This is a genomic window from Orbaceae bacterium lpD02 (assembly GCA_036251875.1).
GTDB classification, from domain to species: Bacteria; Pseudomonadota; Gammaproteobacteria; order Enterobacterales; family Orbaceae; genus Orbus; species Orbus sturtevantii.
Map to the genome: position 1 here is coordinate 57,672 of CP133960.1, position 57,671 is coordinate 115,342.

A 57,671-nucleotide genomic window follows, 5' to 3' on the forward strand; every position below is an offset into this window, starting at 1 on the left:
ATTTCCTCGTGATAGCCATGATGTTCAGCAACTCGCTTGCTTAGCGCATAAAAAAAGCTATCAAACGATCTGCTTTACTCCACGAGGTGGTGGCACGGGGACTAATGGTCAATCGCTTAATAAAGATATTATTGTTGATCTATCGCGTCATATGAACCGTATTTTAGATCTTAACCTTGAAGAAGGTTGGGTAAAAGTTGAAGCAGGAGTGGTCAAAGACCAGCTTAATCAATATTTAGCCCCTTATGGTTATTTTTTTTCGCCAGAGCTATCAACAAGTAACCGTGCGACGATTGGCGGAATGATTAGCACTGATGCTTCGGGACAAGGCTCCATGGTATATGGTAAGACATCCGATCACACCTTAGCAACCCAAGTCGTACTATTGACCGGTGAAATTCTCGAAACGGGTAAAAAATCGATTACCGAAGTTCAACACATTATTCAGCAAAACAATACGATTGCAGCTATTTACCGAACGGTATTTGATTATTGTAAAAATCATCGAGATTTAATTTTACAGCGTTTCCCTAAATTGAATCGATTCTTGACGGGTTACGATCTCAAACATGTTTTTAATGACGATTTGACTGAGTTTGACTTAACCCGCATTATTACTGGTTCAGAGGGTACCTTGGCTTTTGTTACCCAAGCAACGTTGCATATTATTCCACTACCTAAAGTACGCTATTTAATTAATATCAAATATGATTCTTTCCAGTCAGCGCTTAAGCATGCGTCTTTTTTAGTTAAGGCTAAAGCATTATCTGTTGAGACAATTGATTCAAAAGTATTAGCGCTCGCTAAGGAAGATATTATTTGGCAATCGGTACAACACTTAATTACAGATGTTGTTGGTCAAGATTTGCAAGGCATAAACATTGTTGAATTTGCTGGGCAAGATGAGGTAGATATACAGCAAAAATTTACCGCTTTATGCCAACAACTTGATCAGTTGCTCGATAATCAACAAGCAGGAGTAATTGGATATCAAACCTGCCAACAGCTATCTGAGATTAATAAAATCTATGCTATGCGCAAAAAAGCGGTAGGTCTACTTGGTAATACTAAAGGGGTACAAAAGCCGATCCCATTTGTGGAAGACACATGCGTTCCACCTGAGCATCTAGCGGATTATATTAGTGAGTTTCGCGCATTACTCGATGAGTATAATTTAACCTATGGAATGTTTGGTCATGTTGATTCTGGCGTATTACATGTTCGGCCCGCTTTAGATCTTTGTAATAGTGAACAGCGTAAACTGGTTAAAATTATTTCTGATCGAGTCGTTGAACTAACTACTAAGTATGGTGGTTTGTTATGGGGCGAACACGGTAAAGGCTTGCGCAGTGCTTATAGTCCCCAATTTTTTGGCGAAAAACTTTATAATGGTTTACGCCTAATTAAGAGCGCATTTGATCCTAATAATCGCCTTAATCCTGGCAAAATTTGCGTACCACTCAATATCGAACAACCATTATATGCAATCGATTCGATTAGTCGCGGTCATTATGACAAGCTGATCCCAGTTAGTATCAAACAGACTTTCCATGGTGCGACTGAGTGTAACGGCAATGGCTTATGCTTTAATTTTGATATCAATAGCCCAATGTGCCCATCAATGAAAATCACGGCCAACCGCGTATATTCCCCCAAAGGACGGGCGGCACTAGTCAGGGAATGGTTAAGGTTATTAGTCGAGTTAGGTGTCAATGAAGATGAAATAAATACCATTTATCCGCAAAAAAGAGGCACATTAATTGAATTGGTTAAACGCATTGGTAATAGTTGGCGAGCAAGGTTAGGCGAGTATGACTTTTCGCATGAAGTTAAACAATCAATGAGCTATTGTTTATCATGTAAAGCCTGCTCAACCGAGTGCCCAATTAAAATTGATGTACCAGATTTTAAAGCTCGTTTTTTACAACTCTATCATACTCGCTACTTAAGGCCTTTAAGGGATTATGCGGTAGGTAATATTGAAGTTTATCTGCCATTAATGGCTAAAGCGCCTCGTTTTTTTAACTTTTTTATGAAGTTATCAATTACTGACTATCTATCAAAAAAAACGGTCGGGATGACAAGCTTGCCTCTGATCTCTTATCCTACTTTAAAAAAGCAACTGATAGCTCATCATTCGGCCAACATTAAACTTGAATATTTAGAAAGTTTAACAGAGCAAGAACGGCAGCAATACGTCCTTATCGTACAAGATCCATTTACTAGCTATTATGATGCGAAAGTCGTTTATGATTTTGTTAAGTTAATTGAAAAACTCGGCTTTAAACCAGTCGTGTTACCGTTTATACCCAATGGTAAAGCGCAGCATATTAAAGGCTTCCTAACACAATTTGCGAAAACGGCAACGAATGCGGCACAAGTGTTATCACGTATCGCTAAGCTCATGATCCCTATGGTCGGAGTGGATCCCGCCTTAGTACTTTGTTATCGTGATGAGTACCGTAATATTGCTCCGCAAGCTAAGCAGGATTTTATGGTGCAGTTATCTCATGAATGGCTCATGCAGGTTTTGGACCAGTTACCTGAAATTGAACGCCCCCAATTGGATGAATTTTATCTATTAGGGCATTGTAGTGAAAGCTCACAATTACCAGCAAGTAGTATGCAATGGCAAAGTTTGTTTAAACGCTTTGGGGCTAAGTTAATCCCCGTCAATGTTGGTTGCTGTGGTATGGCAGGAACCTATGGTCATGAACTGGCAAACCTTGCTGATTCAAAAAGACTCTATCAACTCTCTTGGCAAAAAGCGTTAAATCGTTATCCCAAAGAGCGGTGTTTAACGACAGGTTATTCATGTCGTAGTCAAGTTAAACGGTTTGATAAGTTAATCCTTAATCATCCGTTGCAAGCGTTATTAGGGTTATTAAATTAATGCCAAATACCTATTTGTAGCGAAATGGCAGCATGATGTGTTGCCATTAAATTGATAGTAATATTAGCAATCGCATTAGATTGATTTTTTAATCAGCCTAATGCGAGTAGGTAATACAACCCCATTTGTTCGATCTGGCTACTTGTTAAAAATAACGAGTAAATTATCATACCGCTGATTAGTGTGCCAATTAGCCCAGCTGAACTAAGAATAAATATTAACGCTTTATTTGACATATAATAGGCTTCCCTTTTTGATCCAAATAGCATTGGTTCTATAACGATTAAATTAAAAACCTTACATTGAAGTGACCCCATAAAGTTGGACACTTTGGTTAAGTAGCTTGTAAGGTCTGGTTTCGGTATTCTACCGGAGTCAGGCCGTTTAATTTAACTTTAATCCGTTTCGTGTTGTAGTATTCTATATATTCTTCTATTTTTTCAATCAATTCATCGGCATCTTTAAAATGTTGCCCATGATACATTTCTGATTTTAATAGTCCAAAAAAGTTTTCAGCAACAGCATTATCTAAGCAATTTCCTTTTCTCGACATACTTTGCTTTATACCATTATCAGCGAGTTGCTTCTGATAAATGGGATTTCTATATTGCCAGCCTTGGTCACTATGTAGTAAGAGCCTTTGTTTGTTTTTTAATCGTGACAGTCCTTTTTTAAGCATATCGGTGACTAAAGTCAACCGTGCATTTTTAGCTATACTATAAGCAATCACTTCTTGGTTGTATAAATCAATAATGGGCGATAGATAAATTTTCTGTTCACTTACTTTAAATTCTGTGACATCGGTTACCCATTTTTTATTCGGTTTTGAAACGTTAAATTTTCTTTTAAGATGATTGGGGGCTGCTTTACCTATCTCACCACGATAAGAGCGATACTTTTTGACCCTTACTGTCGATTTAAGATTAAGCTCTCCCATTAATCGCTGTACTGTTTTATGATTGAGCTGACTCCCTTCATTCATTAAAGCTAAATGAACACGGCGATAACCATAACGTCCTTTATGTTCATGGTAAATCGCTTCAATACGCTTTAATTCCTTCTCATAAGGAGATGGCTCTTTCAACCTGTTAACATGATAATAAAATACACTTTTTGCCAGCTGTGTTACTGACAGCAAATACTTTAAAGGATGTTGAGATTTAAGTGCTAAAACAACTAACGTTTTTTCTTTGTTTGTTGACGTTTTGTTTGTCTTAGCTCCTCCAACTTTTTTAGAACAGCGTTTTCCGCTTGTAAATAAGTTATCTCTTCTTTTAATTCTTCAACTGTTTTTTCATCATTACAATGAGTCGATGCAATACGTGATGGCTTCATGGATAGTCTTCCTCTAGATTGATGTGCAAGCTCGACGAATCCTTTTTCACGGTATCTATTAAGCCAAGCTGACAAAATCCCTGGCGAGACTAAATTAAGCATGGCACTCGTGTACCTGAGAGACCAGTCATTTGCCCACATTAACTCCAGCGCTTGTAATCTTGCTTGCGCATCACGTAAATGCGATGTTGGTTGAAAAGAGTCATTACTATGAATCGCGACCACTTGCCCCCAATACCTTATTTGGCTAGAACATATAGAATATTTTTTCGAAAGTATTTCCGATGATACTCCTGATAAGAATTCATTAGCAATGCTAATTTTTAAATTTCGACTGTATTTTGACATAAAAAGACCCCCAGTAATTGGTTGTCCAACTATTGGGGGTCACTTCACATAGAGCGTTTTATTAGCGTTTTATTGCTTCTAAACGCAATAATAATGTGATTATCTTGCTGATTTTAACTAATAATTTCACATAATGCTAGGATTTAATTAAAGTTTTACTCCCCAATAAATGTTATTTAATTTAAGTTATCGATTCGCTATAATCGCTGACCTATTTAATATCATGGACTAATTTTATGAAAAAACTTTGGCTTTTACTTATTTTCCTACCACTGTTCACTTTTGCTCAGGATGATATGGCAAAAAAAATGACTTATTGGTTTATCAATAAGAATATTAATGATTTTCTGCAAAATAAAGTATCGAATTTAGATAATAGTATTCCGACAGTGACGGCTGAAGCGTTGATACAAGATTATAAAGATAACCAACTAAGCTATGAAGAGAAATACGATGAAGCAATTGTTAGAATCCAGGACGTAGTTGCCGGAATTAAAACTACCGTAATGAAGCAAGCTTATCTGCAAGTAAAAGGAAAAAATAATTTTGAATCGATATCACTTTATGTGGATAGAACAGATAAAAATATTCTTTCCTTAAAAAAAGGCGATAAGATTGATATGGTCTGTATGGGGACGAATAATAATGTTATTTACCCAAGGCTAATGGATTGTGACTTTACGGTAAACTACAGCAAGAAGCTTAAAGCGATGAATCAAGAGTATATTGAATACCTTGCAACAAAAAAAATGAAAGCTAAATATTTGATAGGGGGTTTTTATCAAGCTTTTTGTAAAATATTACAAATTAACGATAAATTAAATGAGACGATAAAATCCGCTCCAGATTTCGATAAAAGTATGCAAAAATTTAAATTTAATCAAGAATTAATTAATCTCACTTTCAGTATGGTGGCCTCAGATTATAGCGAGCAAGAACTTAACAAGATGCCATGGTTTATTTTGCCAACTATAAAATAAAACCTGCAAACAACAGTCATTCACAAAATGAGCATCGTTTTTCGCTTAAATGTCACCTTACGACAAAAAAATAACGAATTTATGCCTGAATTCAATATGGCATAAAGACGGGATAGATAAAAATACCTATCCCTCTACTTTAATTAAATGCATTATCTACTCTATTAGCTTAAGTCTTCACCATTGGTCGAAATTACTTTTTTATACCAATCAAATGATCTCTTTTTCGTGCGTTTTAAGCTGCCATTACCGTCGTTATCGCGGTCAACATAAATAAAGCCATAGCGTTTTTTCATTTCGCCAGTGCCAGCAGAAACTAAGTCAATACAACCCCAAGTGGTGTAACCAATAATATCTACGCCATCTTCATTAACGGCATCTTTCATTGCTTGAATGTGGGAGCGCAAATAGTCAATTCGGTAATCATCGGCAACGTAGCCATTTTGGTCTGGCGTATCGATTGCGCCAAGGCCATTTTCTACCACAAATAACGGCTTATTATAGCGATCATAAATTTGGTTAATTGTAATTCTAAAGCCAAGCGGATCAATTTGCCAACCCCACTCAGTAACCTCTAAATACGGATTTTTGACTGATGCAAACACATTGCCATCGGTTTTTTCGGCAGCGTCTTTTTCACCAGTAGCGACTCTTGATGAGTAATAAGAGAACGATACAAAATCAACGGTATGCGATTTTAATAATTCAGCATCGCCATCAGCAACATCAAGCATGATGTTATTGTTTTTTAGCTCTTGCAAGGCATAATAAGGATATTCACCTTTAGCTTGCACATCAATAAAGAAGTAGTTTTCATGATTTGACTTAATTGCGGCCCACACATCTTGTGGGTTACACGTTTTCGGATAATAATCGCCGCCAGCAAGCATGCAACCTATTTGATTATCTGGATTAATTTCATGGCCAATTTTAGTCGCTAACGCACTGGCAACAAGTTGGTGATGGGCTGCTTGATATTTAATTGCTAGTTCATTTTCCCCTGGCTCAAAATATAGACCCGATGACATAAATGAACCATGAAATAGCATATTAATTTCATTAAATGTTAACCAATATTTGACCTGTTTTTTATAGCGAGTAAATAATACTCGACATAAACGCTCATAAAAGCCAACCATTTTACGATTGCGCCAACCATTATATTTTTTGATTAAATGCATAGGGCAGTCAAAATGGGTAATAGTTACTAAGGGCTCAATGCCGTATTTATGACATTCATTAAATAGATTTTCATAAAACTGTAAGCCTTTTTCATTTGGTTCAAGCTCATCACCCTTAGGAAAAATTCGTGTCCAAGCAATCGATAATCGATAGACCTTAAACCCCATCTCGGCAAACAACTCAATATCTTTCTTATACTCATGGTACATATTGATGGCCTGTTTCGCAGGGTAAAAATAGTTATCTTCAAAATCGAGCATTTTATGGTGACCAGTCATGATAGCAAGTCGATCTGGGCCTACAGGCATTACATCAACGTTGGCCAGTCCTCGACCATCAGCGTCAAAGCCCCCCTCACATTGATTAGCAGCGGTTGCGCCACCCCAGAGGAAATTCGATTTAAATGACATGCTAAACTCCTTAATTTATTGATAAATAGTTAATAGGGTATCGCCCAGCTGCACGTCTGTTTTATCCGTAGATTGAACTAGACGATAATCAAGACTATTGATAATAATAACTGGGGTAATAAGTGGGCAATTGGCCTGACGAATTCTATCGCTATCAAAGGTCATTAATAAATCACCTTGGTTGACACTTTGTTCGAGTACAACATGATATTCAAAGGCAGGCGGATTGGTAATTTTAACAGTATCAAGTCCTACATGGATTAATATTTCGACACCATCTTCAGAAATAATACCGATAGCATGCCTTGATTCATTAAATAAGGTGAGAATTTTACCGGTACAAGGTGCATAAACATGGTTATCTTTAGGCTCAATTGCGATGCCGTCTCCCATCAATTTATTGGCAAAGACTTCATCTGGCACATCTGATAACGGTTTGATTTCGCCAATCATCGGCGTACTTAAACAAATTTGTTTCTTATTAGTCGTTTTTTGTTGTTGATTGCTTTCTTCATTGGCAAGTTTAAGCGTATCTTTTTTCTCACCAGTGCCTAAAAATAGCATCAATACAAAAGGGCTAATGAATGACACGATACTACCAATTACAATACCGATAATTGATGTGGGGAAATTAATGTTATAGCCATTGATAATAGTCAAAGGTCCTGTAAGTCCAGCATAAGCAAAATAATAAGGAGTAAAAAAGCTGGCGATAAAGCCGCCAATAATGCCAGCAATGCAGCCATATAAAAAAGGCTTTTTAAAGCGTAAGTTAATCCCATAAATAATCGGTTCAGTAATGCCAAAGATACCGGTTAAAAAAGCAGAAAAAGAGACTCTTTTTAACTCTTTATTCTTAGTGAAAAAGAAAAATGCTAGCACTGAGGCAATCTGGCCAATAACGGCAAAAGTAATATAAGCTTGGAATGAATCACGGCCAAAATGTTCGAAATTCGCCAGAAATACCGGTGCAAATCCCCAATGGACACCAAAAATGACCAGTACCTGCCATAAACCACCAACTAATGTGCCAGCGAGCCAAGGAGCCGTTTCCGCTAACCAGTTATAACTACTGGCAACAAAAAATGCAGTTCCCGAGGTTAGCGGACCAATAATCACTAATGCGGCAGGGACTAAAATTAAAATACAAAACATGGGACACAAAACGGGTTTAACAACTTCATGTAAATGCTTATTAAAAAAACGTTCTAAATAGGATAGTAACCAGACTAAAAACAAAGGTGGCAAAACTGATGAGGTGTAAACAGTTTGTGATAGAGGGATACCGAAAAAGCTAACCTCTCCGCCCGATTTTATGATCTCAGCCATTGCAGCCCAGTCAGGGGAAATAAGTGCTGCACAGCATGCCACCGCAATAAAGGTATTTGTTTTAAAAAATTTGGAAGCAGTGATGGCTATAAATATAGGTAAAAATACAAAAGGAGCCCAAGAAATAAAATTAAAAATTTTGAAGGTATCGCTTTGCTCGAGGTGAGGGAGCACCCATTTCACTAAAATTAATCCACCTTGAATTAATCCCGCCGCTGCTAAAATATAGACAAATGGCGCGAATACGGCTGACATTGACGCGATAATTCGGTTGATAATGGATTGGCTACTTTCTTCTACGGAGAGGGTGTCGAGATTAACTAAATTTACAAATGCATCGTATACTTTATCAACATTGGTTCCGATCACAATTTGGATTTGTCCTCCTTTTTCGACAACCGTAATAACCCCGGTTAATGAACTAATTAGTTCTTTTACATTGTCAGGTCTTTTTTTAATTACTACCCTTAGCCTTGTCGCACACCTCGTTACATTTTCAATATTAGATTCACCGCCCAGTTTATCAAGTATCTGACTTGCCAGTTGATCATAGTCACGAATGATTGAAGCCATATAGCGTTCCCCGTATGATTAATATAAATTTTAAATAGTAATATTCCTTATTACATAAAGCTTTAATCTTGATATTTTTGCAAAAGCTACTACTAGCAATAGTGCCCGATATTTTAATGATAATGCTATTGATGTTTTTTAGATAAAGCCCGATATGGTTTAAAACGGTTGTGATTGATTATAGACAATTTTAAGCAAAACAAACATGATCCGCCTCACAGAACGAGAGGCTTAACGCTGTGGAATACAGATAAATAATGGACAGGTAGCGAATTATTAATTTTCTATTTGATATTTTTTAATCGATGACTAATTTTGTAGCGTGCATAATTACTAACAGTTGTTATAAATTGTTCAAGCGCACTGGGCTCGAAGCAAGCTTGAATAAAATAGCAACCATCACCCGTAATCTTGTCCATGGTAAGGACTTCTTGATAATCACAAACTTGTTTTTCAAATAAACTAAATTGATTGCTATTCATATAGATGGTAATAAATTGTAAATGTGGGTGGCGAATTTGAGTGGTAAATTTTTCTATGATACCTGCATCAAGAAGCTGCTCAACTCGGCTACCAACAGCTTGACCTGAAAGATAGACTTTATCGCCAATCGTTTTCCAAGACTGGCGACTATTATGGTTAAGTAGGGCTAAAATTTGTTGGTCTTTTTTATCCATTTTTCACCACTTTTTCAATATGAAAATAAATTAAGCAAAATTGATTCATTTAACAATGTTATTAGTTTAACTCATCTTACATACTATATTAACTTTTATTAAATAGGGCTCGATTATGAAACAAGCACTCCTGATTATTGATATACAAAATGATTATTTTAGTAAAGGCAAAATGCCTTTGGTTAACCCTGATACCGCATTAAATAATACGCTTAAATTACAGTCTGTTTTTCGCGGGCAAAACATGCCAATTTTTTATATTCAACATATTAAACAGGATCTCGATGCTGACTTTTTTGCAATTGGTAGCCAAGGTGCACAGATCCATGATGCGCTATTACCGATTGATATGGTCAATGAACGAGTAATTATTAAGCATTACCCAAATAGCTTTATAAACACGTGTTTACAATCCGAATTAGAACAAATGGCTATTAAGCAATTAGTTATATGTGGCATGATGACGCATATGTGCATTGATTCAACCACAAGGCAAGCTGCCGAATTTGGTTATAAACCAATTTTAATTGCCGATGCTTGCGCAACGCGTGATTTAGTTTTTGACGCAAGAACCATTGCAGCCAATGACGTACAAAATGCTTTTTTAGCCGCATTAAGCAATTTTAGTCAAGTTATCGATACTAATCAGTATCTTTTACGTTAATAAATAACTATGTGACTAAATCATTATAAAAATGCAGAGTTATCTCTTCATTTTTATATAACTTAAAAGCTGCCTCTTGCACCGCCACCGCCAGAACTACCGCCACCACGAGAACCTCCACCCCCTCCGCTACCACCATGAGAACCGCTGCTACTCGATGAACGACTTTTTTGTTTACGCGGGAGCACCTTAGTATCTACTGATTCTTCTAAGCATTTAATACAATGATAATATTGCGTAAGTAAGCCTGATTGCTGATAAGTTGGTTCAATGGTAGTGCTTTTTATAAGTTTTTTAGTCGGTAATTTACAATGTGGGCATATAGTCCAACCAACATTAACCTTGGATCCTTTAAATATTGCTTTGCAAGATTCTTGCTCACAGTGAAATAGACGGTATTTTACTGCGCCAATCTCCATTAAATATTGCTCATTTTCAGTCAACTCTATTGTTTTATTACGAGTTATTTCAATTATTGAACGATGACGACAAGTGGGACAGATTAATTTTTTTTGCGGTTTCTTATTATTTTTCTTTTTGAGAATATATAAAAATACAGTAATTATTATCGACAAAAATAGTAAAAAAGACATGGTTAAGGCATAAATAATGCCAAATTTTAGAAACGGTGTCATAAAAATAGTTATAAACCAGATAAAGAAAAGGGATTTTTTAAATCGACCAAATGGTGTGACATATTTTGCAGTAGACCAATCTTTAATCATAAAAATCCGATCACCCCAGAAACTATAAATTAGGGCTAAAGCAGCGACTACGATGGCTATATAAAATTTTACACCTAAATAACTGATAAAATCTAGGTTTAGAAATAATTTAAAAAATGATGGATTACTGCCAATTGAGTAACGTGTTCCATCAGCATACTGTTGTTCTAAATATGTTGCGACACCATCAATCCCCTCAGACATACCTTGGCTAAATTGATTCTGTTTAAATAGTGGCAACATATACTGTGCCATGAGGCGATAGCTTTTAGCATCGGTTAAATTGCCTTCAAGGCCGTAGCCAACCTCAAATACCACTTGACGCTGATCAATTACCAGTAGGATTAACAAACCGTTATCTTGATCTTGTTTACCGATCTTCCAGTGATTAAATAATTTATTGGCAAACTCTCTGGTATCAACTTGACCAATTGAAGGTAGGGCAACGACAGCAGTTTCAATATTTGTATTTTGTTCGAGCTCTTTTAGCCGTTGATTTATCGTATCAGTGTCTTCTTCAGTCAAAATATTATCCGGATCAATGACATAAATTATCTCATTTTGCTGATACGGATTAGGCACAGAGTTGATGGTATAGGGATCTGCTAACGCTAAATTAACTGTAGTTAGCAGCAGTAAGACGATGTATGTTATAGAATTTTTAATGGCATTCATTTTGAGTGATTTTTTTATTATTTTAAAAGATTGTAATTGATAGCCTTAAAAAAGGCTAGGAGGAATTGAGTGAAAATCACGCCGATACCGATTAGCTGTATATTACGTTAAATCTAGTTAAACGAAAGCTTTCTATTATCTCCAACTAAGCATAGTGTATACCTTATAAGGCACCATAAACGCGAGTGTATTAAAACCTTATTTTGTGCCAATATAACCTAGCCTTCTTGATATGGTATTACATATGTTTTGTAGCTCAAAAATGACAGAATCGATTTTATGACTCATTCGGTGTGTCGGGCCTGCAACGCTAATTGCGCCAACGATTGAATTAGTATAATTGAATACTGGCTTTGCGATACACGTCAAACCTTCTTCATTTTCTTCATTATCAAAAGCGTAACCATTAAGTCTTATATCCGCTAATATATTATATAACTGCACACGGTCAAAAACTGTTTTTTCAGTGATTTTTTCTAGTTTTTGACTAAGAACACGCTCTATTTCTTCCAGAGGTTGATAAGCAAGCAGTGCTTTACCTATTCCTGTACAATATGCGGGGATTCGACTACCAAGTCTTGCATTGGTTTGAATTGACATCGTACCTTCGTTTTTATAAAGGTAGATTACATGCCCCTGATTATAAACACCTAAAAAGCAGGTTTCATTTGTTTTGCTTGATAATGTTTTTAAGTAAGGGATAGACACTTCTACCAAATTAACATTCATCAGCCCTTTAATGCCTAATTCAAGCGATTTGATATCGAGTGAATAGCTTTCATTCAACATATCATACAAAACATATTCACGAGCTTTTAATGATTCCAATATCCGAAAAACCGTGGTCTTTGGAATAAGAGTTATTTTAGCAAGCTCAGAGAGTGAAATGCCGTCTGAATGGTCACTGATTGTTTCAAGGATCGTGAGGACTTTGTCAATGTTGGATAAATTTGCTGGCTCTGTCATATCGTTAGCTCTTATTTGGAATGCTGTACCATTATATCGTTATTTCTTTTAATGATAAACGTTTCTCTTAATTATGAGTCTTTATTTATCTTATTGTTTATTATCATTTTAATTTTTTAATTTTATTTTGTGAACAATGTCGCATTTCCATTAAATTGGAATTGCATTCCGATTTGATCGCAAATATTATTAAAATGGAATGTCATTCCGTTTTTAAGGGTGATTGGCCAAAAGCAAAGGAAATCTTATGTATATAGTGACAATTGACTCAGGGACGACTAATACCAGAGTCAAATTATGGGAAAACAATACGGTTATTGGGCAGGCAAGTGACGTAGTTGGTGTTAGAGATACTGCCATAACCGGTAGTAACGATAAATTATCCCAAGCCGTAAAACGCGGTTTAATGACGGTGTTGGCTGAAAAAGAGATTCGTTGTTATGACAATGTTGTTATTGTTGCGTCAGGGATGATTACATCAAATATGGGATTATGTGAAATTCCACATTTAACAGCTCCGGTTAGCCAGCAACAGCTAGCGGCAGGAATGGTGAGTAAAATACTTCCAGATATTATTAATCATCCTATTTGGTTTATTCCTGGTGTAAAAAATGCTATCGATGACGTTAATTTAGATAACTGTGAACTAATGGATATGATGCGTGGTGAAGAAATTGAAGCCATTGGTGTCTTATCGCTACTAAGTTTACAGGGTCCCGCATTAATTATTCTGCCTGGTTCTCACTCGAAGTTTGTTAAAGTTAATGACAATAATGAAATTATTGCTTGTGCAACCACGCTTGCCGGTGAGTTCATTGATATTATTACCCAACAAACGCTATTGGCAAATTCATTAAACCATCAATTTGCCAGTTCAATAGAAGAAGAGTATTTATTAAAAGGCGCGCAATATTGTCAAAAAGTAGGTATTACCCGGAGCTGTTTTTCTATCCGTATTTTAGACCTTTTTAGCCAATTGACCATTAATCAAAAAGCCAATTTTTTATTGGGTATTGTGCTGTATTGTGATCTTCAGGCAATTAAGCATAGTGAAGCATTAAGCTGTTGTCGTCATACCAAGATGGTTATTTGTGGCAAAAAGATACTTAGAGAAGCCTTACTCATTTTAACCAAACATGATGATTTTTTTACTGGCGAAATTATCGATTTTGCTGAAGAAAATTATCCTCCACTTTCAGGTCTTGGCGCGATTGCGCTAGTTGAACAGTCGATAAACAGAGGTAACCCATTATGAGTTGGAAAACAAACATCCCTTTGATTGCGATATTAAGAGGAATACAACCAGAAGAAGTTTTTGAGCATATCAAAATTCTTATTGCAGAAGGGTTTGATACGATTGAAATTCCACTAAATTCGCCAAATTGGCAAAAAAGTATCGCGATTGCAGTGAATACATTTGGCAACAAAGCTTTAATCGGCGCAGGAACAGTTTTAAACACAGCGCATGTCGATGAGCTAAACCAATTAGGGTGTAAGTTAATCGTTACGCCCAATATTAATCCAGCCGTAATTACACAAGCAGTTAAATACGGCATGGTTGTTTGTCCTGGTTGTGCAACGGCAACCGAAGCGTTTGAGGCTATTGATGCAGGCGCACAGAACCTTAAAATTTTCCCGTCGGTGGCATTTGGTCCAAGTTACATCAAAGCACTTAAAGCTGTTTTACCTAAAGATATTCCCGTCTTTGCTGTGGGAGGGATCACTCCAGATAACCTGCATGACTATATTAATGCAGGTTGCATTGGAGCTGGTTTAGGCAGTGATTTATATCAAGCGGGACAAACTACCGAAATAACGAAATTAAAAGCCCAAGCTTTTATCAAAGCCTACAAAAATTTGATTAAATAAGGAAATAATAATGAGTATTCTTACCTCCCCTAAAATAAAGAAAATTCAGAGAATTACACTTATATTCCTGATTATTGCTGGGATAATTAATTATCTGGATAGAAGCGCCTTATCGATTGCTAATTCCGCTATTAGTGGAGAGCTAGGTTTAACGCAAATTCAAATGGGGTATTTGTTATCAGCATTCTCCTTAAGTTATGCATTTGCGCAGTTACCGGTTGGCATCATACTTGATAAAATAGGCTCAAGGATTACCTTGGGTGCGGGTCTACTTTTTTGGTCAATTGCGCAAGTTGCTTGTGGGTTGGTTCATAGCTTCCATGCATTATTTGTATGTCGATTGATTCTAGGAATTGGCGAGGCGCCGCAGTTTCCGGCTGGTGCAAAATCAATTGGTGAATGGTTCAATATCAAAGAACGCGGTAAACCAACCGGTTATTTTAACTCTTCATCAAGTATTGGCCCTGCTTTAGCGCCGCCTATTTTGACTGTTTTAATGGTGACTTTCGGTTGGCGATGGATGTTTGTTATTTTAGGCGTTTTAGGTATTTTGGCGAGCATTGGTTGGCTCGCTATGTACCGAAATAGAGATTCAGTTGAGTTAACCAAACAAGAACAACAGTCTTTAGATGAAGGCAGCCCAAAAGGCAAAGCAGGTAAAGCGACAATTAAAGAGTCAATAGGATTATTATCTCATACAACCACTTGGGGCATCATTATCGGTTTTATGGGCGTCATTTATATGATTTGGTTATATTTAACCTGGTTACCTGCTTATCTTGAACATGAATATGGTTTGAGCATTGCAAAAACCGGTTTTGTGGTCATGATACCTTACCTTTTCGCGATTGCCGGTACAATTACTGCGGGATATGTAGCGGATTATTTCGCTAAAAAAGGCTTTGATATTATTCGATGCCGTAAATTTCAAGCCGCGATTAGTTTAATTTTAGCAGGGCTATTTACTATTCCCGCGGCTTATGCTTCAAATGCAACGATGGCGGTAAGTTTTATTTGTGCAAGCCAATTTTGTTTAACTTTTGCATCTGGCTCAGCTTGGGTATTAGTCTCTACCGTAATTGCATCAAGGCAAATATCTTTTTTAGGTGGATTGCAAAATTTCGGCGGTTATTTAGCCGGCTCTTTCGCACCAATTGTAACGGGTTATATCGTGCAAAATACCGGCTCGTTTAAATTTGCGTTGATAATTAGCTCTTGCGTGGCATTCGCTTCTGCTTTGGCCTATATCTTCTTGGTTAAGAAACCAATCGGAGAGTAATGCTATTTTACTCTGACGAGTTGAATATCGTCAGAGAATCAATATAAAGGGGATTATGGCAACGTTTTCCCCAACACCAGAAAAGTAGCTGAGTATATAAAACGGGGTTTTGCGCTAGTTGCGTTAACCTGTGATGCAAAATTTTTACGTGAAGGTGCGAGGCAAGCAATCAATACCTTAAAATCGCTCATTTAGCACGACCAAATATCTGACAACAATCACCAGTGATCGGTGATTGTGATTTATTGCAGTGGCATAATGGATTGGACTATTCGGCGGATATTGAGTTTATTCTTTTTATTATGATTATCTAACCATAGTTTATGCTGTGGTTGACATTTTGGACCAAGATAAATTTTATCAACATGAGTGGCAATATTATCGTACTCTAAGTAAATATATCTACACAAGTCAAATTGTTCACCCATTTTAACTTTATCGTCACCAATATCAGTTACATAAAAAATACGGCACTCATTTTCATCTTCAAAAGCTGCATGTTTAACTAAACTGGCTATTGGCATCGTGGCAAGGGCAATAAGCTGGTTAATATCTTTTAAGGTTACTTGCCATCCATTTTTATCAATTAACTTTGTTAATTTTTCGATTTCAGTTTGAATTTTACCTAATTGCCCTCTAATATTTTTAATTTTTTGCTTTTCTTTTAATGACTTTAAATAATCTTGCCATTTTTTATCTATTTCATCGGGTTTCTCCGATTTATATTCTAGGTAAAACGATTGTTTACTGCGTTTGGCTAAAGCAAGATAATTGGTGTCAGGATCGAAATAGATGCAGCGGTATAGCGGTAGGGGGAAAATAGTTTGATCACACTTTGATTGTTGTTCACTTACAATATCGGACTTAATTAATTTTTGTGGCGATTTAGTAATTGCCTGAAGATCGATACTTTTATCTAACTCATCACAAAAAAACTCTTTGTTAAAGGTAAGGCTAACCCCTGATCCTGGTTGATTATCTTCTAAACCATATAACCTAAACTGGTTCAGCGAATTATGGTTAAATGAAAAACTTGCGACAAAGTTTTTAATATCAGGATTTGTTTGTGAAGGATTAATATTGAGCCAATTGAGCAGTACTTTATTTTCGCTTGGGTCATTCATAAAATCGACTAAGTTAAGCCGAAATAAGCTTGCTTGTTTAAGTAGTGAAAATAACACGTTGGGATTAGTGTAATGGGCAATGGTTTGTTCGTAGTGATTATTTTTATAAACATCGATGAATAGTTCGTCACGTATTTCTTTGCAAGCGTTATAAATTTTTGTAATGCTATTAATCAGTGGTTGAATGTCTTTTGAGGATGCTATTTCTTTCCCTTCTGTTATCTCATTAGCTAAAAAATAAAGTTTAATTTGTGCTTCTGCATAAAAACTAAAGCCATCTTTTATATAGGATACGTTGTTAAAGTGACTCTTAGCATCGTTAAAATCTTGTTGCGCATAGCAAATAATTCCTAAATGAAATTGAGCTACAACATAAAGACTAAAGTCATACTTTATATGAGATACATTGCTAAAGTGACTCTTAGCATCGTTAAAATCTTGTTGAGCATAGCAAATAATTCCTAAATTAAATTGAGCTGCGACATACAATATAGAGTTGTCTTTGTTGTGTACATTTCGATAATGTTCGCTGGCAATATTTAGATCTATCTTCTTCCCACCGACCTCTTCATATTGCCAGATAAGACCTAAACGAAATTGAGCTTTGGTATATGTTTGCGGATTGTCATCATATAATATATTTTCAAAATATTTTATTGCTATATCAGGTTTTTTTTTATTTTGATAAATAGCACCTAACTTAAATTGAGATTCCGCATAATCACTATCACTAGGCTGTATACTACTTAATCTAGCAATTTTTTGCTCTAGTGTTTCTTCCGTCATCATAATAATCCTTTAATATTATTAGCGTAATTATATGCTAATTAGATAATTATTTATGTGATTGTTCTCAAAATAATCGGAGCTGTCATTATTTAATCACTAATTCGTTATTTGGTTATATTACTTATGACGAGATTTTAAAATACCAATCACATCGCTTAAACTTAGGTTTTGATCTTGCAGTAATACCAGTAAATGATAGATCAGGTCGGCGGATTCATTTTTTAATTCTTCACGGTCATTAACGGTTGCCGCTAAAGCAGTTTCAACGCCTTCTTCGCCGACTTTTTGTGCGATGCGCTTAGTGCCATCATGATATAATTTGGCGGTATATGATGATTTAGGATCGGCATTTTTGCGTGAGGCAATCAGTTGTTCTAGCTCAAACAAAAATCCCCAGTCCGACTGAGCAGGGCTAAAGCAACTATTGCTACCCGTATGGCAAGTCGCGCCAACGGGACTAACGAGTACCAGCAAGGTATCATTGTCGCAATCAGCGGTGATATTCACCATATTTAAAAAATTGCCTGAAGTTTCGCCTTTCGTCCAAAGGCGGCTTTTAGTGCGTGAATAAAAGGTCACTTTACTGGATTCGATGGTTTTTGTTAATGCCTCTTTATTCATATAACCGAGCATTAATACCTCGCCAGAAATCGCATGTTGAATAATTGCTGGCATTAAATTATCGACTTTTTGCCAGTCTAGTTGGCTGATTTGCTGTGTTGTTAACATAAGCGTATTTCGACTCCATTATCAAATAAATAGTGTTTAAGTTCACCGATATTAATTATCTGTTTATGAAAAACTGAAGCGGCTAAAGCACCGTCGATATCGGTATTTTGAAAAGCAGCTAAAAAGTGTACCATTGCGCCAGCGCCGCCAGACGCAATTAATGGCACATGACAGACTTCGCGCACGGCTTTTAGCTGGCTTAAATCATAACCGTTTTTAACGCCATCTTGGTTCATCATATTAAGGACGATTTCACCTGCGCCGCGCTGCTGCACTTCTTTAACCCAATCAAGGGTATTCCACGTTGTTGCAAACGTTCGTTTTTCATCACCAGTAAATTGATACACATGATAATCATTGGTTTTTTCATCGTGCCAAGTATCAATGCCCACGACAATGCACTGCACACCAAAGCGATCAGCTAAGCGAGTTATCAAACTTGGATCGGCAAGCGCAGGGGAGTTGATTGAAATTTTATCGGCGCCAAATGATAAAATACGGCTCGCATCTTCAATAGTTTTAATGCCACCGGCAACACAAAAGGGGATATCAATCACTTCTGCAACTTTAGCAACCCAACTTTTATCAACCACACGGCCAGCAGATGACGCGGTAATATCATAAAACACCAGTTCATCAGCGCCTTCTTGCGCATAGCGTTTTGCCAGCGGCACAATATCGCCAATAATTTCATGGTTACGAAATTGAACGCCTTTGACCACTTGGCCATTTTTAACATCAAGGCAGGGGATTATCCGTTTTGCCAGCATGTGATTGCCTCCTGTAACGTAAATTTACCTTCAAGTAGTGCTCTTCCAACAATAATGCCATTTACGCCGCTATCTTCTAGTGCTTTCACATCCGCTAAACTGCCGATCCCTCCTGATGCTTGCAGTGCAATCGTTGGGTATTTTTGACTGATTTCTTGATACAGCTTAACGTTTGAGCCCGCAAGGGTGCCATCTTTTGATATGTCGGTGCAAAGCACATGCTTTAAACCGTAAGGTAAAAAATCTTCAATCACGGCTTCCAAGGTTTGGCTAGATGATTCTTGCCAACCATGAATGGCAATGTGTTTTTGGCCATTGTCATTAATGCGCACATCAAGCGCTAACACCAACCGTTCTGCGCCATAGGCGTTAAACCATTGTTTAACCCGCTCGGGTGATTTGATCGCGGTGGAGCCAATCACTACACGTGCTGCACCAGCTGATAATAAAGCCTCTACATCTTCTTCACTGCGAATACCGCCGCCAATTTGCATTGGAATCGATACGCCAGCGATCAATTTTTTTATCAGCAGAATTTGCCTTGCGTTAGGATCTTTAGCGCCGGTTAAATCAACGAGGTGCAAAATGGTCGAGCCTTGTGCTTCATATTGTTGTAATTTGGCTAATGGATCACGGCCATAGTCACGTTTTTGGCCGTAGTCGCCTTGATGTAAACGTACCACGTTGCCATCAATTAGATCTAATGCGGCAATAATAATTGGATTTGACATAACGGCTACATCTCCAAAAAGTTTTTCAGTAATTTTGCACCGGCTGTGCCAGAACGCTCGGGATGAAATTGCACACCGAAGTAGTTGTCTTTTTGTACGGCTGCCGTAAAGCTTTCGCCGTAGCTGGTTTCTGCTATAGTTGCTGAACATAGTGGTAATGCGTATCCATGTACGAAGTAAAAGTAAGTCCCTTCTGGAATATCGCGAAACAAGTGATCGCCTGCTTTCGCGTAAACTTTATTCCAGCCCATATGAGGCAAAGGTAAACCGTGGTCAGGAATTTTGATGATAGTTTCATCAATAAAGCCTAATGTATCAACATCACCTTCTTCACTGTGTTTTGCCATTAACTGCATGCCTAAACAAATACCCAATATGGGTTGAGTGCAGACTTTAATCAGTTCAATCAGATGACGTTCTTTAAGCTGTTCCATCGCGGCTTTAGCCGTACCAACTCCCGGTAAAAATAGTTTGTCTGATTGCAAAACTAGCTCGGGCTGCGCGGTGATGGTTGGCTGATAACCTAAACGTTCAATCGCATATTTAACCGATGATAAGTTAGCGCAGCCAGTATCAAGAATGACCACATTCATCACAGTACTCCTTTTGAACTTGGTAAGCTGTTACCGTCAACTTTAATCGCTTGTTTTAATGTTCGAGCAAAGGCTTTAAATAGGCTTTCAACTTTGTGATGGTCATTATCGCCTGTTGTTTCAATATGCAGTGTTACCGCCATAGCATAACTAATTGAATAGAAAAAATGCTCAACCATTTGTGTGCTCATATCGCCCACTTTTTGGTGGCTAAATTGCGCTGAAAATTGCAGGTAAGGGCGGCCGGAGATATCAATCGCGCATTTGGCTAAGCACTCATCCATCGGAATAACTGATGCATAGCGAGTAATGCCGCGTTTATCACCTAATGCCAGTTTTAACGCTTCACCAAGGGCTAGTCCTGTGTCTTCGATAGTATGGTGGTCATCTACGTGTAAGTCTCCGTTAACTTGAATGTTAAGTTTGATTCCGCCATGAACAGCAATCTGGTCGAGCATATGGTCAAAAAATCCAATGCCTGTATCAATGCTGCTATTACCTTGACGGTCAAGCCAAACTTCAACTAAGATTTTTGTCTCTTTGGTATTGCGTTCTACTTTGGCGTAACGGTCAACTGTTGTTAATCTTTGTGTTATTTCGTTCCAGTCTAAAGTGACTGGGTTGTAGCGTAAGCCGATTATCCCCATTTTTTCAGCTAATTTAATATCGGTTTCGCGATCGCCAATTACATAACTATTTTGTTTATCAAGCTTACCATCGAGTAGATAAGGTAAGACGAGTTTTATATGAGGTTTACGGCAATCACAATTATCAGCTTGAAAATGGGGGCAAATTAAAACTTGCTCAAATTTAATACCTTGTGACTCAAATACTTGCATCATTAAAGTATGCGGACCAGCAAAATCAGCGTGTGGATAGCTATCGCTGCCCAGGCCATCTTGATTTGTCACCATCACCAGTTTAAAGCCAGCAGCTTGTAACTTTAGTAGCGCTGGGATCACATTGGCTTCAAAAGCCAATTTTTCAAATCTATCAACTTGATAATCGGTTGGTGGTTCAGAGATTAAGGTGCCATCCCGATCAATAAAAAGATATTTCTGTGACATCTATTTACCCTCTTGACGTTCAAAATGAGTTAAAGCTTGTATAACGGCATCACACTCAGCTTGGGTACCAATTGTAATGCGAATAGTATTTTCTAGGCCTATTTGTTTATTTTGGTCTCGTAAAATAATACCGTGTTGCCAGCAGTAGTTAAATACTTGCGGATCGTTAAATTTCACTAAAATATAATTTGCTGAACTTGGATATATACGTTCAACAATATTAAGTGAATCTAGCTTATCGATAAAACGTTCTTTAAGCTTATTTAAGTTGCGCACTTGTAACTTCATTGTTGTTAAGTTTTCATGGCTCAATGCTTGGGTTGCAATATCTGCCACCGGAACGGCAAGTGGGTAGGGCGCAATAACTTTTTGTAGCGCATCAATCACTGGCTTATTTGCGATGGTAAAACCACAACGTAAACCTGCTAAGGCAAAGGCTTTGGATAGTGTTCTTAAAATCACTAAATGTGGGTAATTTGCCAACCAGCTTACAACCGAGTTTGCTGCTGAAAATTCAATATAGGCTTCATCAACAATCACTAAAGCTTTACCCTTAGTCATTGCGAGTAACGTTTTAATATCGTCGGGATTTAATAAATTACCGGTTGGATTATTAGGTGAGCAGACATAAATTAATTTAACTGAAGCAAGATTCTGTTCAATTACCGTTAAATCTAATTGCCAATCGGCAGTTTGCGAAATCGCTTTACAGTTAATTCCTAATGTTTGAGCGCTAACTAAATACATGCCATAAGTCGGCGGGCAATAGATGATACTATCTTTGTCAGGTTCACAAAAGGCGCGCATCAATAGTTCAATAGCTTCATCCGCACCGCGGCTAACAATCAGTTGCTCGGTTTTGACACCAACATAATCAGCATAACGATTAATAACTTGTTCGGGTTGTTGTTCGGGATAGCGATTAAGCGTTTGCTGAGTGAGTTGGTAATGAGGGGCTGTTGGGTATTCGTTAGCATTTAACCAAACATCACCACTACCGCCAATACGGCGAGCTGATTGGTAAGGCGTAAGCTCACGTATATTTTTGCGTACTAATTGGTTTATATCGATTGAATTAGTCATTTTTACCTCTTTTTTAATTCTGTAAGCCTTAATGTAACTGCATTCTTGTGTGCAGTTAATAGCTCCGCTTCCGCCATTAATTCAACAGCCTTGCCAATAGCAAGTAATCCAGTAGGCGATAATTCTTGTACTGTCATACGTTTTTGAAAGTCAGCAAGTCCAAGGCTTGAGTAAGTTGCCGTATAACCATAAGTCGGTAATACGTGATTAGTACCAGACGCGTAATCACCTGCTGATTCAGGCGACCAATCACCCAAAAACACCGAGCCGGCATTGGTAATTTCATCCACTAACTTAGCGGCATCACGCGTCTGAATAATCAAATGTTCAGGTCCATAGCGATTACTAATTTTAATACACTCGTTAACATCTTTAGTGATAATTAGCCGACTTTCTTGCAGGGCTTGGCAGGCAATATTTTTGCGTGATAATAATGCTAACTGTTTACTTATTTCCATTGAGACTGATTTAGCCAGTTCTTCATCTGGAGTAAGTAAGATCACCTGTGAATCCGGACCATGTTCGGCTTGTGATAATAGGTCTGCAGCAATAAATGCTGGATTTGCACCACTATCAGCAATAACTAACACTTCAGATGGACCAGCGGGCATATCTATCGCGGCGCCATCAATTTGTTGGCTTACCTGACGTTTTGCCTCAGTAACATATGCATTACCAGGACCAAAAATTTTATCAACGCTTTGTATGGTTTCAGTGCCAAATGCCATCGCTGCAATGGCTTGTGCTCCGCCTATTTGATAAATTTCAGTCACGCCACAAAGTTTAGCTGCATATAAAATTTCATCGGCAATCGGTGGTGGTGAACATAACATTACTTTATTGCAACCGGCAATTTTAGCCGGAATGGCAAGCATTAAAACGGTTGATAATAACGGCGCAGAGCCGCCAGGAATATATAGCCCTACAGATCGAATTGGTCGCGTCATCTGTTGGCATTTTATTCCAGGCATTGTTTCAACCGTAATCGTTTCCCTATTCTGCGCGCTATGAAAAATTTCAATATTTTTAGCCGCCAATTGCATCGCATTTTTTAGCTCCGTTTTTACGCGCTTGGTGGCAAGGTCAATTTCGTTGCTACTGAGTTTTAGATTGCTCAGTGCGACTTTATCAAATCGTTGGCTTAATGTTTTTAATGCGGCATCGCCGCCATTTTTAACTTGCATTAATATTTCGCTAACAGATTGACTAATGGTGCATGATTGACTTAAGGTTGGCCTGGTCAATAATGCTTGTTGTTCCGCGGGGGAACAGTCTTGCCAATAGGTTAATCTCATTTTGTTACTCCATCATTTTTTCAATTGGTAAAACCAAAATAGAGCTAGCCCCGAGTGCTTTTAATTTTTCCATTGTTTCCCAGAATAGCGATTCGCTACTAACCATATGTAATGCGACTCGTTTTTTTTCATTTGCTAATGGCAAAATAGTCGGGTCTTCAGCGCCAGGAAGTAGGGCAACAATTTGCTCAAGTGCATCAGTTGGCGCGTGTAACATAATGTATTTTGATTCACGTGCTTGAATAACACCTTGAATACGCGTAAGTAGTTTATCAACTAGTGCTTGTTTATCTTTTTCAAGCTGACCACTGCGTTGAATTAGACAAGCTTTAGATTGGTAAATGATTTCAATTTCTTTTAAACCATTTGCTTCAAGCGTTGCGCCACTAGAAACTAAATCACAAATCACATCAGCAAGCCCAGCTCTAGGAGCGACTTCAACTGAGCCATTGAGCAAACAAGTATTAAATGTGACATTATATTGAGCTAAATAACGTTTTAGTAGGTGAGGATAGGTGGTTGCAATGCGTAAATCTTGTAAACATTTAGGGCCTTGATAATTAAAATCCCTTGGTGCGGCAATCGATAAACGGCAACCGCCAAAGTCTAACCGTCTTAGCTGCTTATATTGTGGGTTTTGTCCTTCAGCTTGGCGATCTAGTACTTCTTCTTCTAAAACATTTTCACCGATAATTCCAATATCAACCACGCCATCAATCACTAAGCCGGGAATATCATCATCGCGTACTCGTAAAATATCAATTGGCATATTTTCAGCAAAAGCAATTAAGCGTTGTTCTTGTAGATTAATTTTAATGCCGCATTGTGCTAATAATTTTTTTGACTCGTCGCTAAGGCGACCTGATTTTTGCATGGCGATACGTAAACGTGAATTATCTAACATCTTTCTCTCCAATTGTATAATAGTAAGTAATCTTGAAAAGCCTGACAATAAAGCATAAAAAAAACCCTCGGAAGTTGTTCTTCCGAGGGCTCTCTTGTAACTTTCTTTGCGCGCATCTGGAAGAACAATTGTCTTCCAGCACCAAACGCCCGAAGACTATTGCGGGAAATGGTGATGATGGTTGTTATTGTTTAAAACAAAGGCGCAAAGTAAATTCATAATAATCTTGTAATTCCAAAGTAAAGTGTCATTAACATATAACACTTTATTTGGCTTCGCAAGTTATTTTTGGATAAGTTTTTTGAAATAGGTCTGAAATTTATTGATATCATCTTGCGTTGTCGACCAAGCGGTACAAAAACGTAAGCAAGTATGTTCACTATCGGGTTGACCAAAAGAATAAACACAATAATTTTGCATGATATCATCAATTAACCCATTGGGAATATTGACAAATAGTTGGTTCGTTTTTGGGGGAATATTAAATGTAAAACCGTGCTCAGTAAAAATAGTTTGTAGCGTTTTTGCCATTTTGTTACTGTGAGCCCCTAATTGTAGATAAAGATCATCTTGTAGTAGCGTTAAAAATTGTAACCCTAAAATCCAACTTTTGGCCATCATTGCGCCTTTTTGTTTCATCGTAAAACGAAAGTCTTGATTTAAATTTAGGTTATTAATCACTAGCGCTTCACCAGCAAAAGCCCCGACTTTAGTTCCACCAATATAAAATGCGTCAGTTAACTGTGCTAAATCTTTGAAAGTTAAATCATTAGCTTCAGCGGTTAATGCCATCGCAAGCCTTGCTCCATCAAGGTAGAGGTATAAATTGTGTTGCTGGCAAAATTGATATAATCGTTGTAACTCTTGTTTACTATAAATCGTACCTAGCTCGGTGGTATTGGAAATATAAACCATTTTAGGTTGAACCATATGTTCATCACAGTGCTCATCGAGAATCGGTTTAATTAATTCAGGCGTTAACTTTGCATCAACACCTTCAACGGTAATAACTTTATGACCGGTAGCCTCAATAGCGCCAGTTTCATGTACCGCAATATGACCAGTGCTCGCAGCAATTACAGCTTGGTAAGGACGAAGCACATGACTAATAAAGGTTAAGTTGGTGATAGTTCCGCCTGGAAGAAAATGTACTGCGGATTTAGGCGAGTCGGTTAATGTTCTAATTTGCTGTGTAGCAAGCTGACAGTAGTCATCTAAGCCGTAACCACTATTTTTTTGTTTAGTTTGGCTTAGTAACGATTCTAATAATTTAGGGTGAGCGGTTTCATTGTAATCGTTAGTAAAACTATACATAATTATATCCTTTATTAATATTGTATTGACGTAAATTATATCGATAAACCGTAACGATTTATACTCTCTATTGATGATAGTTACACTAAATTGTAATTAACCCGTTATGATGCTTTAAACGGCTTGAAGTTGATAGATTATTAGCAGTAGAATAATTCGCTACAATTAATCGTATTTTTGATGCAGGTAAAAATTTTGCTTGTGATATCGTTTTTAATAACGATAGTTAGACAGATACACTTTATTTTATCACTTTTTTGGATACTCAGTTTCCGCAATGGACCGTTTACATAACGCAGCAGTTTTTATTACTGATATTATTTCTCAGTTTCGCTTAAGAAATATTACCTTAATCCGTTTTATTGATGAGCTTGAAGTGATCTGCTCAGTATTTTTAGCGATTATTTTTGCCCATTTATTTAATGCACAAAATATTGGTTGGGCGGCATTTACTGGTTACATGATCATGCGTTCACATGTGCTAGATACTTTAATTCGTGGTGCTTTACGGTTTTTAGGTACGATAACAGGGGCTTTATTAGCCTATTATGTTACTTACTTATTGGGTCATAATTTGTTATTTATAGCCTTAGGAATTGCACTTGTTGGCGGTATTACGCTTTATTTTGCGGTCACCAGTAAGTACAGCTATGCTTGGCTTTTTCTTGGTATTACTTATATTATGATTGGTGTTGATGCATTAGGAAATCCATTTAATCAAGTGCAAGCGTTTGCAATCAGCCGTGTTATTGAAGTATTTGCTGGTATTTTAGCATCAATGGTTATCAGTATTACCTCTAATGTAATTAAACCACGGTTAACCATCAAGCCGTGTAAAGAGGGTTTGGCTGAGATAGTTAGATTTCCTTGTTACGCTAAATATACGGCAATTCATTCATTGCGAGCGATGCTTGCGCTTGCAACTTTACCATTTTTAGAACACTTTTTTGATCTCCGTTATTTAGGCCAAACCGCAATTACTGTTTTTGTAGTGCTAACTGTACCATTATCGACGATTAATAATCCGAAAATAGTCTCTAAACGAAATTTTCACCGTTTTTTAGGCTGTACGCTTGGCGGTTTGCTGGCTTTAATATGCCTTCCTTTTTATCAAATCAATTTAGCGATCGCGGCAATTATATTATGCTTAGGGATTTTTATCGGCCGCCACGTCGAGAATAGCTGTCAGTCTTTTTCCTATATTGGCACTCAATTTGTATTGGTTTATTTAGTGGTTATGGTTCCTGATTCACTCGCTTATTCATCTGTAGAACCCGGTATTTCTCGATTATGTGGTGTAATTATTGGAATTATTTTGGTTGAGCTTTCTAAATTAGCTGTAATGCCGTTAAAACGTTATTGGAAGCTGTAACTAACCGTTTCATCGTAACTAAAAATTTTATACACCTGCTAAATTAAATATTAATTATATTTCGTTTAAATATTAGTAATGCGTTATATTCTAATATAAAATAACAACCCATTAAATAACAAGAGGCAAGCAAATGTATCATAATTTTGTGCCGATAAAATTACATAATAATGCCGAAAAGTTGGTTGCAAATTTAACCGCGCTTAGTCAAAAACCAGTCGTTTGTCCATATTGCCAACATAACGAACTTTATGCCGTTAATACATCATCAGGTTATTACCGTTGCAAATCTTGTCAGCGTGGTTTTAATCGTAGCTTAAATACACCTTTTTATCGTTTAGCCCCACTAGAATGGTTGCCCATAATTGCTGAACGGCGCTTATGTGGTCAAAGCTATATTACCATTCGCCGTGAACTTAATTGTAGTAAATGGGTCGTGAAAAATAGATCAGAGATTATTGAAAAATATATGCAACTAAATTTTTCTGATCTTTATAACTGGTACAAAAATTTTATCAATGAAGCAATAATTGATGAGCCCTTGATTGTTCAAGAACAAGCAAAACAGCTCAAGGATTGGTTTGATAATATTTTACAAACATCACAGGCTATTTGCCCACACTGTGATTCGGCTAAAACTCAAAAAATTGGTGAACATAGAGCACAATTTCGTTGTAAAAATTGTTGGCGTTATTTTAGTAACCTTAAAGGGACGGGGCTTGAGCACTTAAGCCGTAGTGAAAACTGGTGGACAATGATTGATTTATTGGTCAAAGGTAAAACAAATCGGCAGATTGAAAGTGTATTAGGGATTAGTTTAGGAACTATAATTAATTATAAAAAACAATGGCTTAAAATTATTCAGCAGCGAAATTTATTAGTGCTAAAAGAATGGATAATTAATCGAAGAGGGTAACTAATCATTCCTTAATTTTATTAAAAATAGTGCTTCTCAATCGCTATAATTTAGTTTATAGCGCTCATTTTTACCTACTCATTACTTTAATTGCACAATCAATAGTTCATCGATTGTTCATTTGTGATGCCTCTCACATAATAAAAAAACATTATTTTCATAATTTGATCGAGATCACGAATTAGCACGGATCTATGTGCAAAAAAATACGATCGATTAATACTAGCTATGCTTAGTTAATTATATACGGAGAAAATAATGAAGTTAGTAAAAAAAATAAGTTTATTAGCAACCGCTATGTTGGCTATAAGTGATTTATCCTATGCCGCAGAGCCTAATACAGATTATGAGCTTAAGCAAGTGGTAATAGTCAGTCGTCATGGTCTAAGAGCTCCCTTAACAGAAGGAGCTGATTCTCTCATTAATGCTACTCCCTATAAATGGCAAAAATGGGATAGTACAGGTGGTTTTTTAACCGCTAAAGGTGGTGCTTTAGAAGTCTATATGGGGCACTATTTTAATGATTGGTTGGTCCAAAATGGAATGTTACAAAAAAACACATGCCCAACAGATGAACAGTATTATGCTTATAGCAATATTGTTCCTAGAACGATTGCAACCGGGCAATTTTTTACTACGGGTGCATTCCCTGGTTGCGATAAAATAAAATATCATCATTTAGCTGATCTGGATGGTAAAGATCCTATATTTTTCCAATCAATTAACGATACTAGTAAGGAATATGTGACAAAAGTAGTGGCAGAAATTGAGGATTTCATCGACCAACAAAACTTGGCTTCATCTTACGCTAAATTACAAGAAGTGATTGATTATAAAAATTCTTACGATTGTAAAGTCGACAAGAAATGTGAGCTCGCTAAGCAACCTAATACCGTTGTCCTTGAGCATGGTAAAGAGTCATCAATAGATGGGCCATTACACCTTGCTTTTTGGATGGTGGACGCATTTATGTTGCAAGATTATGAAGGATTTCCTGCTGGACAAGTTGCTTGGGGTAGAATTAAATCGGATCAAGATTGGGTAACATTAGCAAAATTAAGAAATGCGTATATTGATGCGGCTTATTTGCAACCAACGCTAGTTAACCGTACGATTAAACCGATGCTCGCTCACCTAAATCAAATAATGCCTGACCAACAATCTACCGAACAAGCTAAAATTACGTTATTAGTTGGTCATGACACAACAGTGGGACCAATAATTCGAGCTATGGGGTTTAATGATTATACTTTACCTGAACAGTACGAAAAAACGCCAATCGGCGGTAAAATTGTATTCCAGCGTTGGCATAATAAAAAGAGCGATCAGGATTTACTGAAAGTCGAATATGTTTATCAGTCTACCAAACAGCTTCGTAACCTTGAAAAGTTAACACTTGCTAGCCCACCACAAAGAGTTACTTTATCCTTAAAAGATTGTCAGATTGATGCTAATGGATTTTGTGCTTGGAGCGATTTCAAAAAAGTAATGAATAATTTAGTCAACTAATCCTATTCGCTTGAATCCTTACTATATTACGGCAAATAACCCTATTGATAGGGTTATTTTTATGTTTAGAAAAATAGTCCATACCCCCTAATAGACGACTTCTAAAATATATTCTTACTGGCGGATCTGCTTTATCATCCCAACTTTCAGTGGTTGAAACAGATTGTGAACATTATCAAATTATTAAACATAAGGAGGATATTCTTAGTTAGGTCGTTTAATAAATTGTATGAAAAGCAACCTACGTGCAGAATCTCGGGTAGGGGTATTTCATCAGCTAATTTTATAGAAAATGATTATTAACAAAGTGAATGTTAAACGGCTTTACCGAATGAATAAAACTACCACATTAAGTTATACAATTTTGTGTAAAAGAAGTTAATATAATTGTTAAATTTTAGACAATTGTCATTGTTTATTAAAAAAGAATTGATATAATTCAAAAATATTTTATTTAAAAAAATAGTTTTATGAAAAATTCGACATTATCACGTGGGAAACAATTTTATTCCGTCAGTCATTCGGGATCAATTTTTAAATTACCTGCTATTTTTGCTTTAATAATGATAGCGATGTTGGTGGTTTTAAATATTATTTATTATTCTTTAAATTCAGATAGCAATAATCATGTCTATTTGTTTTTATTATTTAATAACTTGAGCAATTATGCATTAAACCATGTCATATTTTATTTCTTTATTGGCATTATTATGTTTATTGATCAAAAAATGCATCAAATAACAGCAAGAAATATTATTATTATTTTAGCTGTTTGTATTATTTATCAGGTAATAACGCATTTTATTATGATTGGATGGATGCAGCTAATACCGCTCTTGAAATTCAAATTTGATTTATCTTATGACGTAATCAGCCAGTTATTAACCATATTTAGTGTGTTATTGATGGCCTTAAAAGCACTCATTTTAGTAGGGCTAATTAAACTCATCGGGTTCATTGATAAACGTGATAGACAAGCATATAACATGCCGCTAGCTAACCATCGAACGCTTTTTGCTATCTTATTTTCATTAATATTTTCATTCCCTTTTATAATCATATTATTCACATGGTTTAATGGTGAAGTTTTTAGCTTTTTCATGGGCTATTTCGATTTTTTTTATGAAGCAGCTAATTTAGATAGCGTAGAGTTATTTTTGATCATAACATTACCTGGATTATTATCTTTACTATCTTTTGCGATTAGTTTTGCTTTTATTTTCTTCTCTGTAAAAAATTGTTTTGTACGACAAGTTAATACGATCCCTCTTCGATTAATATTTAAAGCAGTAGGTTGGTCTTATCTATATTTAATTTTAATTGCTATGGCTACTGGGATTATCTATTTTATCTTAAGTATTATTATTACCCTGATCATGACCAGCGGAGTTGCATCGGTATTGACAACGTTAATTAGTATTATTTTTATTGTGATCAACTTGATTGCAACATACCTATTAACCCGCAAAGCCACCTTGAAGTATTTTAGTTAAGGTCATCCTCTATAATTTAAGCAATTAATCAGTTTTAATTCTCGATTAATTGCTTAAACATTTAGCTATTAATTAAATTGCTGTTGAGTTTTTATATTGATTCTTTATTTAATCTACATCGCCAAATGAATAAAACCATAACAAGCGCAAATAATGCAGCAAGCAGACCGATAAAAAATACAATCGAAAAACCATATAAGTCAACAAATAGGCCGATCACCGGAGCTGTCAAGGCATAAGAAAGATCTTGAAAAGCAGCAAATCCTGCCATTGCTATTCCACGTTGATTTGGGGTGATTTTTTTTATCACTTCAGCCCCCATTGCAGGAAATATCATTGAGCAACCTATTCCCGTTAATAATGCACCAATAATTGCAATTGATTGCTCAGTCGCTTGCCAAAGAAGAAGCTGACCTATACTTTCAACAATAAGTGAAGTAATCGTTATTGCAATTCCACCTAAACGATCAGGCAAATGTCCACATATAATGCGTACTAAAACAAAGCCTAAACCAAATGCTGTTAATGCAAATCCAGGATAATGCCAGTGATTTTCCATATAGATTAAAGAAATAAATGCACCAATAGCAGCAAAACCAACACCTTGAAGACATAGCACAAAACCATAAGGCCAGATTTGTTTTATAACACGCAAAAATGATTCGCACTTTTTGTTTGGTGGTAACGGTACTATGATTGGTAATAGGCGAAATAGGAGTAGTCCAATAATTGGTAGTATTGCGCATATAAGCATTAAGCCACTAAAGTTTAATTTATTATACAACCATAAACCTAGTGGCCCACCAACGGCAAAAGCACCATATATAGACATGCCCGCGATAGAGAGTAGCTTTCCTGAATTTGCTGTTCCAACAAATCCGATCCCCCAAGCTAGCATTCCAACTAATGTTAAACTTTCGCCGAACCCAAGGAGTAATCGACCAACAATTAAAATTGTATAAGCCCACAATGGATAATATTCGACAAGAGTGGCAAGGAAACATAAAAAACCCGCTAACGCATAACAACAAAGCCCTCGATGGACGGCGCGCATTGTGCCTTGTGTATCTGACATCTTACCCGCTAAACTACGTGTTATAATTGTTGCAAAAAAGCAGATTCCAACAGCAAATCCCGCCAGTGTACTGGTTAATTCTAATGTTTGAAAAGTATAGATAGAAACGACTGGTAGCGGTGTTGCAACAGCAAGATAAGAAATAAATAAACTGGTAGCAAATAATGATAAATAATAATTTTGTTTTTGCAAAATAATCTCCTTAAATTAAGGTCATTCAAGGCAGATTGCAGCGTTTATTAAGTCAACGCACGCAATGCTCTTGAATGAACAAGGGTAGCGCGTTGGTTTACGTAAACGCTTACGGACGAATAAAAGAAGAGGTTTCTGATATGTTTATCGGCACGGATTATACAATTTAGTAATAAAAGATCAATATAAACGTGTAATTGAAAAATATTTTTCGTTTCTTCTGTTAAACCATGTAAGGTAATAAACTTTGAATTTTATTACAATCAGCGATCAGCAGACTCATCCATTTATAAGATAATAATCGGAGTGGTGTAGACCACTCGATTACTGCACGAATAATACTACTATATTAATTATAAATATTTGATTATTTAAGATTTATTATCTTAATGATCTATCAGATTAAAAAATATCAAATCGAGTGATTATTAATTAACATCATCGCAATTAATTTTATGATCACGATAAATTACTTTATTGTAACCATATTCTAAATCACGCTGTTCGATAACTTTACCATTGCGAATGAAAAACCAATATTTTTTAAATGGCTTATAATAACCTTCTGATTTAACGCCACCAATATTAACACATACGGAATAACCAAAAATGGCTTGTTGTTTTTCCGAATCTTCTACTAAATATTCTTCGCGCGGTGAGCTCATTGAGACGTAGTTAATCGCTTTAGCATCATCAAAGTGATTACTGCCCCATTGTTTAATGAGTTCGGGATAGTTGGTTGGGTATTTACCAAAATTAGCACCTACCATATCTGGTCGCCAGTTAGGGTCAGTCGGTGTTGATGAACACGCGGCAAGTAAACAGACTAAACTTGCTATGCTAAGATATTTTTTCATTGTTTATTCCTTTTCCATTTTATCAATTGGCTACAATGTAATAAAAAAGTCATGACATTGCCAGCGGTTTTTTATGTTGGTAGAAGATGGTGTTTTTAGACTGGATGGTGCTATGGAATATGTTGTCGAGTATGCTTAGCTCACGCTATTTAGTCGGTGATATGCAAATAGATTTTATAAAATTTAATGCATATAACTTAAATTTAAACTAAGAATTTAATAAATCAACCAACTAAAAGACTGGCCGATTAGAGACTAATGCTATATTGACATTGATGATACTCAAACTCGCTAAAGATAGTAATAAGACAAGGTTTTTATTTTTTCTCATTTTCTGCTATATTAACTCGTTAGAGATTACATTTTAGTGTTATTCCACATAAATTCACTTTAACCTAGTTATCAATATCGGTTAAAACTCTCAAGTAATAATAGTATACAATTCATGCCAAATTGTCCTGTTTTTTGCGAGTATCTTCTGTAATTTTCTATAAAAATGAGTATGAGGAAAATAATTATGACAACCAAAATTATCCCTGAAATTAGCGATATTCAACATGAGATGATTGCTATTAGGCATCAGCTTCACCAACATCCTGAAATTGGTTTTGAAGAGTTTAAAACAAGCGAGTTAGTCGCAAATCTTTTAACTCAGTGGGGCTATCAAGTAACGCGAGGCTTAGGTGGTACAGGCGTAGTTGCTCAACTTAAGAATGGTAATGGACCAGCGATTGGTATTCGTGCTGATATGGACGCTTTACCGATCGATGAAGCAACTAAACTCTCTCATGCTAGTCAAATAAAAGGTAAAATGCATGCTTGCGGCCATGATGGGCATACAGCAACATTGTTAACAACCGCTCGTTATTTTGCGCAGCACCGCCATTTCAATGGCACAATTAACCTTATTTTCCAACCTGCAGAAGAAGGACTTAGTGGTGGTCTTGCAATGGTTGAAGATGGATTGTTTAAAAAATTCCCGTGTGATTATATTTTTGCTTTTCATAATATGCCAAAAGTCGAAGCTGGCAAAATGGCATTTATTGATGGTCCGGCCATGGCATCTTCCGACAGCGTAACCATTAAAGTAAAAGGTCGCGGTGGTCATGGTGCTATGCCACATCTTTCAATCGATCCCGTTGTGGTTGCATCATCTATTGTTATGGCTTTACAAACGATAGTTTCTCGTAATGCAAACCCACTCGAAACTGCAATTATAACGGTTGGATCTTTTCAAGCTGGCGATGCAAATAATGTGATCCCTGATGAAGCAATATTAAAGTTAACTATTCGAGCACTTGATCCTAGCATGCAAGATCTTATCGAAAAACGCGTAAAGGAGCTCGTTACTGCGCAAGCCGCTAGTTATGGTGCTGAGGTTGAAATTGATTATAAGCGTCTTTACCCAATGGTTATTAATGATTTACAAGCTACAGAATTAGCCAGAAATGTTGCACTGTCTTTTTTCGGTGAAGCACAAATTATTCCTGACTTCCCTAAAATGACAGGTAGTGAGGATTTTTCATTTATGCTACAACAGTGTAAAGGCGCATACATTTTTGTCGGTAATGGCACTGAAGGGCATAATGGCTGCTCATTGCATAATCCTAAATATGATTTTAATGATGCAATCTTACCGGTCGTCGCGTCGTATTGGGTCAAATTGATTGAAAGTTATTTAAAATAAAAATAAGGACAAGTATGGCGTTTAATATTTCTAAAAATGATGGAAAACTAAGAAAAGCAAGAAATATAGCAGGCATTACCATGGGTAATGCAATTGAATTTTACGATTTTGCTATTTATGGAACGTACGCAGTTCTTTTAGGTCAACTTTTTTTCCCCGGGACAAATAATTTTGAAAAATTAATGTTGTCATTTGCAACATTAGGTGTTGGTTTTATTACTCGGCCTTTAGGGGCAATCTTAATCGGTTTATATGCCGATAAGTTTGGTCGCCGTCCTGCGCTACTTTTTACATTATGGTTAATGTCAATTGGTACGTTATTATTTGTCATAACGCCGACTTACCAGCAGATCGGTATTTGGGCAACAGTGATTATTATGTTTGCTAGATTAATGCAAGGATTTGCCTTAGGTGGTGAATTTGGTACATCAACAACGATGTTGATGGAGTATGCAGATAATTCTAACCGTGGTTTTTATAGTAGTTGGCAGCTTTTTGGTCAGGGTTTAAATACTTTACTCGCTTCAATTGTTGGGATCACTATCGGTTTTTGGTTAAAAGATGATATCACCGCTTTACATAGCTGGGGATGGCGATTAGCCTTTGCGATCGGCTTGTTAATTGTTCCTATGGCACTTTATATCCGTAAAACGTTACCTGAAACTAAAAATAAGAACGTAAACGAATCAACAAGCGCATTGCTCAAATTAGTTTTTAGCAAATACCCAAAGCAACTAATTACGGGTATTTTGCTGACTTTAGGCTCCACGGTTCCCGTCTATATTACGCTTTTTTATCTAGCAAACTTTGCTATTTCGGAATTACAATTTGAAATGCGATCTAGCATTGTTGCTTCATGCATTGCCGCATCGGTTCAAATTATACTCGTCCCATTTATTGGCATGCTATCAGATAAAGTTGGTCGTAAACCACTTATCTTCTGGTCGCGAGTGTTAACGATTTTAGTTATCTACCCAATATTTATGCTATTAACCTTATTTCCATCGCTGACAACGCTTTATTCATGTGTTTTTGTGCTAGCTATTCTAATTGCGGTTAACTCTGTACCAAGCCTGATCGTCTGTGCTGAAATATTTCCAAGTAAAATTAGGGCAACCGGATTATCAGTGGTTTATAGTTTATCTGTGGCCATTTTCGGTGGTTTTGCTCAAATGATTGTTACAGGGCTGGCTCATTGGATGAATGATTTAAGAGCGCCCGCTTATTATGTGATTGCAACTGTCGCCATTAGTTTAATTGGTGTATTTATGTTTAAAGAAACAGCGGGTAAAGCGCTGAAATAATGACACTATTGATATTAATGCTAACTCATTAACTGACAATGGCAACGATTTATAAAAATTGTTGCCATTTTTTCTTTAGATGCAGCAAGTATTGCGCTTAGTTATTACTTCTCCAAGGCTATAAGTTTTTAACTTATTTGACTTTAGTTGCGGGCTCTGCTATTTGTATGGGAAGTATATGTGTAGAAATATTAAGAAGGACTTATGTCAAATATGAGTATTCGCGATAAATTGGTTATCAAACCTGTTACCCTTGAACATTTAGATCAATTTGATGAATTATTACGTTATGTTTTCCAAGTCACTAGTCAAGACATTGAAAAATCAGGTTATGAAAAAGATGATGAGCTGTTGCGCGAAAAAAGGCCTGTTTTACAAAATACCGATGTGATTGGTTGGTTTAATAAAGATAAACTGGTTTCGCAGCTATGTATTTATCCTTGTAAAATAAATATTCATAATACTATTTTTGAAATGGCAGGATTGACTGGAGTAGGAACCTACCCTGAATATGCTAATTTAGGTTTGATGAATGACTTGATTAAAACGGCATTAACTAAAATGCGTGATAATCGGCAGTGGATCTCTTATCTTTATCCTTATTCGGTGCCATTTTATCGTAAAAAGGGATGGGAAATATTTAGTGAGCGCATTACCTTTAATATTAAAGACTCTCAGCTTCCTCATTATGAAAAACAACCTGGTTTTGTCGAACGATTAAATGTTGATGAGCAAGATGTCGTTGATATCTATAATCGTTTTTCGGCATCTAACCATGGTGCGCTAATTCGTAATAAGCTATCCTGGAACGAGTACTGGCGCTGGGAAAATGAACAAGATCGAACTGCCGCTATTTACCATGATCAAAATGGTCAGCCGATAGGTGCGATGTTTTATTGGATAGATAAAGATATATTTTATATTAAGGACATGATTTATTTAAATCAAGAAGCACGCAAGGGGTTATGGAATTTTGTTTACGCCCATTATTCGATGATAGATAAAGTAAAAGGGCGCATTTATCGCCATGATCCGATCGCTTTTCAGCTCGCAGATAGCCATATTAATGAAATAATTGAACCTTATTATATGGCTAGAATCGTTGATGTGGCAGAATTTCTCAAAGCTTATCCGTTTGCTGTTTTGCCTCAAGAGCCATTTCATTTTATCGTTACGGATCCTGTGGCAGAATGGAATAATGGTGTTTTTAGTCTCTATGTTGATAGTAACGGGCAACTAGGTATTGATAACCAACCAAGGGGGAAAAGCGTAGAGTTATCGATTCAGACTTTATCATCAATGCTGATGAGTTTTCGGCGACCGCACTTTTTTTATGAATACGAGCGATTAAAGACAGATAAGCAAATAGTCAAAATGCTAGATGAGATGATCCCATCTAAGCAACCCTATTTTTCAGATTATTTTTAATCTTATTTAGAACGTTTAACTCTACATGGATTGCCGATAGCAATACTATTGTCGGCAATAGATTTTGTAATAATGCTGCCTGCTCCAATCACACAATTATCACCAATTGTGATACCGGGTAAAACAACGACGTTACCGCCAAACCAGACATTGTTACCAACTGTAATAGGATATGCATATTCAACCCCACTATTGCGTTGCTTGACGTCTAATGGATGACCTGAGGTATAAAAGCTACAATTTGGCCCGATGAGTACATGGTCGCCAAATGTAATAGGTGCTGCGTCCAACATGATACAGTTAAAATTAGCAAAGAAATGATCACCAATACGAATATTGTAGCCATAGTCACACCAAAATCCAGGCATGATAATTGATCCAAAGCCAAAGTTATTAAGTAGTTGATGTAAAATATCTAAACGTGGTTGGGTTGCAGAGGGTTCAAGTTGATTGAATTTAAAACAGTAATCTTGCGCTGATAAACGCTCATAATTGAGTTCGTCTGCAGCTGGATGATAGAGCAGAGCACTTAACATTTTTTCTTTTTCAGTTGCCACTACATTTTCCTTATTGTTACTAATGATTTGAATATGATTACTCATATTCAAATCAGTTTTTAATTTATGCGCACAAATAATTGGTATATTATCAATTTTCGACTCTTTTGTTACTTAGTGTAAATGTTCCAATAATAAGCGAGACAATAACAATACATGAAACGACAAAGAAGATTTTATGATAGCCAACATCGTCAAATAGCATTCCTATTGGAATAGATAATACAATAATGCCAACAGATGTCGCAATTTGAAAGCCAACTAAAAATAGTGTTGAAGATAAACGTTTATCGAAATTTGCTGCATTATATTTAAATATCGAAATAACAAATAGAGGTACTTCAATTGCATGGAGCATCTTAATAAATGAAATAATATAAATATCATCAAAGATGGCCGAACCAAGAATACGACCAGTCATGATAATGCCGCCAAGTAGTAATGAATACTTTGGTCCGATACGATTAATTAACAAGGGTATACAAGCCATTCCAATACCTTCAAGGATGACTTGTACCGAGTTTAGCTGACCATAGACGCTGGCACCGATATTGGGATCGCTAAATAAATTAGCATAAAAAACAGGAAATAGTTGTTGATCATAAATATTATAAAATGACCAAGTGCCGAGGATAAAAATAACTAACCCCCAAAATTTGGCGTCCTTAAAAATAATAGCGAAATCATTTAAGGTAATTGAATTATAGCGATCATTTTTTTGCTGTATCTCTTTACGTTTGATTGATTTTGTTGGTCTGTAACAAACATTCGTAATAAAAAATAGAATCCCGACTATCGATACTGCCCAGAAATTAAAGTGGGGATTGATACTAAAAAATAACCCACCAATGGCGGCAGCAAGCGCATAACCCAAACATCCCCATAATCGGGCTTGACCATATTCAAAGCCAAATTTTCGGCTAATTTTTTCAACATAACTATCGATTAAACCACAAGCAGATAAGTAACCAAGAGAAAATAGAACCGATCCCAAAATAACACCAAGAATAAAATTGCTCGCTAATAAGGGTTCATAAACATAAATCAAAAATGGGCCGGTCATTATTAATATGATGCTAATAACCCACATTAAATTTTTACGAATGCCGAGTTTATCTTGAATTATACCGTATAGAATCATAAACGTAATGCTAGTGAATTGGTTAATTGAATAGATAGTTCCAAGATTTGAGCCACTGATTCCAATATTATTTTTTAACCAGATAGCATAAAATGACCACCATAATGACCAAGCAGCAAAAAAGAAAAATAGATATGAAGATGAGAATAGGTAGTTTTTATTATTAAAAGGTAGCGATATTTTCATATTATAATCCATTTTAGAGATAGAAAAGATAATGTTAACGTTACCAATTAAAAATATAAGATAATCGAAATAAAATCCGTGATATTGATAACATAATTCAAAAATTTAAAAAAATATCTAAACAGAAATATTTGGTTATTGTTTATGAGTTAAATGAAATACTAAAAATTAGTTGCTATCAAAGCTTAGTCATAAGAGAATATTTATAATCGTATATAACAGCAGAAATTTAGCAAATATATGCTATTTAGTTCAAAGAATCATAAAGTTAGATAAAGAGGTAATATGTTTGACATTATTGGTGATATACATGGGCAAGCGACCAAGCTAAAAAGTTTACTGTACAAATTGGGCTATAAAAAAACTAGATCGGGTTTTCAACATTTAAAATATAAAGCAATTTTTGTTGGTGATTTAATTGATAGAGGTCCGTATCAGCTTGAGACGCTGACTATTGTTAAAGAGATGGTTGATAACGGCAATGCTTATGTTGTGATGGGAAATCATGAATTTAATGCCATTGGCTGGAAAACTAACAATGAACGTGAAGCTGATACCTTTTTACGCAAGCATAATTATGCTAATCATAAACAACACAAAGCATTTTTGATGCAAATCGGCGAAAATTCCCAGCAGCATCTATATTGGATTAATTGGTTTAAATCACTGCCGTTATTTTTAGATTTTGATAAAATTCGAGTTATTCATGCTTGTTGGGATAGTAATATTATTAGGCTAATTTTGCCTTACCTTGAGCATAATAACGGCTTAAAAGAGCAATATATTCAGCAAGCTTTTAATCCCTCTTCTGCACTATTTAATTATTGTGAAACCTTATTAAAAGGTAAAGAGGTCACTTTACCTGATGGTATTTCCTATCATGATAAAGAGGGTACGCAGCGGCATAAATCAAGAATTAAATGGTGGCTTAAGCAAGCGGACACACTCAATGAGCTTTGTTTAATTCCCGATGATGAAAAGCTCCCCGCTCTTGAGCAAAAAGTAAAGCTACCGCTCGATGGTTATCAAGAACAGAAAATAGTATTTTTTGGTCATTATTGGTTAACAGGTAAACCCAGTATTCAAACAAATAAAGTGACTTGTGTTGATTATTCAGCGGCGATCGAATCAGGCAAACTCGTTGCTTATCGGTGGGAAGGCGAAGAGATATTAACAAATAAACATTTTATTTATTAATAGGTGAAATAAACTGTTGTTTTTTATGCTCGATTTTGGTGGCTATTTTGCTTAATTAAATTCCTATTTCCGCTCTGGTTATTGCCCATAACATAATTATTATCGTCATGTCACATATTTCATATTTTTCAATTTCAAAAATAGGTAATTAATTTTAGTATTAAGGTGTCGTTACAGCTTTTTAATATTCGGCGTTCTACGTTTTATCTAATTTACACCATCTAGGTATATTAAATCATAGGGGGATTGTTAATGAGAAAGGCATTTATTTCACCGGCAAAATACGTTCAAGGTGAGGATGAGTTATTAAATTTAGGTTATTTTGTCAATACGTTCGGCAATAAGGCATTGCTTATTGGTAATGCTCAAGATATTGATCGCGTGAGTGAACAGTTAAATAAAACTGCAAAAAAATATAAATGTGAATTTGTAATGGCTGATTTTAAAGGCGAGTGTTCAAGAGTAGAAGTCAGTCGCTTACAAAAATTGGCAGCGGAAAAAAGCTGTGATTGTATTGTTGCGCTAGGAGGGGGAAAAGCAATTGATGCGGCTAAATGTGTGGCGCAAGGTGATGCATTAATTATCGTGCCAACTATTGCGGCAACAGATGCACCGACTAGTCATTCCGCTGTATTATATACCGAAGATGGTGCGTTTGATGATTATGCTTATTTTAAACAAAACCCAAGTGTTGTATTAGTTGATACTAAAATTATTGCTAATGCACCCGTTCGTTTTTTAGTTTCTGGCATGGGGGATGCATTATCGACCTATTTTGAGGCTAGGGCTAATTATCACTCTTATGCTGCCGTTAATGCAGGGCTACCTTGTGGAAGTAAAGATGGCGCTATTGAACCCGCGAGGCAAACCATGGCTGCATTTGCATTAGCCACACTGTGCTACCAAACATTGCTTAGTGATGGCGTAAAAGCTAAGCAATCATGTGATAATAAGGTCGTTACCACCGCACTCGAAAATATTATTGAAGCTAATATATTACTATCTGGATTGGGTTTCGAAAGTGGCGGTTTAGCAGGCGCACATGCGATCCATGATGGATTAACGATATTGGAAGAGGCACATCACTATTATCACGGTGAAAAGGTCGCTTTTGGTACATTAGCACAATTAGTATTAGAAAATTCACCTAATGAAGAACTGCAAGAAGTGCTTGATTTTTGTTTAGCGGTAGGATTGCCAGTTTGTTTAGCCGATTTAGGCGTTAAATCTATAAATGATGCGCAACTAACTGCGATAGCAGAAAAAGCAACGATTAAAGATGAATCAATCCATGCGATGCCATTTCCTATCACTGTTGATGCTGTCAAAGCAGCTATTATTGTCGCAGATAAAATAGGGCGAGATTATAAGCAATACGGTACGTTTATTAAAGAATAAAGGTAATTGATATGAAAAAGTTAATGAATAATCCTGCCCATATTATTGATGAAATGATTGATGGATTAACTAAAAGTAATGCTCATTTAGTCGAACGCATAGAAAATACCACAATAGTTATCCGTAAAAATCTGCCCGCTAAAGTAGGCTTAATTAGTGGTGGTGGAAGTGGCCATGAACCCGCACATGCGGGTTTTGTTGGTCAAGGCATGCTAACTGCTGCCGTTTGTGGACAAGTATTTACTTCTCCTTCGCCAGATCAAATTCTGACGGCAATCCACGCTGCTGATAAAGGCCACGGCGTTTTTATGGTTGTTAAAAACTATTCTGGCGATATTATGAATTTTGAGATGGCTAAAGATTTAGCTGAAATGGACGGTATTGAGATTGATTACTGTATTGTCGCTGATGATATTGCTGTTGAAAATAGTACTTATACACAAGGACGACGAGGTGTCGCTGGTACGGTGCTCGTGCATAAAATTTTAGGTGCTGCAATTGATCAGGGGGCAACATTGGCAGAAGTGAAATCGCTCTCTGATACTATTTTACCGAATATAAAAACTATCGGCGTTGCTTTTTCAGGAGCAACGGTTCCTGAAGTTGGCAAACCTGGATTTGTTTTGCCTGATGATGAAATCGAATACGGCGTGGGGATTCACGGTGAACCTGGTTATCGACGTGAAAAACTACAATCATCTGCTGATTTAGCAAAAGAGTTAGTTAACAAATTAAATGATGAATTCAATTTTAAATCAGGCGATAACTATGCTTTATTAATTAATGGCTTAGGTTCAACAACATTAATGGAGCAATATGTTTTTGCAAATGATATTTTTAAATTACTAACAGATGCTGGTATTAAGATTTGTTTTAGTCAAGTTGGTAATTATATGACGGCGATCGACATGGCAGGTGCCTCATTAACATTAATGAAACTAGATGATGCTAAATGGACAGAATATTTAAACTATCGTGTAAACACAGTAGCTTGGTAATATGAGGGCGCAATTTTATGAATGTACAAGAAGTGCTAAATTGGTTAAATGATTTCTCTAGGTCTATTATGGATAATAAAGCTTATCTAAGCGAGCTTGATACGCCAATTGGTGATGGTGATCATGGCAATAACATGTTTCGTGGTGTGACAGCTATGCAGCAACAGTTAAAAGAAAAACAACCTGCAACTGTTGCGGATACATTTAAAGTTGCAGCGATGGCATTAATGAGCAATGTCGGTGGTGCTTCTGGTCCTTTGTATGGTAGCGCTTTTATTGCTATGTCGAAAAAAGCTAATGAAAGCGAGCAGCTCTCAGAATTAATTTTGGCTGGCGCAGAAGGCATTCAATCTAGAGGAAAAGCGACGTTTAATGAAAAAACGATGGTCGATATTTGGTTTGCTGTGGCAAATGCGCTAAAAGCTAAACAACTAACTCAGGCAACAATAGACAATGCTATTATTGCAACTAAAGATTTAAAAGCCACGAAAGGACGGGCATCTTATTTAGGTGATCGTTCAATTGGGCATCTAGACCCAGGGACCGTTTCTAGTGGGTACCTATTTACAACGATGATACATAATTTAGCAGGTGAGTTAGTATGATAAGTTTAATTTTAGTCGCTCATAGTAAAATGATAACCGATGGTCTAAAGCATATGATCGACGGTATGGCCAATAATAATAATGTTACAGCCATTTCAGCTGGTGGTATGGAAAATGGTGCATTTGGCACTAATCCTATTACCATTTATGATGCGATTATTGCTGAATCGGAAAGTGAAAAAATACTTATTTTTACCGATTTAGGCAGCGCGGTATTAAGCGCTGAAATGGCAATCGATATGCTAACGAGCGAAGTACAAAGTAAAGTCTCTTTGGTTGATGCGCCATTAGTGGAAGGGGCATTTATTACCGCTGTGCAGATCACAGATTTAAATAATCTAGATGATGTGATAGCGGAAGTTGAAGAAATGTAAAATTAAACTATTTAATACGATTAAAAATACAAGCCCTGCTATCCAGGGCTTCAGATTGCTGACAAACCTCGATATTATTCGGGGTTTATTTTTTTATTTTAGCCATAAATACGATTTTTAATTGAAATTTTATTAAATCCATTCAAAAGTGACCTAAAATAGAGCAATAAAAATAGCTTTAGCGCTATTTTCTTTATATTTTGTGCTGTTGCGGCTAACAAACACTGCATTTGCACCTTAGCAAGCCCTCTAAATCTCGCATAACGATGTCCATGATGTTGTTTGGCGTCAGCAAAACTTCGTTCGACGGTCTCTTTTCGTCTCGCATAAACTTTTTTACCCCATTTACTTAGACGAATATCATTCGCTTTTTCTTTATCGGCTTCCCAGATATGGCGAGTGATTATTTTCAAACTATTTTTACTTTGTGTACACTGTGATAATAAAGGACACTGCTTGCAAACACATGCTTTAGAATGATAATGACGGTAACCTTCACGACTTGTTGTTTTATAAATCAGTGATTGCCCATTGGGGCAGGTATAGGTATCGCGTTGACTATCATAAATAAACTGCCGTTTTCGTATGGCATTCGCGCCATGATTCGGCCTGCGATAACCGATTACGGGATATATCTGCTCAGCTAACAATAAATGGCAAATAGGGGCGGTAAAATACCCCGCATCAAGACCCACACCAACAGGCGCAAAGTTAAACCGAGTGACCTGCCGTTTGAGCCGAGCAAGATAAGGTTGAGAATCATGAACATTTCCCGCCGTAACATGCGTATCGGTAATTAGATTATGTTTACCATCAACCGTTCGGTGGTCAAGATAAAAGAACCCTTTAGGTTTGCCTTCCCGATGCATAAAACCGCTTTCTCGGTCGGTGGTGCTGATTTTAACGGCTTTATACCGTGTTTCCGTCCTTGGCGCTAAGGCTTTTTTCCATGTGTAGCCCGCTCTTCCTCAATCGCGTTATTTAACTCATTAATATATTGGCTCGGCTCTATAATACGCTTTTCATTACATGCTTTTCCCTTATTGGCACTGGCTTTAAGATGCGTGCTATCCGAATATAAGATACGGCCGCTAATTAAGCCTTTCGCGATAGCTTGCTCGACAATATTATCAAAAATCTGTTGATAAATGTCACTATCATTAAATCGACGTCGACGATTTTGGCTTAGGGTTGACGCGTCAATCACTTTTTCGGTTAATCCCATCCCCAAAAACCAACGATAAGCTAAGTTAACCTGTATTTCTTGCACCAATCGCCGCTCACTGGGAATGCCGAAAAGATAACCTAATAACATAATTTTGAATAATCTGACGGGATCTTCTGCCGGGCGTCCATTATCCTTACAATAAAGGGACGCCACCGCATCGCGAATAAATTCGAAATCAATAATCTTAGCAATTTTACGGACAAGATGGTTTTGAGGAACAAGGGCTTCGAGCGATATTTGTTCTATTTTTTCAGGGGTTGCTGGTGTCGGTTTTCTAAGCATCGGGACATACCTTTGATAGTTACACACCACACTATTAGATCAAAAAACTCGCTAAAAAGCGAGTTCTTTGTCAACAATCTGAAGCCCTGCTATCCAGGGCTTGTTATTATGCTTCAGGTGGGGTTTCGGCTTCGTTATAAGTTGATAATAGTTGTAAGAACTTATACTTCGCATTTACCGCTTTATTTGCCTGCAAATGAAGTTTCTCGGCCGTTATTGGTTCCAATGTCTCCAGCCGTTTAAAACGCTGCTCTTTAAGCAACGTTTCACTCAGCATATCGCTGCTCGGCGGCCTTGAATCAAGGCTAAGTGCTGATTGCCCGTCTAACGCTTTGCGTGGATCATATCGATATAACGACCAGAAACCTGATTTTACTAAATCTTTCATCTGTTCGTGAGATTTAGCTAAATCATAACCATGCTCTTCACAAGGACTATAAGCAATCACAATTGATGGGCCATTATAGGCTTCCGCTTCTTGCAATGCTTTAATTGTTTGATTAAGCTGTGCTCCAAGAGCAATTTGTGCTACATAAACATGACCATACATCATCATGCTCACCCCTAAATCTTTACGTGCTTTTTGTTTGCCTAAATCGGCAAATTTAGATACTGCGCCCATTGGTGTTGCTTTGGATTGCTGGCCGCCAGTATTTGAATAACATTGTGTATCTAATACTAAAATATTCACATTTTCAGTCAAGCTCATCACATGGTCAAGCCCACCAAAGCCGATATCGTATGCCCAGCCATCTCCGCCAATTGCCCAAACAGATTTATCAATTAAGTAGTCTGCATTGACTTGCAATTCTTTGGCCGCTGGTGACATTAAGCTTGTTAACTGTCGCCGTAATGCTTCGATTAATTGACGCTTTTCATTTAATGATGTTTCGGATGATTTTATACCAACCACTAAATCTGGTGGCACTTCTGCTGCGACTTCGTTAAGTAACCGTAATGCCCGATTTTTATGTTGATCATACGTTAGACGGTAACCTAAAGCGAATTCAGCATTATCTTCAAATAGTGAATTCGCCCAAGCAGGTCCTCTGCCATTTTTGTCAGTAGTGTACGGTGTTGATGGCAAATTACCGCCATAAATAGATGAACACCCGGTCGCATTGGCAATTGCTAGATGGGCGCCATAAAGTTGAGTAAGGAGTTTAATATAAGGCGTTTCACCGCAACCAGCACAGGCTCCTGAGTACTCAAATAATGGTGTTAGTAATTGTGATGTTCGAATATCAATACGTTCAATCGTATTTCGGTCACGATCAGGAAGACTAATAAAATAGTCATAGTTTTCTTTTTGCGCGGCAAGATTATCAATGCGTGATGCCATATTAATCGATTTGATATCAAAATCATTACGATCACGAGAAGGGCAAACTTCGACACATAAATTACAACCAGTACAATCTTCTGGTGCAACTTGCAATACATAGCGTTGGCCTTTCATATCTCGCGCTTTGACTTCCAATGAGCTTAACGTTGCAGGTGCATTTTCCATCTCTTGTGGTGCGACAACTTTAGCGCGTATGGCTGCGTGAGGACAAGCCACAACGCAGTGATTACATTGTGTACATAGATCGGGTCGCCAAATAGGAATAGAATCGGCAATGTTACGTTTTTCCCATTTAGTTGTGCCAACTGGCCAAGTACCATCGGGTGGAAAAGCGGATACGGGCAGGCTATCACCAATACCTGCTAACATAGCAGCAGTGACAGTCTTAACAAAGTCTGGTGCATTGTTGGGGACAATTGGCGGCATTGATTTGCTATTTTTATCCACACACATTAATGGAATGTTTTCAAGTGAGCTTACTGCCATATCAATGGCTTTCCAGTTACGCTCGACAAGTTCTTGCCCTTTACTATTATAGGCTTTAGCAACAATATCTTTCAGTTTTTCAGTAGTGAAATCCTTTTTGAATATTTCAGCCAAATAGAAGAAGGCAGCTTGCATAACGGTATTAATTCGTGCACCAAGTCCACACTCACGGGCTATTTTTGCCGCATTGATAATATAAAAGTGAGCACGTTTTTTAATTAACTCAGCCTGTACTTCTTTTGGCAAACGATGCCAGACTTCATCTTTGCTATATGGTGTATTGAGTAAGAAAATTCCATCGTCTTTTAAATGCTGAACAATTTGGTATTTATCAATAAACTGGTCTTGATGGCAGCCAATAAAATGAGCACTATCAATAAGGTAAGATGATTCAATTGGCTCAAGGCTAACACGTAAATGCGAAACAGTTAAGCCGCCTGCTTTTTTCGAGTCATAGACAAAATAACCTTGAACATGGAAAGGAGAACTATCACCAATAATTTTAATATTATTTTTGGTTGCCGAAACCGTCCCATCACTCCCTAACCCATAGAAGAGGGCTTCCAAGGCTGATTTCTGTTTAATTGATTTATTCGGTAACGGTAATGATAGTCCTGTTATATCATCAAATATACCGACGGTAAAGCGTGGGCGAGGGTTATCTAAATTAAGTTCGTTAAATATTGCTAATACGCAGCGTGGATCAAACTCTTTTGAGGAGAGACCATATCTACCACCAATAATTATAGGGAGATATTTGCGCTCTCCTCGTGAGAAAGCTTCAGCAAAGGCGGTCATAACGTCAAGATAAAGTGGTTCAGCAAGTGCCCCAGGTTCTTTCGTCCGGTCAAGTACCGCAATTTTCTTTATTGATGAAGGGATTACCTCTAGCAGATGTTTAGCAGAAAAAGGGCGGTATAGTCTTACTACGACAACCCCTACTTTTTCGCCTTGACCAAGCAAATTGTCGATAACTTCTTTTGCGGTGCCAATAGCCGATCCCATTAAGATAATCAGTCTATCGGCATCTTTCGCACCATAGTACTCAAATGGTTGATACTTTCTGCCTGTTTCTTTCTCAAATGCCGCCATTGCATCGACAACATATTGATAAGTATTATCATAATAGCTATTAATCGCTTCGCGGCATTGGAAATAGGTATCTGGATTGGCCGATGTTCCCCTGACAACCGGTGCATCAGGGGTTAATGCACGAGCTCTATGAGCTGCAATCGAGCTGCTAGGAAGTAAATTTTTAATCACCTCATCACTAATTGGTGTAATTTTATTAATTTCATGAGAGGTTCTAAAACCATCAAAAAAATGAATAAATGGAATTCGGCTAGTAAACGAAGCGATTTGTGCGATGAGGGCAAAATCTTGCGCCTCTTGTACTGAACTTGCACAAAGCATGGCACAGCCTGTTTGACGTACGGCCATAACATCAGAATGATCACCAAAAATAGATAATGCGTGAGTTGCAATAGTTCTGGCTGCGACATGAAGGACAAATGGGGTTAATTCACCTGCAATTTTATATAGCGAGGGGATCATTAATAATAAGCCTTGCGATGAGGTAAATGTCGTCGCAAGCGCTCCTGTCATTAAGGCGCCATGTACCGTTGCAATCGCCCCAGCCTCCGATTGCATTTCAATGACTTTAGGGATGTCGCCAAATACATTTTGTTTACTAAACTCCGACCAAGTACTCGCTTGCTCTGCCATTGTTGAACTTGGTGTAATAGGATATATCGCAATGACTTCGTTAGCGCGATAAGCAACGGAAGATACCGCGCTATTTGCATCTGTTGTAATCATTAAAAGAACCTTCTATTTATCGAATAATGACATTATTGCTCGTGTTATAACGATGTATTGTAGCAGAAACTCAAAAAACTTTGAGCAATTAATCAATTAAAACTTTCATTAAAAGTAACCTTACCAAATGTATTGATAAAACTATTTCTAGTTTGAGTATAGATTGGCATAACAAGTTATTGGCTTTTCGCTTAATTATTATTATCATTATGCTTTCAGGTAAAATAATTTATTCAATTAGGCATCATTCATGCAAAGTGACAAACAGCAAAGACGAGTACTGGCAGTACATGATATTTCATGTGTTGGTCGATGTTCACTAACTGTCGCATTACCTATTTTATCCGTCGCAGGTATTGAAACCGCAATTATCCCCACTTCGATATTATCAACTCATACTGGTGGATTTGAGGGGTTTACTTTTAGAGATTTAACTAATGATATATTACCTATTGTTGATCATTGGCAAACGTTATCGCTCAAATTTGATAGCATTTATACTGGTTATTTAGGCTCTATAAAACAACTGGATATTATTACGACACTATTTAATCGACTGAAACAAAGAGATACCTTAATTTTTGTCGATCCAGTTATGGGCGATCACGGAAAGTTATATACTAATTTTGCGGCTGATTTTCCCCATAAAATGGCTTGCTTTTGTCAATCAGCTGATATTATAAAACCTAATATGACTGAAGCTTTTTTAATGCTTGATGAGCCATATCAAGAAGGTCCTTATACCAAAGCTTATATTGAGTCGCTAGTTAAACGTCTTGCTAAATTAGGGCCTAAATTGGTCGTACTGACAGGGGTTTATTTAATTGGCAATGAACAACAAATCGGCGTAGCCGCTTACGAACAGCGTTCAGATAATATTATCTATCGCTTTGCCGACCGAATTGCTGGCGTTTATCACGGTACGGGTGATATTTTTGCGAGTACACTATTGGCAGCATTACTTAACCATAAACCATTAGTAGAGGCAATCACAATAGCGATAGCATTTACGGTTAGTAGTATAAAACGAACCAAAGCGGCTGCGAGTGATGTGCGCTATGGTGTTAATTTTGAGGCAGGATTATCCGATCTTGGTTTATTACTCCAAGAAAAAAAATAGTATTCAAGCTATTTTACACTTTGCCGATGATATAACTAAAATATTAACAACTGATTAAATTATCAGCAAAATTAGATGTGTTATTCATGTTTGTTCTATTTCTGTGTAATTATTAGTTTATTTTATGACAAAATAACTAATAGTTACTGGATAAATTGAGAGACATAAGATAGCATTAGCGCGCAGGTTTTTAATCTAGGTTTGCTACTATTATTTTGAGGGGTCTTATGCGTAAATATTTTCATCTATGGATCATTGTCTTTTGTACCGTTTTTGTTTTAAGCGCATGTGATAATAAGCAAAAACAAGGTAGTGAAAGCCAAACTTCAAATATAAACGCTACAACTATTGTTATTGGTCTTGATGATAATTTCCCCCCAATGGGATTTCGTGATGAATCAAACAATTTGGTGGGTTTTGACATCGATTTAGCCCGTCAGGCAGCGAAAAGAGCCGATTTAGATGTTGAATTTAAACCGATTGATTGGTCAGCTAAAGAAGCTGAACTTAATAGCGAACGGGTTGATGCATTATGGAATGGTTTAACCATTACCGATGCGAGAGAAAATAATGTTTTATTTTCCAAGCCTTATATGATTAATCACCAAATTATTGTCGTTGCACCAGATAGTAATATACATAATAAAGCTGATTTAGCTGGCAAAATTATTGGGTTACAAAATGGTAGCAGTGCACTTAATGCAGTTAATACCGATCCTATTCACGCATCATTTGCTGCTTTGAACCAGTACGCAGATAATGTGACCGCGCTGTTAGATTTAAGCAATCAGCGTCTTGATGCCGTTGTTGTTGATGAAGTAGTTGGTCGCTACTATGTAGCTAAAAAACCGAATCAATACCGTGTATTGGATGATAATTTTGGCCAAGAGCAATACGGGATAGGTTTCAAGAAAGGTAATACTGAATTACAACAAAAAATTCAGAATTCATTAGACAGTATGCAAGCTGATGGTACTATGGCTAGAATTTCAAAAAAATGGTTTGGTAAAGATGTTACAAAATAACGCTTAGCAAGACTATTTTTTAACGCAGCCCGTTATTGGACTGCGTTGTTGTTTTTATAGGAATATAGATGGATTACTTATTGCAAATCGGCCCACAATTATGGGTTGGTGCAAAACTGACACTGGGTCTGTTTTTTATTACACTATTGCTATCCATTCCGTTTGGATTGTTATTAGCATTAATGCGTTTGTCTAAAATAAAACTATTAGAATATTTGGTAAATGCTTATATTTGGCTAATGCGTGGTACGCCGTTAATGCTACAAATATTTTTTATCTATTTTGCCTTACCGATGCTAAAAATTCGTTTTGATAGTTTTTCAACTGCAGCACTTGCCTTTGCGTTAAATTATGCGGCCTATTTTGCTGAAATTTTCCGCTCAGGTATTCAAGGTGTAAATAAAGGGCAATATGAAGCAGCGAAAACTCTAGGCATGAATTATAGCCAGACGATGTGGCGAATTGTATTGCCACAAATGGTAAAAAAAATTCTTCCACCACTTAGTAATGAAACTATCACTTTAGTTAAAGACACTTCGTTGGTATATGTTATCGCATTACAAGACTTGATGCGTGTCGCTTATCAACTCGTTCAGCGTGATTTTGATTTATCCCCCTTTTTTATTGCAGCGGTATTTTATCTGTTAATGACGCTTATTTTGACTTGGCTATATCAAAAACTGGAGAGATACTATGCCCGCTACGATGACTAATAACATGATTTGTGCTGAGCAAATTTATAAATCATTTGGTAGTTTAGCGGTGCTAAAAGGGGTAGATTTGTCCGTTGCTAACTCAGAAGTTGTAGCAATTATTGGTTCATCTGGATCAGGAAAATCAACGCTATTACGTTGTTTAAACCATCTAGAGCAGATTGATTCAGGCAATATTGCAATTGAAAGCGAATGGATGGTGAAAAATAGCATTGCTAATCAAGCTATTTATCAACCAGAACGCGAAATTAAACGAATTTGTAGCAAAATGGGTATGGTTTTTCAGCACTTTAATCTCTTCCCGCATATGACAGTATTGCAAAATATTATTGAAGCACCAATGGTTGTCAAAAAGATGAAACGTGAGGAAATTGTACCGCTAGCAAGAGAACTATTATCCAAAGTTGGCTTGTTGAATAAGGAAGATGTTTATCCTTCACAATTATCTGGAGGTCAAAAACAACGTGTAGCTATTGCTCGAGCTTTAGCAATGCAACCAGATATTATGCTATTCGATGAACCGACATCAGCATTAGACCCCGAATTAACCGGGGAAGTGTTAAAGACTATGCAGCAATTAGCGGAAGATAAAATGACCATGGTAATTGTAACTCACGAGATGGGCTTTGCTCGAGAAGTTGCTAATACAGTACTTTTTATGGATAAAGGTGTTATTGTTGAATCTGGCCCTGCCAAATTGTTGTTTGACAACCCACAAAACCAACGCACACAAGAATTTTTAAGCTCAATGTTTAAGTGATTCAATAGGATATTAGAACAAAAAATGGCGCAATAAGCGCCATTTCAGATTGTTGACAAAGAACTCGCTTTTTAGCGAGTTTTTTGATCTAATAGTGTGGTGTGTAACTATCAAAGGTATGTCCCGATGCTTAGAAAACCGACACCAGCAACCCCTGAAAAAATAGAACAAATATCGCTCGAAGCCCTTGTTCCTCAAAACCATCTTGTCCGTAAAATTGCTAAGATTATTGATTTCGAATTTATTCGCGATGCGGTGGCGTCCCTTTATTGTAAGGATAATGGACGCCCGGCAGAAGATCCCGTCAGATTATTCAAAATTATGTTATTAGGTTATCTTTTCGGCATTCCCAGTGAGCGGCGATTGGTGCAAGAAATACAGGTTAACTTAGCTTATCGTTGGTTTTTGGGGATGGGATTAACCGAAAAAGTGATTGACGCATCAACCCTAAGCCAAAATCGTCGACGTCGATTTAATGATAGTGACATTTATCAACAGATTTTTGATAATATTGTCGAGCAAGCTATCGCGAAAGGCTTAATTAGCGGCCGTATCTTATATTCGGATAGCACGCATCTTAAAGCCAGTGCCAATAAGGGAAAAGCATGTAATGAAAAGCGTATTATAGAGCCGAGCCAATATATTAATGAGTTAAATAACGCGATTGAGGAAGAGCGGGCTACACATGGAAAAAAGCCTTAGCGCCAAGGACGGAAACACGGTATAAAGCCGTTAAAATCAGCACCACCGACCGAGAAAGCGGTTTTATGCATCGGGAAGGCAAACCTAAAGGGTTCTTTTATCTTGACCACCGAACGGTTGATGGTAAACATAATCTAATTACCGATACGCATGTTACGGCGGGAAATGTTCATGATTCTCAACCTTATCTTGCTCGGCTCAAACGGCAGGTCACTCGGTTTAACTTTGCGCCTGTTGGTGTGGGTCTTGATGCGGGGTATTTTACCGCCCCTATTTGCCATTTATTGTTAGCTGAGCAGATATATCCCGTAATCGGTTATCGCAGGCCGAATCATGGCGCGAATGCCATACGAAAACGGCAGTTTATTTATGATAGTCAACGCGATACCTATACCTGCCCCAATGGGCAATCACTGATTTATAAAACGACAAGTCGAGAAGGTTACCGTCATTATCACTCTAAAGCATGTGTTTGCAAGCAGTGTCCGTTATTATCACAGTGTACACAAAGTAAAAATAGTTTGAAAATAATCACTCGCCATATCTGGGAAGCCGATAAAGAAAAAGCGAATGATATTCGTCTAAGTAAATGGGGTAAAAAAGTTTATGCGAGACGAAAAGAGACCGTCGAGCGAAGTTTTGCTGACGCCAAACAACATCATGGACATCGTTATGCGAGATTTAGAGGGCTTGCTAAGGTTCAAATGCAGTGTTTGTTAGCCGCAACAGCACAAAATATAAAGAAAATAGCGTTAAAGCTATTTTTATTGCTCTATTTTAGGTCACTTTTGAATGGATTTAATAAAATTTCAATTAAAAATCGTATTTATGGCTAAAATAAAAAAATAAACCCCGAATAATATCGAGGTTTGTCAGCAATCTGAAATGGCGCAATAAGCGCCATTTTTCTTATTTACTTAATGCATAGCTCAATCGGTTGATAGGCTTTAACATCGAATAAACCCGTAGAGGTTAATTTTAACTCAGGAATAACCGGTAAGGTCATAAATACAAGCGTCATTAACGGGTGAGCATCTGGATTAATACCAAAAGACTCTTTGGCTACTTTAATCATATTATGCAGCGCATCCGCAACGTCTTGTGCCGGTTTATCCGACATTAATCCCGCGACAGGTAAGGCTAGATTGGCTAATACTCGACCATTTTGGCATAATGAAAATCCACCGCCCATCGCCTCAACATCTTTAACGGCTGCTAGCATATCGGCGTCATTATCACCGACAACCACTAAGTTATGGGAATCATGAGCGACAGATACTGCAATCGCACCATCTTTTAAGCCATAATTGGCTAAAATACCAAGACCAATGTTGCCAGTTGCATGGTGGCGCTCAATTACCGCTAGTTTATTTAATCCTGGATTTAACCTTGCATCAAAATTACCTTCACTGTCTTTATTGACCTCAATTTGTAAGTGAGTCGTTACCACACTTCCTGGCTTTACACCGATAACATTGACTTTCTCTGTTGATAATGGCAGCGTAAAGCTTTGAGCTATGAGTTTAGGCAAGCGGACAGTATTAAGTACGGTATCCGATATATAATCAGGCCATTCGACTAACAATTTACCATCGCGAGCGATCTCTTTACCAGCAACAAAAACATGTTTGGCGGTAAAATCTTTTAGGTTATCAACGATTAGGAGGTCAGCATCATAGTTTGGTGCGATAGCACCTTTATCTTTGAGACGGAAGCATTCGGCGGCATTAAGGGTGGCAAGGCTTATTGCCATGAGTGGATCTAAACCATTTTCCACAGCAAGTCTTAAACTTTTATTAATATGACCCGTTGCTAAAATATCTGCTGGCTCGCGATCATCCGTACAAAGCACGCAGCGACGGGCATTCGCTGGTGTAATTGCGGATAATAAATTAAGTAAATCTTTACAGGTAGAGCCTTCTCGCAATAAGACATATTGGCCTAGCCGAATACGCTCTAACATCTCTTGTTGAGTGCTGCATTCGTGGTCAGTCATAATACCTCCCATAACATAAGCGGTAAGGTTTTTACCCGTTACACCAGGGCTATGACCATCAATCACGCGATCATGATCTTTTGCCATCCAGAGTTTATTCATCATTTTTTCATCATGATTAATTACACTAGGGTAGTCCATTACTTCGCCTAAGCCTTTAACGCCCGGTTCATTAATTAATTTGACTAAATCTTCGGCTTCAAGCGTACAGCCAGCTTGTTCATAAGGCGTTGCCGGAACACAAGAGGGCAGCATTATCTGTACATTTAATGGCGTCTTACGCGATGCTTCTAACATATAACGAATGCCATCTAAGCCACAAACATTACCGATTTCATGAGGATCGGCAATAACTGTTGTGGTACCAAAAGGTAAAATGCAACGGGCAAATTGAGGTGGGGTTAGCGATGATGACTCTATGTGGACATGACCATCAATTAAACCAGGCAGAACGTAGCCGCCATTTGCGTCGATTATTTCTTTCGCTGTATAATCGGCACCATAACCGACAATTTTACCATGACCGATAGCTAAGGGGCCATCAACGATAAGCTGGTTATAAACATCAATCACTTTACAATTGGTGATTAAAAGGTCGGCGTCTTTTCTACCTGCCGCCATATCAATAAGGTCATTTAACTGTTGTCGTTTTTTCACTGTAACCTCTTTCATATCTCACTATTTCTATATCATAAATAAGATAGGTATTATTCATTACCTATTACTTTTATTACACTTTTCTTATACTTTTCTTATAGCAACCCGATAATTAATGGTGGCATTTTGGATGTAATTTACCGTGGGTACAGCCACATTTAAATACTGGGTCCATAACCGCCTGATCGTGAAAATCAATGACCCCTAGATCGGTGATGGCAAAATCCGGGATCGCGGTAATTTGTAAACAACACATATAAAATAGCGGATCTGGCAGATCACAACCAAGTTTACGAGCAAGCTGTAGTAGCTTTTCTTCTTCCGCGGCCATGGTATGGGGATCAAGATCAGACACAATGCCACAAATCGGTAATGATAAGAAGCCAACCACCTTTCCACCGTCAACGATAACTTGACCACCGCCATTTTCCGCAAGATAGTTGATTGCGATTGCCATATCGTCAGAATTAGTGCCGATACAAACCACATTATTATCGTCGGGTGCACATGAACTGGCCATTGCGCCTGATTTTAATTTCCAACCAGAACAAAAGCCAACTTTAGGCAGACAATCTGTTTTACCAAAACGTTCGATAACGGTTGCATAAATTACGTCATTATTGACGTCAGGTAGCACTATGCCATCTTTAACATTAAGTTCCACTTGACGGCCACGACGAACAAAGGGAATATCAAAATCAACATCTAATGACAACGCTTGTACTTTATTCTCCTTTGTATTAGTTTTTACTGTCATGTCATCAGCGGTAACTGGTTTTAGTTTCATACTTTGTAATAAAACATTGCTACGTTTTGGGGGCACAAAATTGTAAACAGTTTGGTTATTGTCAACAACTAATTGACCTTTAGCGATCACAGTATCAATTTCAAATTTAACCAGATCTTCCACCAGTAAAATATCAGCAAAACGCCCAGGTGATACTGA

General features: G+C 37.1%; 49 protein-coding genes and 1 other annotated feature (2 of these 50 cut by a window edge). Of the genes, 23 read left to right on the plus strand and 26 right to left on the minus strand.

The window, feature by feature from the left end; genetic code table 11:
* Positions 1-2,893: the 3' portion of an FAD-binding and (Fe-S)-binding domain-containing protein gene (locus RHO12_00255; GenBank protein ID WVD66222.1), read on the plus strand. 167 nt of this gene lie to the left of the window's left edge; the window shows 2,893 of its 3,060 coding nt (coding positions 168-3,060); the start codon falls outside the window, past its left edge; the stop codon is at positions 2,891-2,893.
* Positions 2,894-2,985: 92 nt separating this feature from the next.
* Here RHO12_00255 and RHO12_00260 read toward each other — a convergent pair whose 3' ends face one another.
* The 3 genes from RHO12_00260 to RHO12_00270 form a co-directional block, all read right to left on the minus strand.
* Positions 2,986-3,129, minus strand: a complete 144-nt coding sequence (locus RHO12_00260; GenBank protein ID WVD66223.1) for a hypothetical protein — start codon at positions 3,127-3,129, stop codon at positions 2,986-2,988.
* A gap of 98 nt (positions 3,130-3,227) precedes the next feature.
* Complete coding sequence (locus RHO12_00265) at positions 3,228-4,172, minus strand: IS3 family transposase (protein ID WVD67409.1); 945 nt, start codon at positions 4,170-4,172, stop codon at positions 3,228-3,230.
* A complete protein-coding gene (locus RHO12_00270) occupies positions 4,070-4,576 on the minus strand; it encodes a helix-turn-helix domain-containing protein (protein ID WVD66224.1) in 507 nt (168 codons plus the stop codon). Before RHO12_00270 ends, RHO12_00265 begins: the two co-directional genes overlap by 103 nt.
* Positions 4,577-4,812: 236 nt before the next feature.
* On the opposite strand from RHO12_00270, the gene RHO12_00275 reads away from it, so the two are divergent.
* On the plus strand, positions 4,813-5,556 hold the full coding sequence (locus tag RHO12_00275) for a hypothetical protein (protein WVD66225.1): 744 nt from the start codon (positions 4,813-4,815) through the stop codon (positions 5,554-5,556).
* A gap of 164 nt (positions 5,557-5,720) precedes the next feature.
* Here the strand turns inward: RHO12_00275 and RHO12_00280 are convergent, their stop codons facing one another.
* The 3 genes from RHO12_00280 to RHO12_00290 all read right to left on the minus strand — a co-directional run bounded on the left by RHO12_00280 (position 5,721) and on the right by RHO12_00290 (position 9,727).
* Positions 5,721-7,148: a 6-phospho-beta-glucosidase gene (locus RHO12_00280; protein ID WVD66226.1), complete on the minus strand. Its 1,428-nt coding sequence runs from the start codon at positions 7,146-7,148 to the stop codon at positions 5,721-5,723.
* Between the two features lie 15 nt (positions 7,149-7,163).
* Positions 7,164-9,050, minus strand: a complete 1,887-nt coding sequence (locus RHO12_00285; protein WVD66227.1) for a glucose PTS transporter subunit IIA — start codon at positions 9,048-9,050, stop codon at positions 7,164-7,166.
* A 284-nt stretch (positions 9,051-9,334) separates the two neighbouring features.
* On the minus strand, positions 9,335-9,727 hold the full coding sequence (locus tag RHO12_00290) for an AsnC family transcriptional regulator (GenBank protein WVD66228.1): 393 nt from the start codon (positions 9,725-9,727) through the stop codon (positions 9,335-9,337).
* A 115-nt stretch (positions 9,728-9,842) separates the two neighbouring features.
* Here RHO12_00290 and RHO12_00295 point away from each other — a divergent pair, with 115 nt between their 5' ends.
* Positions 9,843-10,391: a cysteine hydrolase family protein gene (locus RHO12_00295; protein ID WVD66229.1), complete on the plus strand. Its 549-nt coding sequence runs from the start codon at positions 9,843-9,845 to the stop codon at positions 10,389-10,391.
* Between the two features lie 62 nt (positions 10,392-10,453).
* Here RHO12_00295 and RHO12_00300 read toward each other — a convergent pair whose 3' ends face one another.
* Positions 10,454-11,791, minus strand: coding sequence for a TPM domain-containing protein (locus RHO12_00300; protein WVD66230.1), 1,338 nt, complete (start codon positions 11,789-11,791; stop codon positions 10,454-10,456).
* 198 nt (positions 11,792-11,989) lie between these two features.
* Complete coding sequence (locus RHO12_00305; GenBank protein ID WVD66231.1) at positions 11,990-12,757, minus strand: IclR family transcriptional regulator; 768 nt, start codon at positions 12,755-12,757, stop codon at positions 11,990-11,992.
* Between the two features lie 247 nt (positions 12,758-13,004).
* Here RHO12_00305 and RHO12_00310 point away from each other — a divergent pair, with 247 nt between their 5' ends.
* From RHO12_00310 to RHO12_00320, 3 genes are read left to right on the plus strand one after another with little or no spacing between them, the layout of a single operon-like run.
* On the plus strand, positions 13,005-14,012 hold the full coding sequence (locus tag RHO12_00310; protein WVD66232.1) for a 2-dehydro-3-deoxygalactonokinase: 1,008 nt from the start codon (positions 13,005-13,007) through the stop codon (positions 14,010-14,012).
* The gene (locus RHO12_00315; protein WVD66233.1) at positions 14,009-14,626 is read left to right on the plus strand and encodes a 2-dehydro-3-deoxy-6-phosphogalactonate aldolase; all 618 of its coding nucleotides are present in this window, start codon (positions 14,009-14,011) and stop codon (positions 14,624-14,626) included. The genes RHO12_00310 and RHO12_00315 overlap by 4 nt, the downstream gene beginning before the upstream one ends.
* Before the next feature lie 10 nt (positions 14,627-14,636).
* A complete protein-coding gene (locus RHO12_00320) occupies positions 14,637-15,905 on the plus strand; it encodes an MFS transporter (protein ID WVD66234.1) in 1,269 nt (422 codons plus the stop codon).
* Positions 15,906-16,147: 242 nt separating this feature from the next.
* Here RHO12_00320 and RHO12_00325 read toward each other — a convergent pair whose 3' ends face one another.
* The 10 genes from RHO12_00325 to RHO12_00370 form a co-directional block, all read right to left on the minus strand.
* Positions 16,148-17,818: a DUF2971 domain-containing protein gene (locus RHO12_00325; protein WVD66235.1), complete on the minus strand. Its 1,671-nt coding sequence runs from the start codon at positions 17,816-17,818 to the stop codon at positions 16,148-16,150.
* Positions 17,819-17,935: 117 nt separating this feature from the next.
* Complete coding sequence (gene hisIE, locus RHO12_00330; protein ID WVD66236.1) at positions 17,936-18,547, minus strand: bifunctional phosphoribosyl-AMP cyclohydrolase/phosphoribosyl-ATP diphosphatase HisIE; 612 nt, start codon at positions 18,545-18,547, stop codon at positions 17,936-17,938.
* On the minus strand, positions 18,541-19,317 hold the full coding sequence (hisF, locus tag RHO12_00335; protein WVD66237.1) for an imidazole glycerol phosphate synthase subunit HisF: 777 nt from the start codon (positions 19,315-19,317) through the stop codon (positions 18,541-18,543). The genes hisIE and hisF overlap by 7 nt, the downstream gene beginning before the upstream one ends.
* Positions 19,299-20,048: a 1-(5-phosphoribosyl)-5-[(5-phosphoribosylamino)methylideneamino]imidazole-4-carboxamide isomerase gene (hisA, locus tag RHO12_00340; GenBank protein ID WVD66238.1), complete on the minus strand. Its 750-nt coding sequence runs from the start codon at positions 20,046-20,048 to the stop codon at positions 19,299-19,301. The genes hisF and hisA overlap by 19 nt, the downstream gene beginning before the upstream one ends.
* A 5-nt stretch (positions 20,049-20,053) precedes the next feature.
* Positions 20,054-20,641: an imidazole glycerol phosphate synthase subunit HisH gene (hisH, locus tag RHO12_00345; GenBank protein WVD66239.1), complete on the minus strand. Its 588-nt coding sequence runs from the start codon at positions 20,639-20,641 to the stop codon at positions 20,054-20,056.
* On the minus strand, positions 20,641-21,708 hold the full coding sequence (gene hisB / locus RHO12_00350) for a bifunctional histidinol-phosphatase/imidazoleglycerol-phosphate dehydratase HisB (GenBank protein ID WVD66240.1): 1,068 nt from the start codon (positions 21,706-21,708) through the stop codon (positions 20,641-20,643). Before hisB ends, hisH begins: the two co-directional genes overlap by 1 nt.
* Positions 21,709-22,791, minus strand: coding sequence for a histidinol-phosphate transaminase (hisC, locus tag RHO12_00355; GenBank protein WVD66241.1), 1,083 nt, complete (start codon positions 22,789-22,791; stop codon positions 21,709-21,711). It abuts the gene before it with no gap.
* A 2-nt stretch (positions 22,792-22,793) separates the two neighbouring features.
* Positions 22,794-24,086, minus strand: coding sequence for a histidinol dehydrogenase (hisD, locus tag RHO12_00360; protein ID WVD66242.1), 1,293 nt, complete (start codon positions 24,084-24,086; stop codon positions 22,794-22,796).
* Between the two features lie 4 nt (positions 24,087-24,090).
* On the minus strand, positions 24,091-24,990 hold the full coding sequence (gene hisG / locus RHO12_00365; GenBank protein WVD66243.1) for an ATP phosphoribosyltransferase: 900 nt from the start codon (positions 24,988-24,990) through the stop codon (positions 24,091-24,093).
* Positions 24,991-25,045: 55 nt separating this feature from the next.
* Positions 25,046-25,171: a sequence feature (His leader region), on the minus strand.
* Between the two features lie 101 nt (positions 25,172-25,272).
* Entirely contained in the window at positions 25,273-26,304 is a 1,032-nt protein-coding gene (locus RHO12_00370; protein WVD66244.1) for an aminotransferase class I/II-fold pyridoxal phosphate-dependent enzyme, read from the minus strand.
* A gap of 277 nt (positions 26,305-26,581) precedes the next feature.
* On the opposite strand from RHO12_00370, the gene RHO12_00375 reads away from it, so the two are divergent.
* From RHO12_00375 to RHO12_00390, 4 genes are all read left to right on the plus strand, one after another.
* Positions 26,582-27,676: an FUSC family protein gene (locus tag RHO12_00375; GenBank protein WVD66245.1), complete on the plus strand. Its 1,095-nt coding sequence runs from the start codon at positions 26,582-26,584 to the stop codon at positions 27,674-27,676.
* Between the two features lie 133 nt (positions 27,677-27,809).
* Positions 27,810-28,592, plus strand: a complete 783-nt coding sequence (locus tag RHO12_00380; GenBank protein ID WVD66246.1) for a hypothetical protein — start codon at positions 27,810-27,812, stop codon at positions 28,590-28,592.
* 258 nt (positions 28,593-28,850) lie between these two features.
* Positions 28,851-30,101 carry a bifunctional glucose-1-phosphatase/inositol phosphatase gene (gene agp / locus RHO12_00385; GenBank protein ID WVD66247.1) on the plus strand — a complete coding sequence of 417 codons (1,251 nt, stop codon included), beginning with the start codon at positions 28,851-28,853 and terminating at the stop codon, positions 30,099-30,101.
* A 470-nt stretch (positions 30,102-30,571) separates the two neighbouring features.
* Complete coding sequence (locus RHO12_00390; protein ID WVD66248.1) at positions 30,572-31,594, plus strand: hypothetical protein; 1,023 nt, start codon at positions 30,572-30,574, stop codon at positions 31,592-31,594.
* Positions 31,595-31,685: 91 nt separating this feature from the next.
* Here the strand turns inward: RHO12_00390 and RHO12_00395 are convergent, their stop codons facing one another.
* Complete coding sequence (locus tag RHO12_00395; GenBank protein ID WVD66249.1) at positions 31,686-32,861, minus strand: MFS transporter; 1,176 nt, start codon at positions 32,859-32,861, stop codon at positions 31,686-31,688.
* A 428-nt stretch (positions 32,862-33,289) separates the two neighbouring features.
* Complete coding sequence (locus RHO12_00400; protein ID WVD66250.1) at positions 33,290-33,718, minus strand: hypothetical protein; 429 nt, start codon at positions 33,716-33,718, stop codon at positions 33,290-33,292.
* A 517-nt stretch (positions 33,719-34,235) separates the two neighbouring features.
* On the opposite strand from RHO12_00400, the gene RHO12_00405 reads away from it, so the two are divergent.
* From RHO12_00405 to RHO12_00415, 3 genes are all read left to right on the plus strand, one after another.
* The gene (locus tag RHO12_00405) at positions 34,236-35,405 is read left to right on the plus strand and encodes a M20 aminoacylase family protein (protein WVD66251.1); all 1,170 of its coding nucleotides are present in this window, start codon (positions 34,236-34,238) and stop codon (positions 35,403-35,405) included.
* 14 nt (positions 35,406-35,419) lie between these two features.
* A complete protein-coding gene (locus RHO12_00410) occupies positions 35,420-36,709 on the plus strand; it encodes an MFS transporter (GenBank protein WVD66252.1) in 1,290 nt (429 codons plus the stop codon).
* A gap of 204 nt (positions 36,710-36,913) precedes the next feature.
* Entirely contained in the window at positions 36,914-38,137 is a 1,224-nt protein-coding gene (locus RHO12_00415) for a GNAT family N-acetyltransferase (protein ID WVD66253.1), read from the plus strand.
* A 2-nt stretch (positions 38,138-38,139) separates the two neighbouring features.
* Here RHO12_00415 and RHO12_00420 read toward each other — a convergent pair whose 3' ends face one another.
* Positions 38,140-38,694, minus strand: coding sequence for a sugar O-acetyltransferase (locus RHO12_00420; protein ID WVD66254.1), 555 nt, complete (start codon positions 38,692-38,694; stop codon positions 38,140-38,142).
* 91 nt (positions 38,695-38,785) lie between these two features.
* Positions 38,786-40,021: an oligosaccharide MFS transporter gene (locus tag RHO12_00425; GenBank protein ID WVD66255.1), complete on the minus strand. Its 1,236-nt coding sequence runs from the start codon at positions 40,019-40,021 to the stop codon at positions 38,786-38,788.
* 285 nt (positions 40,022-40,306) lie between these two features.
* On the opposite strand from RHO12_00425, the gene RHO12_00430 reads away from it, so the two are divergent.
* The 5 genes from RHO12_00430 (at position 40,307) to dhaM (ending at position 44,593) form a co-directional block, all read left to right on the plus strand.
* A complete protein-coding gene (locus RHO12_00430) occupies positions 40,307-41,218 on the plus strand; it encodes a metallophosphoesterase (protein ID WVD66256.1) in 912 nt (303 codons plus the stop codon).
* Positions 41,219-41,470: 252 nt separating this feature from the next.
* Positions 41,471-42,616, plus strand: a complete 1,146-nt coding sequence (locus tag RHO12_00435; protein ID WVD66257.1) for a glycerol dehydrogenase — start codon at positions 41,471-41,473, stop codon at positions 42,614-42,616.
* 11 nt (positions 42,617-42,627) lie between these two features.
* On the plus strand, positions 42,628-43,614 hold the full coding sequence (dhaK, locus tag RHO12_00440; protein WVD66258.1) for a dihydroxyacetone kinase subunit DhaK: 987 nt from the start codon (positions 42,628-42,630) through the stop codon (positions 43,612-43,614).
* A 17-nt stretch (positions 43,615-43,631) separates the two neighbouring features.
* Positions 43,632-44,219, plus strand: a complete 588-nt coding sequence (gene dhaL / locus RHO12_00445) for a dihydroxyacetone kinase subunit DhaL (GenBank protein ID WVD66259.1) — start codon at positions 43,632-43,634, stop codon at positions 44,217-44,219.
* Complete coding sequence (dhaM, locus tag RHO12_00450; GenBank protein ID WVD66260.1) at positions 44,216-44,593, plus strand: dihydroxyacetone kinase phosphoryl donor subunit DhaM; 378 nt, start codon at positions 44,216-44,218, stop codon at positions 44,591-44,593. The genes dhaL and dhaM overlap by 4 nt, the downstream gene beginning before the upstream one ends.
* A 98-nt stretch (positions 44,594-44,691) precedes the next feature.
* Here the strand turns inward: dhaM and RHO12_00455 are convergent.
* A protein-coding gene (locus RHO12_00455; protein WVD66261.1) for an IS1182 family transposase occupies positions 44,692-46,103 on the minus strand; the annotation gives its coding sequence in 2 pieces (ribosomal slippage) (positions 44,692-45,530 and positions 45,530-46,103; 1,413 coding nt in all).
* Between the two features lie 106 nt (positions 46,104-46,209).
* On the minus strand, positions 46,210-49,752 hold the full coding sequence (gene nifJ, locus RHO12_00460; GenBank protein ID WVD66262.1) for a pyruvate:ferredoxin (flavodoxin) oxidoreductase: 3,543 nt from the start codon (positions 49,750-49,752) through the stop codon (positions 46,210-46,212).
* Between the two features lie 250 nt (positions 49,753-50,002).
* On the opposite strand from nifJ, the gene RHO12_00465 reads away from it, so the two are divergent.
* The 5 genes from RHO12_00465 (at position 50,003) to RHO12_00485 (ending at position 54,908) form a co-directional block, all read left to right on the plus strand.
* Complete coding sequence (locus RHO12_00465) at positions 50,003-50,872, plus strand: pyridoxamine kinase (protein ID WVD66263.1); 870 nt, start codon at positions 50,003-50,005, stop codon at positions 50,870-50,872.
* A gap of 227 nt (positions 50,873-51,099) precedes the next feature.
* Positions 51,100-51,897 carry an amino acid ABC transporter substrate-binding protein gene (locus tag RHO12_00470; protein ID WVD66264.1) on the plus strand — a complete coding sequence of 266 codons (798 nt, stop codon included), beginning with the start codon at positions 51,100-51,102 and terminating at the stop codon, positions 51,895-51,897.
* A 68-nt stretch (positions 51,898-51,965) separates the two neighbouring features.
* On the plus strand, positions 51,966-52,610 hold the full coding sequence (locus RHO12_00475) for an amino acid ABC transporter permease (protein WVD66265.1): 645 nt from the start codon (positions 51,966-51,968) through the stop codon (positions 52,608-52,610).
* A 4-nt stretch (positions 52,611-52,614) separates the two neighbouring features.
* Positions 52,615-53,370 carry an amino acid ABC transporter ATP-binding protein gene (locus tag RHO12_00480; protein WVD67410.1) on the plus strand — a complete coding sequence of 252 codons (756 nt, stop codon included), beginning with the start codon at positions 52,615-52,617 and terminating at the stop codon, positions 53,368-53,370.
* A gap of 126 nt (positions 53,371-53,496) precedes the next feature.
* A protein-coding gene (locus tag RHO12_00485) for an IS1182 family transposase (protein ID WVD66266.1) occupies positions 53,497-54,908 on the plus strand; the annotation gives its coding sequence in 2 pieces (ribosomal slippage) (positions 53,497-54,070 and positions 54,070-54,908; 1,413 coding nt in all).
* A gap of 77 nt (positions 54,909-54,985) precedes the next feature.
* Here RHO12_00485 and ade read toward each other — a convergent pair.
* Together ade and RHO12_00495 are read right to left on the minus strand one after the other, a co-directional pair.
* Positions 54,986-56,725, minus strand: a complete 1,740-nt coding sequence (ade, locus tag RHO12_00490; protein ID WVD66267.1) for an adenine deaminase — start codon at positions 56,723-56,725, stop codon at positions 54,986-54,988.
* A gap of 112 nt (positions 56,726-56,837) precedes the next feature.
* Positions 56,838-57,671, minus strand: partial view of an adenine deaminase C-terminal domain-containing protein gene (locus RHO12_00495; protein WVD66268.1) — the end only. 990 nt of this gene lie beyond the right edge of the window; 834 of the gene's 1,824 nt are visible here — the last part of the coding sequence; its start codon lies off the right edge, out of view; its stop codon occupies positions 56,838-56,840.

Coding starts and splice junctions, on each gene's coding strand:
- RHO12_00260 (WVD66223.1), bottom strand. CDS start 3,129: ATGTCAAATAAAGCGTTAATATTTATTCTTAGTTCAGCTGGGCTAATT.
- RHO12_00270 (WVD66224.1), bottom strand. CDS start 4,576: ATGTCAAAATACAGTCGAAATTTAAAAATTAGCATTGCTAATGAATTC.
- RHO12_00275 (WVD66225.1), top strand. CDS start 4,813: ATGAAAAAACTTTGGCTTTTACTTATTTTCCTACCACTGTTCACTTTT.
- RHO12_00280 (WVD66226.1), bottom strand. CDS start 7,148: ATGTCATTTAAATCGAATTTCCTCTGGGGTGGCGCAACCGCTGCTAAT.
- RHO12_00285 (WVD66227.1), bottom strand. CDS start 9,050: ATGGCTTCAATCATTCGTGACTATGATCAACTGGCAAGTCAGATACTT.
- RHO12_00290 (WVD66228.1), bottom strand. CDS start 9,727: ATGGATAAAAAAGACCAACAAATTTTAGCCCTACTTAACCATAATAGT.
- RHO12_00295 (WVD66229.1), top strand. CDS start 9,843: ATGAAACAAGCACTCCTGATTATTGATATACAAAATGATTATTTTAGT.
- RHO12_00300 (WVD66230.1), bottom strand. CDS start 11,791: ATGAATGCCATTAAAAATTCTATAACATACATCGTCTTACTGCTGCTA.
- RHO12_00305 (WVD66231.1), bottom strand. CDS start 12,757: ATGACAGAGCCAGCAAATTTATCCAACATTGACAAAGTCCTCACGATC.
- RHO12_00310 (WVD66232.1), top strand. CDS start 13,005: ATGTATATAGTGACAATTGACTCAGGGACGACTAATACCAGAGTCAAA.
- RHO12_00315 (WVD66233.1), top strand. CDS start 14,009: ATGAGTTGGAAAACAAACATCCCTTTGATTGCGATATTAAGAGGAATA.
- RHO12_00320 (WVD66234.1), top strand. CDS start 14,637: ATGAGTATTCTTACCTCCCCTAAAATAAAGAAAATTCAGAGAATTACA.
- RHO12_00325 (WVD66235.1), bottom strand. CDS start 17,818: ATGATGACGGAAGAAACACTAGAGCAAAAAATTGCTAGATTAAGTAGT.
- hisIE (WVD66236.1), bottom strand. CDS start 18,547: ATGTTAACAACACAGCAAATCAGCCAACTAGACTGGCAAAAAGTCGAT.
- hisF (WVD66237.1), bottom strand. CDS start 19,317: ATGCTGGCAAAACGGATAATCCCCTGCCTTGATGTTAAAAATGGCCAA.
- hisA (WVD66238.1), bottom strand. CDS start 20,048: ATGTCAAATCCAATTATTATTGCCGCATTAGATCTAATTGATGGCAAC.
- hisH (WVD66239.1), bottom strand. CDS start 20,641: ATGAATGTGGTCATTCTTGATACTGGCTGCGCTAACTTATCATCGGTT.
- hisB (WVD66240.1), bottom strand. CDS start 21,708: ATGTCACAGAAATATCTTTTTATTGATCGGGATGGCACCTTAATCTCT.
- hisC (WVD66241.1), bottom strand. CDS start 22,791: ATGACTAATTCAATCGATATAAACCAATTAGTACGCAAAAATATACGT.
- hisD (WVD66242.1), bottom strand. CDS start 24,086: ATGAGATTAACCTATTGGCAAGACTGTTCCCCCGCGGAACAACAAGCA.
- hisG (WVD66243.1), bottom strand. CDS start 24,990: ATGTTAGATAATTCACGTTTACGTATCGCCATGCAAAAATCAGGTCGC.
- RHO12_00370 (WVD66244.1), bottom strand. CDS start 26,304: ATGTATAGTTTTACTAACGATTACAATGAAACCGCTCACCCTAAATTA.
- RHO12_00375 (WVD66245.1), top strand. CDS start 26,582: ATGGACCGTTTACATAACGCAGCAGTTTTTATTACTGATATTATTTCT.
- RHO12_00380 (WVD66246.1), top strand. CDS start 27,810: ATGTATCATAATTTTGTGCCGATAAAATTACATAATAATGCCGAAAAG.
- agp (WVD66247.1), top strand. CDS start 28,851: ATGAAGTTAGTAAAAAAAATAAGTTTATTAGCAACCGCTATGTTGGCT.
- RHO12_00390 (WVD66248.1), top strand. CDS start 30,572: ATGAAAAATTCGACATTATCACGTGGGAAACAATTTTATTCCGTCAGT.
- RHO12_00400 (WVD66250.1), bottom strand. CDS start 33,718: ATGAAAAAATATCTTAGCATAGCAAGTTTAGTCTGTTTACTTGCCGCG.
- RHO12_00405 (WVD66251.1), top strand. CDS start 34,236: ATGACAACCAAAATTATCCCTGAAATTAGCGATATTCAACATGAGATG.
- RHO12_00410 (WVD66252.1), top strand. CDS start 35,420: ATGGCGTTTAATATTTCTAAAAATGATGGAAAACTAAGAAAAGCAAGA.
- RHO12_00415 (WVD66253.1), top strand. CDS start 36,914: ATGTCAAATATGAGTATTCGCGATAAATTGGTTATCAAACCTGTTACC.
- RHO12_00425 (WVD66255.1), bottom strand. CDS start 40,021: ATGAAAATATCGCTACCTTTTAATAATAAAAACTACCTATTCTCATCT.
- RHO12_00430 (WVD66256.1), top strand. CDS start 40,307: ATGTTTGACATTATTGGTGATATACATGGGCAAGCGACCAAGCTAAAA.
- RHO12_00435 (WVD66257.1), top strand. CDS start 41,471: ATGAGAAAGGCATTTATTTCACCGGCAAAATACGTTCAAGGTGAGGAT.
- dhaK (WVD66258.1), top strand. CDS start 42,628: ATGAAAAAGTTAATGAATAATCCTGCCCATATTATTGATGAAATGATT.
- dhaL (WVD66259.1), top strand. CDS start 43,632: ATGAATGTACAAGAAGTGCTAAATTGGTTAAATGATTTCTCTAGGTCT.
- dhaM (WVD66260.1), top strand. CDS start 44,216: ATGATAAGTTTAATTTTAGTCGCTCATAGTAAAATGATAACCGATGGT.
- nifJ (WVD66262.1), bottom strand. CDS start 49,752: ATGATTACAACAGATGCAAATAGCGCGGTATCTTCCGTTGCTTATCGC.
- RHO12_00465 (WVD66263.1), top strand. CDS start 50,003: ATGCAAAGTGACAAACAGCAAAGACGAGTACTGGCAGTACATGATATT.
- RHO12_00470 (WVD66264.1), top strand. CDS start 51,100: ATGCGTAAATATTTTCATCTATGGATCATTGTCTTTTGTACCGTTTTT.
- RHO12_00475 (WVD66265.1), top strand. CDS start 51,966: ATGGATTACTTATTGCAAATCGGCCCACAATTATGGGTTGGTGCAAAA.
- RHO12_00480 (WVD67410.1), top strand. CDS start 52,615: ATGATTTGTGCTGAGCAAATTTATAAATCATTTGGTAGTTTAGCGGTG.